This is a genomic window from Ferrimonas sediminicola, from assembly GCF_005116715.1.
GTDB lineage: Bacteria > Pseudomonadota > Gammaproteobacteria > Enterobacterales > Shewanellaceae > Ferrimonas > Ferrimonas sediminicola.
Window position 1 is genome coordinate 1 of record NZ_SWCI01000003.1, and the last position, 56,035, is coordinate 56,035.

A 56,035-nucleotide genomic window follows, 5' to 3' on the forward strand; every position below is an offset into this window, starting at 1 on the left:
CGATCCGTGACCTGTTTGACGGCTTCTTTCTTGAACTCTTCTGGGTAACGCTGGCTGGACATAACACCTCCAAATGGGAGCCTTATTGTAAGGCTTTGGGGTGTCTATGGAAGTGGGGGCTATTCACCATGCCATCGGGTCGTCCCCACTTTTTGGTGAGAACAACACCCAAGGCCATCACACTGGTACCGGTCAGCCCTGCCAATACCCCTAGTGTATTCAGTTCAATGGTCGAGTGAATCAACAGCAAAGTGATTCCCACCATACCTATCACCGTGGCAAGAAGTTGATTTCTATCATAGGTGGTGCCCAGTAGCTGGGTTCCCAACGCCATAACAATGAGTGGCTGGCAGGACATCACCAGTGCGGCTATGCCTCCAGGGAGGAGATAGGCTGTGAGAAACAGAAAGTAGAAGAAGCCACCAATATTGAGCACACCTAGCAACATGAGTCGTGTCCACCAACCTCCTGAGGGCAGCTTGCCAAACAGGGCCAACAACAGGATTCCTGCGGGCAGGGCGCGTGCTGCGGCTGCGGTGAGCGGCATGTTATCGGGAAGTACTTCACTGGTGATGATGTAGGTGCTGCCCCAAATGATAGGGGCAAGGGCCGTCAGTAACAGGTTTTTTAGGGAGGTGTACATCCTTGGCTCCATATTTTGCCATTTGTAAAAGTATCTTTCATAAAAGGTTTGTGGTCTGGAGATTAGTGGATATCTACCATTCGATCAAGTATCTTTTCTGTAAACTAAATTGGCTGGGAGAAAACGATGCCTTCAGATCATGTTGACAGGTTGCTTGAACAATGGAAAAAGGAGCGAGCCGACCTGGATTGTTCACCCATTGGTGTTGTGGGTCGCATCAGTCGCTGCTGTCGACTGATGGAGCTTGATTTAATTAAAGTATTTAAAAATCATAATATTGACTCTATTGAGTTTGACATTCTCGCTTCCATTCGGCGCTCCTGCGGCCCCATGACTCCTACCGAGCTATACCGGACCCTGATGCTCTCTTCTGGCGCCATGAGTACGCGCTTGGAGAAGTTAGTGCAGAAGGGCTTTGTTACTCGAACCAGCAGCGACAGCGATAGGCGCAGTTGTGTGGTATCGCTTACACCAGAAGGTAAGGCACTGATCGACAAGGCGTTTACCGATCATGTTGCCAATGAAGATCGGTTATTGTCGCCACTGAGTAGTGATGAACGTCAACAGCTTGCCTCTCTGTTGCGGCGATGGCTGGCTGAGAATGAGAAGAAACAGTAGGGAAGTCGAGGATTCTTCGCGACTCACGGAAGAGGGGATCACCGGGAGCGCCTAACTCCACATAGTTCAAATATCGACTGCATCAGCGCCGAGCCACCGCTATCAGTGCTAGCACCGGCAGTCCGGAGAGGCAGCAGATCAGGAAGAAGGTTTCATAGCCGACGGCGTCCACCAGGGCGCCGGAGAAGCCCGCCAGGAACTTGGGCAGCAGCAGCATCATCGAGGAGAGCAGGGCGTACTGGGTGGCGGAGAAGGCCACATTGGTCAGGCTGGAGAGGTAGGTGATGAAGGCGGCGGTGGCCACCCCGGCGCTGAAGCTGTCGGCGGCGATCACCAGGGTCAGCAGGGTGGTGTCGTGGCCGACGCTGGCCTGCAGGGCAAACAGCAGGTTGGTCAGGGCCACGGAGGCGGCGCCGGCGAAGAGGATCCTCATGGTGCCGTAGCGGGCGATCAGCACCCCGCCGGCGGCGGCGCCCACCATGGTCATGATCACCCCGTACACCTTGGTGATGGTGGCGATCTCCCCCTTGCTGAAGCCCATGTCTACGTAGAACACATTGGCCATCACCCCCATCACCACATCGGCGATGCGATAGCTGGCGATCAGCGCCAGGATCAGCAGTGCCCGCGTGCCGAAACGATCGAAGAACTCCTTGAAGGGGCAGAGGATGGCGGTGTAGCCCCACATCAGCAGCGTCTGCAGGGGGGCGGGCAGGTGTCGCAGCCGTGCCAGGGTGGGCAGGGACTCCAGGGCCAGGCGCTCGCCGTTCAGCCGAGGCTCCCTGGCCAGCAGGGTGGCCACCACCCCGACGGTCATGGCGGCGGCCATGCACAGGTAGGCGGTTTGCCAGCCGACCGGGTTGTAGCCACTGTCGCCGCCGGCCCAGGCGGCGATGGCCAGGGCACCGGCGGTGGCCAGCATCATCCCCAGCCGGTAACCGGCCTGGTAGGCGGCGGCCAGGGCGCCTTGCATCTCCTCCGGGGCACTTTCGATGCGAAAGGCGTCCACCACGATGTCCTGGGTGGCGGAGCAAAATGCCACCATCAGGGCAAAGCCCACCAGGGCGGTGAGGCTGGTATCGGGATCGGAACTGGCCATGCCCCCCAGGCCGGCGATCAGCCCCAGCTGCGCCAGCAGCATCCAGCCGCGGCGCCGCCCCAGGGCTCGGGTCAGCAGCGGAAGCGGCAACCGGTCCACCAGGGGGGCCCACAGGAACTTGATGCTGTAGGCCATGGCCACCCAACTGAGGAAGCCGATGGTGGTGCGGTCGATGCCCGCCTCTCGCAGCCAGAAGGAGAGGGAGCCGAACACCAGCATCAGCGGCAGGCCGGAGGAGAACCCCAGGGCCAGCAGCAGCAGCACCCGGCGGTGCAGGTAGACGGAGAAGGCGCCGAAACGCGCCTTGAGGCGATCGATCAAGGGTTACTGTTCCAGCATCAGCGTGGCCTTGATCAGCAGCAGAGGTTTCACCGGTTTGCTGTCGGCGCCCATGTCCGGATCGTATTCGACCGGCACCTGCCCCATGGCATCCAACACCTCCAGGCCCTCGGTGACCATGCCGAACACCGCGTAGCCCCAGCGGCGCCGCGACGGATCCAGCCGGCTGTTGTCGGCGAGGTTGAAGTAGAACTGGTTGGTGGCGGTGTGGGGCGCCTTCTCCCTGGCCATGGCGATGGTGCCGTACTGGTTGGAGAGGCCGTTGCCGGACTCGTTGAACAGCGTCTCCCCCTCGTCGATGGGATCACCGGAGGCGGTGTAGCCGCCCCCCTGGACCACGAACTCGGCCACCACCCGGTGAAAGCTGGTGTTGTCGTAGGCGCCCTTGACCACATAGCGCAGGAAGTTGTCCACGGAGAGTGGGGCGCGGGTGCGGTCCAGCTCGACAATGAGGGTGCCGAGGCTGGTCTCCATCTTCACCCGGGGGAACAGGTTATCGCTCTGGATGTCCATGGCCCAGGCGGGGGCCAGCATCAGTGAAAACAGCAGGGCGGTGAGGGTGCGCATCCTTGCTTACTCCAGGTTGAGGTGGGTGTGCAGTTCCGGGTCGTTGACGATGTCACTCATCAGCTGGCTCAGGCGATCGTTCATCTCCCGTTCGATGCGGGCCATCTCGGGTTTCAGCGGGCCGGAGAAGCTGCTGCGTACCCGGTACTCCTTGGTCAGGGTGCGGCCGCGGTTGTCGACGATCACCGTGGCGATCAGGCTGGTGCTGGCGTCATGGCCGAAGGTGCCCTGGTCTATCTTCATCACCAGCTTATCCAGCGAGAGGGAGAGGGTGACCGTGGCCGCGGGATCGATGCGATAACCGAGCCTGGACAGGCCGTCGCGGATGCCCTGCTCCAGCAGCTGGCGTGGGGGCTCGGCCGGACTGAGCAGCTCGGCGGCACCGTCATCCTTGCGCACCTCCACCAGGAACTGCTCCGGCCGGTGGTCGACGCTGGTCAGGGCCAGTGCGCCCTGCTGGCTGCCCGCCTGCACCATGGGCGCAGAGGGGGCGAGGATCAGGGTGTTGGGGGCGGAGGCGCAGCCTGCCAGCAGCAGGGCGCCCAACAGGGGCAGCAGGGGTTTCATGGATGGCTTTCTCCTTGGCCAGAGATCATTTGATGGCATCGAGGATAACAAATTTGGCATTGGCTGCCACGGTCTCCACCTTGCCAAACAGACGGTTAAGCTTGATGTGATAACCCAGGTGGCGGTTGCCGATCACCCTCAGCCTGCCCCCCTTGGCCAGGGCGCGCTTGGCATCGCGGAACATCTGCCAGGCGATGTGGTCGGTGACCGCCTGCTGCTGATGGAAGGGCGGATTGCACAACACCAGGTCGGCGCTGGCCGGCGCCACTTCGGTGAGGCAGTCGTCCCAGTGAACCTCGAACCGCTCCGCCGGCAGGACTCTGGCCAGGTTGGCCCGGCAACTGGTTACCCCATGCCAGGACTCATCCACCGCCAGGATATGGGCATCCGGATTGGCCTTGGCCGCAGCCAGGGCGAGGATGCCGTTGCCACAGCCGAGATCGATGATGCGCCGGTGCCCATGGGGGATGTGGGTCAGCATCAGGTGGGCGGCCACGTCCAGCTTCTGCCCGGCAAAGGTATTGGGATGATTCTCCAGCAGGAACTCGGTGGCCGGCGCCTGCCAGGTCAGCACCAGCGGCTCACTGGCCCGGCGGTTGCTGGTGACACCGCTGAGCAGCCTGGCCTTCTTGCGGATGCGCGAGGGCTGGATCTCATCCAGATAGTGCTCGGTGAGCGCCTTGAGGGTGGAGGGCATCTCCTTGAGGCGGGCGGCGATCACCACCGGGGTCCCCTGGGGCAGGTGGCCATTGAGCCAGTCCAGCAGATGTTCCAGGTAGCGCAGGTTGCGTGGCAGCTTGATCCACACCTGGTCCACCGGTTCGGTGAGCTGGTCCAGGTCCGCCAGGCAGTGTGCCGGCCGGGGCAGGGCGTTGAGATCCAGGTTCTGCTTCAGCGCCTGGTGGGCCACAAACGAGTCGTTCACCCAGATGGGATTGAGCCTGGCGGCGGCGCACCCCAAAGCACCGAAGTGATCGTTGATGATCAGCAGCCGGCCCCTCACTTCGGGCAGGGCGTTAAGCATCAGCAGTTCGTCGGCGGCATCCCAGGCGATCAGCTCACTCTGCTGGGTTTCGGGGAAACGTCGGAGCCGCAGGTCGAGGGACTCCAGGGTCAGGATTTCAGACATGGTAAGGAGACAAAGCTAAAGATGGCGCTATTGTCGCAGAAGATGGGCATGGGGCCAAACCGCCGTTGGCTTCGCCGAGATTGCCGACACGCCCGCCTCGTGGCACACTGCCCCCAGGATTTATGCACTTGGCCAAATGATGAGACTGACCGAATCCATAGCCCGGCAGATCGTTGAACGCTCCATGAAAATTATCCAGTTCTCCGTGGTGGTGATGGATGAGCACGGCTGGATCATCGGCTCCGGGGATCCCAAGCGCCTCAATCAGAAGCATGAAGGGTCGATCCTGGCCATGGGCGACAACCGGGTGTTGGAGATCGACGATGCCATGGCCGCCCGGCTCAAGGGAGTGCTGCCGGGGATCAACCTGCCCATCCTGTTCCAGGGCAAGCCCATCGGGGTGGTGGGGATCTCCGGCAAACCGGAGCAGGTGCGCAGCTACGGCGAACTGGTGAAGATGACCGCCGAGATGGTGGTGGAGCAGGCCGCCCTGATGGACCAGATCCAGTGGAGCAAACGCCACCGGGACGAGTTGGTGCTTAGCTTGATCCATGGCGCCGATCTCAACGAGTCCCAGTTGCTGTCCCTGGCCCACCGTCTGGAGCTGGATCTGACCCAGCCGCGCATTGCCGCCATCATCAAGGTGTTTTCCAAGGATAGGGATACCCCCTCTCATCAGCATCTTCAGCGATTGGTGCAACTGCTGGAGTACCCGGAACGAAACAACCTGGTGGCCATCTCCTCGGTGACCGACAACGAGGTGGTGGTGCTCAAACCGGTACAGCTTACCGATGACGGCTGGTCGCTGGAGCGGGAGCGACGCCGGGTGGACAAGCTGCTGAACCGCATCCGCGGCGAGGCCGCCTTCGATATCCGCATTGCCCTGGGCGAGTACTTTCCGGGGCTTAGGGGACTGGCCCAATCCTACGACACCGCCAAGGCGACCCTGGATGCCCCGGGCAGTATAGGCGAAGTTCTGTTCTACCAGGATAACGTATTGCCCGTCCTGGTCGGCGGGCTGCAGTCGGACCCCTGGCGCCGCAAGCAACTGCTTCAGCCGCTGGAGCAGCTGATCGGTGCCGATGGCAACGGCGCGCTGCTGCGCACCCTCACCCGCTATTTTGAACTGGACTGCGACCAGGGGCGTACCTGCGATGCCCTGCATATCCACCGCAACACCCTGAGATACCGGCTGGATAAGATCAGCACCCTGACCGGGTTGGATCTGAATCGTCTGGCGGATCGCACCCGCCTCTACCTGGCGCTGCTCAGCCAATGACCCGGTAACCCGGGTCAGTTTCCCCTCGAGACCCTGTTTTTTGTGCGTTCGCACAAGAAATCCGAGAGTTTTTCGTTTCAGATTCGGTCAATCGTCCAAAGAAGCGGCGTCGCCGCTGTGTCATAGTATCTTTGTTGAACGACTGTGATCCAGGTGTAACCGAGGTTGTGGCTCTCTGTGATCTCCTGCGCCTGGTGAAGAGGACCGAATCGATGAATGTTGCCACTACCCAAGACTCCCACCTCAAGGTGAGCCTCAACGAGGAGGTTAAGGATGCCATCGACCAACGACGCCCCCCCCTGTCGCTGTGCACCGAGCAAAAGCACTCGCCCCTGGCCGAAGTCGCGGAGGGTGGGATCCTTGCCCTTGTGGCTGCTACAGGTGGCCGCTATCAAGGCTGCACGGTAGCCGGTCCCCTGGGGCGTCCCCGCCAGGCGCGGTTTGGCCTGCTGGGAGATGGCACTACGGCGGTCATCGATACCGATGAGGCCAACGGCGTCAGGTTGCTGGGCAGCGATCCGCGGCGTCCGATGGAGACCACCAGTCGCGGCTCCGGGGAGCTGATTCTGGCCGCACTGGATGCCGGAGCCAGCCGGATCATCATCGGTCTGGGGGCCAGTGCCGCCATCGACGGCGGCCTGGGACTGGCCCAGGCGCTGGGTGCCCGACTGGACAACATCTTCGGCGAGGCAGCCGCCCAGGGTGGGGCCGGCCTGGCCGGGCTGACATCCATTGAACCGGCCGGCCTGGATGGGCGCCTGGCCGAGGTGACCCTTGAGGTGGCCTGCCTCAACCTCAATCCCCTGTGCGGCCCCCGGGGCGCGGCCCGGCTCTACGGTTTCCAGCGTGGGGCCTGTGAAGAGACCATGCTGCAACTGGACGCCCACCTGTCCCACTTCGCCGACCTGATCCGCCACCGAACCGGTGTCGAGGTGAAGGCCGAGCCCGGCACGGGCGCCGGTGGTGGCCAGGGGGCACTGCTCTATGGCCTGCTGGGAGCGACCCTGAGGCCCCTTTCCGATGTGATGGCCACCGAGCTTCCAGGTGCCGGGGCCCTGTGCGGCCGCCGGGCGCCCGTCCGCCTGGCCCTGGCCCGCTGAACCGCTGCCAATGATGACTCTGGATGATTACCTGCTGCCCCAGCGGTTGCACAAGGGCGGCGTGGAACTGGCCCGCTACTGGAGTCACTTCCTCTCTGAGGAGCAGGCGGACCAGCTGCTTGGCCGCTGCCGGAATCTGCACTGGCAGCAACCCAGGGTCAGGGTGTTCGGCAAGGAGCACCTGATCCCCAGACAGCAGTGCTGGCTGGGCGAGCCGGGGTGCCAGTACCGCTACTCCGGCACCCTGCTGGACCCCGAGCCTCTTTCTCCCTGGCTCGATGCCCTGATGTTGTCGGTCTCGCAGCATTGCGGCGTCCGCTACAACACCGTCCTGGCCAACCGCTACCGGGATGGCGGGGACAAGATGGGCTGGCACAGTGACAACGAGCCCGAGATGGGGGCCGAGCCCCAGGTGGCCATTCTCTCCCTCGGGGCGGCCAGGCCCCTCCAGCTGCGGTGTGGCGAGGGCCAGCAGCAGGAGTTTGTCATGCCTCATGGCAGTCTGCTGCAACTGCTGCCCGAAGCCCAGCGTCGATGCAAGCATCAGCTTCCCGCCCGTGCCGCAGTCCACGGTGAGCGCATCAGTTTGACCTTCCGACGCATTACCCCGGGCTACTGGTCCAGGGGTTGAGTTCCCACGGGCTCGGCGGTATAAGGGAGCCTCAACACAGCAAGGAGTCCAGCGATGTCGATTCAACAGGCCATCGAAACCAAGGTGAGCCAGGCCCTCGCTCCCAGCCACCTGGAAGTGATCAACGAAAGCCATATGCACCGCACCCCCAAGGATGCCGAGACCCACTTCAAGCTGGTGGTGGTCAGCGAGCAGTTTGAAGGGAAACGGTTGCTTGCCCGCCACCGTAGCGTCAATGAATTGCTGCAGGCGGAGTTTGATGCCGGGCTGCACGCCCTGGCCCTGCACACCTATACCCCGGCAGAGTGGCGGGAGCGGACCCAGGCGCCGCGGACGCCCGGCTGCACCGGCTCCCTGAGCTGATCCCGGGACGCCGCCATCTGGCGGCGTTTCTGTTTCCCCCCTCGGCCCTCCGAGAGGTTCGCTTTTCTCCACCGAATCTGTTATCAAAATGTAAAGACCACCGTGGGTGGGCAACAGGATAACGGAGTCTCGGTGCAAGCCTTTGTCGAACTGAATGACCGCCTGTGTGAGGCCCTGGGCCGGCTCTGTGGCTGGCTGACCCTGCTGATGCTGCTGTGTGCCATGACCGTGGTGCTGCTGCGTTATGGGCTGGCACTGGGCTCCATCGCCCTGCAGGAGTCGGTCCTCTACCTTCACGGGAGCGCCTTTGCCCTGGGGGCGGCCTTTACCCTCAAGCGTGACGGCCACGTCAGGGTCGACATCTTCTACCGTGAGATGAGTCCGCGACGGCAGGCCGGGGTCAATGTGATCGCCCTGGCCCTGTTTGTCCTGCCATCCGTAGGCCTTATTGCCTATCTGAGCTGGGACTATGTGCTGGCCTCCTGGGGAGGGATGGAGGGTTCCGCCGAGGCCGGCGGTCTGCCCCTGGTGTACCTGCAGAAAAGCCTGCTGCTGCTGCTCTGCTTGACCCTGGGGTTGCAGGGCGTGGCCGAGTTGCTGCGCAACCTGATGTGTCTTGGGGAGGGGCCATGATCGCCCTGCTGCTGTTCGCCTCTGTCTGCCTGGTCTTGATGACCGGGGTTCCGGTTGCCTTCGCCCTGGCGGGGACGGCGTTGTGGTTTGCCCTGCTCGGATCTGCCGCCGGGCTGTTTGACTGGGCGTTCGTCACCGCTCTGCCCAATCGGCTGTACGGCATCCTCAATAACCAGACCCTGCTGGCGGTGCCTCTGTTCGTGCTGATGGGGGTGATCCTGGAGCGCTCCCGGCTGGCGGAGCAGTTGCTGGATGCCATGGGACAGCTGTTTGGCCGGGTGCGGGCGGGGCTGGCGATCTCGGTGATGCTGGTGGGGACCCTGCTGGCGGCCAGTACCGGCATCGTCGGGGCCACGGTGGTCACCATGGGGCTGATCTCCCTGCCGGCCATGCTCAAGAGGGGATACGACCCCGCCTTCAGTGCCGGAGCCATCTGTGCCACCGGTACCCTGGGGCAGATCATTCCCCCCTCCATCGCCCTGGTGCTGCTGGGGGACGTGCTGTCATCGGCGTTTCAGCAGGCCCAGTTGAAGTCGGGGATCTTCACTCCCAGGACGGTGTCGGTGGGGGATCTGTTCGCCGGAGCCCTGATCCCTGGCCTGATGCTGGTGAGCCTGTACATCCTCTATACCCTGTGGCTGGCCCGTCGTCACCCGCAACGGTTTGACCGGCTGACCGATGCCGTCAACCCCGAGGGCGCGCTGATCCGGCAGTTGCTGATGGCCCTGGTGCCGCCGCTGCTGTTGATCGTCCTGGTGCTGGGGTCGATTCTTCTGGGTCTGGCCACTCCTACCGAGGCCGCGGCCGTAGGGGCCGGTGGCGCCCTGGTTCTGGCCGCTGCCCGTCGCTCTCTGAACCTGGAGACCCTGCAAACGTCGTTGATGGAGACCGTCCGGATCACCGCCATGGTGTTTATGATCCTGGTGGGGGCCTCCCTGTTCTCCCTGGTGTTTCGTGGTCTTGGGGGCGAGCCGCTGATCCATGGGTTGCTCTCCTCACTGCCGGGCGGGGTGATCGGCGCCACCCTACTGGTGATGCTTCTGGTGTTTCTGCTGGGGTTCATCCTGGACTTCATCGAGATCACCTTCGTGGTGGTGCCCCTGGTGGCGCCCACGCTGTTGCTGATGGGGGTGGATCCGGTCTGGCTGGGGATCATGCTGGCCCTGAACCTGCAGACCTCGTTTCTGACCCCGCCGTTCGGGTTTGCCCTGTTCTACCTGAGGGGGGTGGCGCCGTCGGGGCTGGACAGCCTCACTCTCTACCGGGGGGTGTGGCCCTTTATTATGCTTCAGTTGCTGATGATGACGCTGCTTGCCCTGTGGCCATCTCTGGCAACTTGGTTGCCGTCTCAGATATATGGTTAATAATTAAACATAAACATCTATGGCTATGCCCGATCAGGGGCGTCCATCCGGGAGGAAAGATATGCGTCTAGTCGCGTTAGTGGTCCTGCTTCTGTCGCTGGTTGCCTGTGGCCAGCAACAGAACAGCGATATCCAGGCCCAGGCCCCCCAGCAGTACTACCAGTGGAAGCTGGTGACCTCCTGGCCCAAGAACTTTCCCGGGCTTGGCATGGCCCCGGAGCGGTTTGCCGAGCGGGTAAACCAGATGTCCGGCGGCCGGCTGACCATCACCGTCTACGGTGCCGGGGACCTGGTGCCCGCCTTCGAGGTGTTCGATGCCGTCAGCCAAGGCACCGCCGAGATGGGCCACAGCGCCGCCTACTACTGGAAAGGCAAGGTGCCGGCCGCCCAGTTTTTTACCACCATCCCCTTCGGCATGAACGCCCAGGAGATGAACAGCTGGCTTCGCTATGGCGGTGGGCTGGCGCTGTGGAGTGAGCTGTACGCCCCCTTTGGCATCAAGCCCCTGCCTGGCGGCAATACCGGGGTGCAGATGGGAGGATGGTTCAACAAGGAGATCCGCTCTCTGGAGGACTTCAAGGGGCTGAAGATGCGTCTGCCCGGATTGGGGGGGGAGGTGATCTCCCGCCTCGGTGGTGTGCCGGTGACCCTGCCCGGTCGGGAGCTGTTCACCGCCCTGCAGACCGGCGCCATCGATGCCACCGAGTGGGTCGGGCCCTATAACGACCTGGCCTTCGGCCTGCATAAGGCCGCGTCCTACTACTACTACCCCGGCTGGCATGAGCCGGGCACCAACCTGGAGTTCCTTATCAATCAGCAGGCGTTCGACGCCCTGCCTTCGGATCTTCAGGCGATCTTGACTAACGCCGCCGAGGGGGTGAACCAGGATATGCTGGATGAGTACACCATGCGCAATATCGAGGCCCTGGACGCCCTGGTGAATGATCATGGCATCAAGCTGCGTAAGTTTCCCGATGAGGTGCTCGATGCCTTGCGCAACACCGCCGAGCAGGTGATCACCGAACAGGCGGCCACCGATCCGCAGATGAAGCGGGTCTACGACAGTTACATGACCTTCTACCGGGGCGTGCGCCGTTACCACAAGGTCAGTGAGGAGGCCTACAATGAGGCCAGGGACTCCCTCTACCGGGATTGATCTTGGCGGATTCAGGGGGTATGGTTTAGCCGTATAGACGTATAGAAGGAAGTATGCTCATGCCATTGCTCGACAGCTTTATCGTTGACCATACCCGGATGGAAGCACCGGCGGTGCGGGTGGCCAAAACCATGGCCACTCCCAAGGGGGACTCCATTACGGTGTTTGACCTGAGGTTCTGCCTCCCTAACGTGGAGATCCTCTCAGAGCGGGGAATTCATACCCTGGAGCACCTGTTTGCCGGCTTCATGCGGGATCATCTCAACCAGGGGGAGCAGGAGATCATCGACATCTCGCCCATGGGCTGTCGCACCGGCTTCTACATGAGCCTGATCGGCTCTCCCTCGGAGCAGCAGGTGGCCGAAGCCTGGCGGGCGAGTATGCAGGATGTGCTGGCGGTGGAGAGCCAGGCGCAGATCCCCGAGCTCAACGAGTACCAGTGCGGCACCTGTGAGATGCACTCGTTGGATCAGGCCAAGGCGATTGCCGAAGATATCCTCAAGCGGGGCATCGGCGTCAACAGGAACGATGAACTGACCCTCAGCGCCGAGCAGTTGGCCAAGCTATAGCGACCATCTAGAGTACCGACGAAAAGGGGAGCCGAATGGCTCCCCTTTTTCGAGTCACGATGCAGTGATTAAGCCGCTGCGGCACTGGCCCTTTGCAGGCGGAACACCAGCTTGGCGTAGATGTAGATACCCACCGCAGAGATGGCGCCCACGGTGGCGATGATGTACCAGGCCATGCCGATGTCGTTGGCCTGGTACAGGGTCTGGGTCATCAGCTCCGGGGTGGTGTTGGCAAAGGCCACCAGCCGGTCGAACGCCTCACCCTGGGGGATCCCCTTGATGGTGTCGGCGGCCATGCCCAGCTCCGCCAGGTAGTCCCGGGATATGCGGTCCTTGGAGGCGAAGATGTCGTACAGCCAGGGGGCGATAAAGCCCTCAAGGGTCCAGCCGATCCCCTGGGGCAGCATCACGAAGCCCAGATACATCGCCTTCTTGTCCGCCGGGGCGATGTTGCCCATAAATTCGCCCTTCTTGGGGCTGAGCAGCATCTCCCCCAGGCTGAACACCACGATGGCCACGATCATAAACCAGGCGCCCGGGGTGAAGCCCACCACCAGCATGGCGCCGGTGCAGAACAGGGCACCGGCCAGCATCGAGCTCATGATGCGGAAGCGGGCGGTACCGGCCGCCACCAGGAAGCAGCAGGTGGCGATCATGATGGAGTTGACGCTCATCATAAAGTCGGGCATCACCCGGGTGCCTTCGTGATTCAGCCCCAGCAGGCCGATCCAGAAGGGGTTCTGGGTGCCGCCGGCGCCGAACAGGTCGGTGACGATGGTGGAGGTGTCCACCCACTCCTTGATATGGACCGGCAGCACGTCAAACATGGCGTTGAACATGAACCAGAAGCCGGAGAAGGCAAACATGTACCCAAACACCAGTGGTTTGCGGATCTCGTTGAGGGAGTCTTTCCACAATGCCTGCTGCTTGATCTGACCCGCTTTTACCGCCGCCTTGCGCTGCAGACGCTCCTGCTTGTCCGGCTCGGTGTACATCAGCAGGAACAGGAAGTTCAGGGAGATGATGGCGGCGCAGGCGAAGAACAGGTGATCCCAGGAGAGCTGACGCAGTTGCACTGCCACCAGGGGACCGAGGAATCCGCCGATGTTCACCAACTGGTAGAAGATGCCCCAAGCCATGGTGGTGGACTCTCGCGGCACCGCCTTCACCATGGTGCCTTGGATTCCCGGCTTGAAGATGCCGGTGCCGAAGGCCAGGGTCATGGCGCCCAGGGTAAAACCGAGGAAACTGGGGAAGAACGCCATGATCAGGTAGGCGGCGATCTTGATGACGGTGGAGAGGGCGATGGTTTCCTTGTAGCCGAGACGATCGGAGAGGCCGCCGGTGACGATGGGCACCGTGGTCTGGGTCAGGGCGAAGATGAACATGATGATGCCGTAGTCGGTCATGGTGATCCCCAGCCCCCCCTTGGAGGCGGGATCGCTGGCGTAGATGCCGGCGGTGGCCTTAACCCCGTAGTAGGCCAGTCGTTCCACGATCTCCATGCCGCCCACCAGCCAGAAGATGTATCCCAGCCCGGCGATGGAGGCCCAAAGCCCCAGTTGTTTGACCTCTCTCAGGTCGTTCTCTTTATATTTGTCCAGCTGTTGCACCTGTTAACCCTGTGTGATGGATGTAAGGAAGGTGGCCCGACTCTACAGGATACCGGGGCGCCAACTCAAGTCGGCCTCGGGTCGGTATAAAAAGCCACCGACGATTTCACTGTGAATATTGGAAATGAGGGACTGGAAATCACAAGGAATATGTGAGAGGTGAACTTGGTTAGTAAGGGATTTCACCTCCTTTCCGGCTGTTTAAGCGATTTTTGTTAATAGAAAGCCATTAATTACAGCAATCGATCCATTCAATGGTTATTTTCGTAGCAGTAACGATGTGTTTGGGGTATGATTCGCCCCGAGACAGCGTGACATGGATCTCACTAATAGTCATTTTTATGCGGCGGTTCATGTCTGGCTGGTGAATTGCTATCGAAGTCAACATGAATGGTCTCCTGGGCCCCGGATATCGGGCTTTGGGGGCGAAGTCCCAGACAGCAGTGCAAATGAGTATGATTACAATAAAGAAAGGATTGGATCTCCCCATAGAGGGGAGACCGGAGCAGGCAATCTGTGATGGACCCAAGGTCTCTCAGGTTGCGCTCCTGGGTGAAGAGTACCACGGTATGCGCCCCACCATGAAGATCAAGGAGGGGGAACGCGTCAAGCGAGGCCAGGTACTGTTCGAGGACAAGAAAAACCCTGGAGTCAAGTTCACCGCACCCGCCAGCGGTACCGTCAGCGCCATTAACCGGGGCGCCAAGCGGGTACTGCAATCCGTGGTGATCGACATTGAAGGCGATGACAGCGTTCGCTTCGCTTCCTACTCCAGCGACGAGCTGGCCGCCATCAGCCGTGAGCGGGTTCAGGAAAACCTGGTCAACAGCGGCCTGTGGACCGCCTTCCGTACCCGCCCCTTCAGCAAGGCACCGGCGCTGGACAGCCAGCCAGCCGGTATCTTCGTGACCGCCATCGACACCAATCCCCTGGCTGCCGATCCCATGGTGGTGATTGAGGAGGCGTACGAGGCGTTCTGTCAGGGGCTGGCCATCGTCGGTAAGCTGACCGACGGCAAGGTCTACCTGAACACCGGCGAGTCCCGGCTGGAGGTGCCAGAATCCGACCATCTGCAGGTGAGCCGGTTCAAGGGCCCTCACCCTGCCGGCCTGGCGGGCACCCACATTCACCACCTGCTGCCTGCAAGTCTGTCACGCACCGTCTGGCACATCGGCTATCAGGACATCATCGCCATCGGCAAGCTGTTCACCAGCGGAGAGCTGGATGCCGGCCGAGTGATCTCCCTGGCGGGGCCCCGGGTCACCAAGCCGCGCCTGGTGCGCACCCTGATGGGCGCCAGCCTGGTCCAACTGACCGAGGGCGAAATCAACAGCACCCACAGCCGGGTGATCTCCGGTTCAGTGCTCAGTGGCCACACCGCTTCCGGTGCCCACGGCTTCCTGGGTCGCTTCCACAACCAGGTGAGCGTGCTGGAGGAGGGGGACGAGAAGGAGCTGTTTGGCTGGCTTAAGCCCGGTGCCAACCAGTTCTCCCTGACCCGTGCCTTCCTGTCGCACCTGAGCCCAGGCAAGCTGTTTAGCATGACCACCTCCACCGGAGGCTCCGACCGCGCCATGGTGCCCCTGGGCAGCTACGAGCGGGTGATGCCACTGGATATCCTGCCCACCATCCTGCTGCGCGACCTGATCTCCAACGATACCGACAACGCCCAGCAACTGGGTGCGTTGGAACTGGATGAAGAGGATCTGGCGCTGTGCACCTTTGTGTGCCCCGGCAAGTACGACTACGGAGTTGAGCTGCGTCGTTGTCTTGAGATCATCGAGAGGGAAGGCTGATGGGTCTGAAGAACTTTATTGAACAAATCGAGCCGCAGTTTGAAAAGGGCGGCAAGTATGAGAAGTGGTACGCCCTGTACGAGGCGGTGGCCACCATTCTCTACACCCCGGGTAAGACCACCAAGGGGGGGACCCACGTTCGTGACAACATCGATCTGAAGCGGATCATGATCACCGTGTGGCTGTGTACCTTCCCGGCGATGTTCTTTGGTATGTACAACGTCGGCCTGCAGGCTCAGTTGGCGATGACCGAGGGCTTCGCACTGCCTGACATGTGGCAGGTGGGTCTGTTCCAGCTGCTGGGTGGTGAACTGACCTCCGCCACCGGCATCGGCGGCCTGATGCTCTACGGCGCCTGCTTCTTCCTGCCCGTGTATGCCACCACCTTCGCCGTGGGCGGCTTCTGGGAAGTGGTGTTCGCCAGCGTACGCAAGCACGAGATCAACGAGGGCTTCTTCGTGACCTCGGTGCTGTTTGCCTTGACCCTGCCCGCCACCATCCCCCTGTGGCAGGTGGCCCTGGGGATCACCTTCGGTGTGGTGGTGGCCAAGGAGCTGTTTGGCGGCACCGGTCGTAACTTCATCAACCCAGCCCTGGCTGGTCGTGCCTTCCTGTTTTTCGCCTACCCGCTGAACATGTCCGGTGATTCCATCTGGCGCGCGGTCGACGGCTACACCGGCGCCACCTACCTGAGCCAGGCGGCCTCCGGTGCCAAGAGCTTCGCCGACTACAGCTGGTTCGACGCCTTCAGCGATCCCGCCTGGTGGGACTCCTTCTACGGCTTTATCGGCGGCTCCATGGGTGAGACCTCTACCCTGGCGCTGGCCATCGGCGGCCTGATCATCATCTATGCCCGCATCGCCTCCTGGCGCATCGTCGCCGGCACCATGGTGGGCATGATCGCCATGGCCTCCCTGCTGAACCTGGCCGGCAGCGATACCAACCCCATCATGGCCATGCCCTGGACCTGGCACCTGGTTCTGGGTGGCTTCGCCTTCGGCATGTTCTTCATGGCGACCGACCCGGTTTCCGCCTCCTTCACCGAGCGTGGCAAGTGGGCCTACGGCATCCTCATCGGCGCGATGGTGGTGCTGATCCGCGTGGTGAACCCCGCCTTCCCCGAGGGGATGATGTTGGCCATCCTGTTTGCCAACCTGTGGGCACCTTTGTTCGACCACTTCGTGGTTCAATCTAACATCAAGCGGAGGCTGGCGCGTAATGGCTAAGAGTAACGACAGTTTTGGCAAGACTCTGGGAGTCGTGATTGGCCTGTGTCTGGTCTGCTCCCTGGTGGTATCCAGCGCCGCGGTGGCCCTCAAGCCCCTGCAAGAGAAGAACAAGGCCCAGGATACCCAGAAATACATCCTTGAAGCCGCCAACCTGATGGACAGGGTGAACGGCGACGTGGCCTCGGTGTACGACCAGTACATCGAAGCCAAGGTGGTGGATCTGGCTACCGGTCAGTTTGACGGCAGTATCGACGCAGACGCCTACGATCAGCGCAAGGCCGCCCGAGACACCGCCACCTCCGTGGTGCCTCAAAACGACATCGCCTCCATCAAGCGCCGCGCCAGCCTGGCCAAGGTGTATCTGGTGAAGAACGATGCCGGTGAGCTGGACAGCGTGATCCTGCCGGTGCACGGCTACGGCCTGTGGTCCACCATGTACGCCTTCCTGGCCCTGGAGCCGGACATGAACACCGTCAAGGCGATGGTCTACTACGACTTCTCCGACAGCGGCGAAACCCCGGGCCTGGGTGGTGAGGTTCAGAACCCCAAGTGGAAGGCGCTGTGGGTCGGCAAGAAACTGTTTGATAACCAGGGTGACCTGAAGATCCGCGTGGCCAAGATGGCCACCGACAAGCAACACGATGTGGACGCGCTCTCCGGTGCGACCCTGACCAGTAACGGCGTCCAGAACACCCTGATGTTCTGGCTGGGCGACGAGGGCTTCGGTCCCTTCATCGCCAATGCCCGTCAAGGAGGAGTCCTGTAATGGCTGAGAAATCAATGAAGGACATTGTCCTCGGTCCGGTACTCGCCAATAACCCCATTGCCCTGAACGTTCTGGGGATCTGTTCGGCCCTGGCGATCACCTCCAAGATGGAGACCGCCCTGGTGATGTCGATCGCCCTGACCGCGGTGACTGCCTTCTCCAACCTGTTCATCTCGCTGATGCGCAACCACATCCCCAACAGCGTGCGGATCATCGTGCAGATGACCGTTATCGCTTCCCTGGTGATCGTGGTGGACCAGGTGCTCAAAGCCTACGCCTATGACGTGGCCAAGCAGCTAACTGTATTCGTTGGCCTGATCATCACCAACTGCATCGTGATGGGGCGTGCTGAAGCCTACGCCATGAAGAGTCCACCGCTGCCCAGCTTCCTGGACGGCATCGGCAACGGCCTGGGCTACTCCGCCGTGTTGTTGGCCATCGGCTTTGTTCGAGAACTGTTTGGCTCCGGTACCCTGTTTGGTGTGGAGGTCCTCGCCAAGGTTACCGACGGCGGCTGGTACGTGCCCAATGGTCTGCTGCTGCTGCCCCCCAGCGCCTTCTTCCTGATTGGCTTTATCATCTGGGGTATCCGGACCGCCCGTCCGGAACAGGTTGAACCTAAGGAGTAAGGAAGGGTTATGGAACATTACATCAGCCTGCTGGTTCGGGCGATCTTCATCGAAAACATGGCGCTCTCCTTCTTCCTGGGGATGTGTACCTTCCTGGCGGTATCCAAGAAGGTCAAGACCGCCATGGGCCTGGGCGTGGCCGTTATCGTGGTACTGACTCTGGCGGTACCCTTTAACCAGCTCATCTTCCAGTTCATTCTCAAGCCGGGTGCTCTCTCCTGGGTGGGTATGCCCAACTCGGATTTGAGCTTCCTCAACTTCATCACCTTTATCGGCGTGATTGCGGCCCTGGTGCAGATCCTGGAGATGATCCTGGATAAGTTCTTCCCACCGCTCTACAACGCCTTGGGGATCTTCCTGCCCCTGATTACGGTGAACTGTGCCATCTTCGGGGCCGTCTCCTTCATGGCCAACCGTGAATACGGCCACATCGAGTCCGTTGTGTTCGGCCTGGGGGCCGGTGTGGGTTGGGCCATGGCCATCGTGCTGCTGGCGGGTATCCGCGAAAAGATGAAGTACTCCGACGTACCCGATGGACTGCGCGGTCTGGGCATCACCTTCGTGACCGCCGGCCTGATGGCCCTGGGCTTTATGTCATTTTCCGGAGTGTCGCTGTAAGCGGCGCCGAGAGTTGAAGTAAAAGGACGTGTCGATGGAAATTGTACTCGGCGTAACCATGTTTACCGCGATTGTACTGGTGTTGGTGCTGGTGATTCTGTTCGCCAAATCCAAGCTGGTCGCCGCCGGTGACGTGACGATTAAGATCAATGACGATGCCGATAAGAGCATCACCACAGGGGCCGGCGACAAGCTGCTGGGCGCCTTGGCCGGCAACGGCATCTTCATCTCCTCCGCCTGTGGTGGCGGTGGTTCCTGCGGCCAGTGCCGGGTGACGGTGCATGAGGGGGGCGGTGAGATCCTGCCCACCGAGCTGGACCATATCTCCAAGAAGGAGGCCAAGGAGGGCTGTCGTCTCGCCTGCCAGGTGGCGGTGAAACGGGATATGGATATCGAACTGCCCGAAGAGGTGTTCGGTATCAAGAAGTGGGAGTGCGAGGTTATCTCCAATGATAACAAGGCCACTTTTATCAAGGAGCTGAAGCTGAAGATCCCTGCCGGCGAGGTGGTGCCTTTCCGTGCCGGTGGTTACATCCAGATTGAAGCCCCTGCCCACCACGTGAAGTACGCGGACTTCGACATTCCGGAAGAGTACCGCTCCGACTGGGAGCGCTTCGGTTTCTTCAAGCTGGAGTCCAAGGTGGATGAGGAGACCGTCCGCGCTTACTCCATGGCCAACTATCCGGAGGAGGAGGGCATCATCATGCTGAACGTGCGTATCGCCACGCCTCCGCCAAACAACCTGACCCTGCCTCCGGGCAAGATGTCCTCCTACATCTGGAGCCTGAAGCCCGGTGACAAGGTGACCATCTCCGGCCCCTTCGGCGAGTTCTTCGCCAAGGAGACCAAGAACGAGATGGTGTTCATCGGTGGGGGAGCCGGTATGGCGCCGATGCGTTCCCACATCTTCGATCAGTTGAAGCGTCTGGGCTCCGATCGTAAGATCAGCTTCTGGTACGGTGCCCGCTCCAAGCGCGAAATGTTCTATGTCGAGGACTTCGACGGCCTGGCGGCGGAGAATGACAACTTCCAGTGGCACGTGGCCCTGTCCGATCCTCAGCCCGAGGACAACTGGGACGGTTACACCGGGTTCATTCACAACGTACTCTACGAGAACTACCTGAAGAACCACGAAGCACCCGAGGATTGCGAATTCTACATGTGTGGACCGCCGGTGATGAACGCCGCGGTGATCAACATGCTCAAGGACCTGGGTGTGGAAGACGAAAACATCCTGTTGGATGACTTCGGCGGCTAACCTGAGAGGCTTCATGCTGTATCGAGCCCCCAAAACCCTGTGGCTGGCCCTTGTCGGGCTGGCCATATTTCTCTCCGGCTGCACTCAGGCTCCCCAGGTGGAGTCCGTGTCCGGTCACACCATGGGCACCACCTATCATGTCAGCTGGGTGGATGCGCCCAAGCAGCACGATCCCCTGTTGCTCCAGGGCGAGATTGACCTGCGCCTCGGCCAGGTAAACCGCTCCATGTCGACCTGGAAGCGCAACTCGGAGGTGAGCCGTTTCAACCGCTTGGGACGGGTGGGCGGCATGGAGATCAGTGCCGAGTTCGCCACCGTGTTGCAGGAGGCCAAGCGGCTGACCCGGTTGACCGACGGTGCCCTGGACGTGACCGTGGGCCCACTGGTCAACCTGTGGGGGTTCGGCCCGGACGGCCGCATCGAACATGCTCCCGACGAGGCAGAGATCGCCCGCATCAAGGGCAGCACCGGGGATGACAAGCTGTCCATCAAGGGGCGCTGGCTGTTCAAGTCAGAGTCCGATCTCAAGGTGGACCTCTCCGCCATTGCCAAAGGTTATGGTGTCGATGTGGTAGCCCAGGTCCTGGAGGCCCGTGGCATCCACAACTACCTGGTGGAGGTGGGCGGCGAGCTCAGGGTGAAGGGGGTGAAGCCCGGAGGTCAGCCCTGGCGGGTGGCCATCGAGCAGCCGGATGCCATGGGTCGTGACGTCTTCAATGTGATTGAACCCGGCAACATGGCGGTGGCCACCTCCGGGGACTATCGCAACTTCTTCGAGGAGGACGGCGAACAGTTCTCCCACATCATCGATCCGGCCACCGGCCGACCGGTGAAGCATCATGTGGTGTCGGCGACGGTGCTTACCGACAGCTGCATGACCGCCGATGGCCTGGCCACGGCGATGATGGTGTTGGGCGTCGACAGGGGACTGGCCCTTGCCGAGGCACAGGACCTGGCGGTGATGCTTATCGAGCGCTCCCAGGGTCAGTTCCGAGTGCACTACAGCCCCGCCTTTAAGCAGTATCTGGAGCGCAAGGAGACACAGTCATGAACACCTTTATCGCTACCTTCTTGGTGATGGTGTCCCTGGTGGGACTGATGGCCATCGGCTACATCGTCAAACGTAAGACCATCAGCGGTTCCTGCGGTGGCCTCGGAGCTGTCGGTGTCGACAAGGCCTGTGACTGCCCAGAGCCCTGCGACCGACGCAAGAAGAGGATGGCCGATGAGGCCCGTCGTCAGAAGCTGATGGAGCAGCAACGGATCCTCTGATCGCCCTCTCCAGCCAGTCTCAGCGGGCTCCCCTGTCATGGGGAGCCCGTTTTTTTTGTCTCGCCGACGGCCGGGTCAGGCCGGCTTTCTCCCCCCCGGTCCCGGCGTGCGAACCGAGCTTATGGGCAAGGCGTTTTTTCTCACGAGTGGATTCTATAATTTTTGCTTATTTACAAAGATTTATAATACTTTGCTGGAATGTTTCGCTGAAATTTATTTTCTGTCAGTATGCTGAACATGGTTTGAAAGGAGGGGGCCGGGAGCCGTTCTGGTGATTGCTGCTGCTGTGGGTGCATCCAGTCGGTGAAACTGAGTGTTTGCTGGTTCGAAACTGGTGCCCCTCTCGAGAGCTTGTATCATCTTCAGTTTGGGTAATTTTGCCGATAGGCGAAATACCTGTGTGAAAACAACAATTTCAGGGAAGACTATGGACTGGTTCAGAGCCTCTTTAACCCGGCAGCTGGTGGGATCCATCGGTGGTGCCCTCTTTCTGATTCTCACGCTGATGACCATCTACCAGGTCAGCCAGACCCGTGAGGCGACTCGGCAACAGGTAAGCCACGAGGTCAGCCAGTTGGTGTCCGACAAGGCCGGTAAGATCGCTGCCTTCTTCGAAGCCAAGGGCGCCATCGTCCATTCGGTGTTTGCCAGCCCCCAGGTTCAGCGTTTCTTCGCCGCCTACGACGACCGGGGCGGTGAGCTGAGTCCCTTCGACGACTATCCTGAGGTGACCCGATACTTCCGTCACTTCTCAGATAAAGACAGCACCATCAAGAGCCTCTTCTTCGGCAGTGAAGCCACCCATGAGTACTTCGACCTCAACGGCCGCTACTCGGACGACCCCAGCTACTACACCAGCAAACGCCCCTGGTGGGGTGAGGCGCTGGCCAAAGACAGGCTCTACGTGACCGAGCCGGCGGTGGACGCCAACGATGGTTCGGTGTCGGCCACGGTGAAGCAGACGGTGTATGACGCCGACGGTCGCTTCCTGGGGATCGGTGGTATGGATATCCTTATCTCCACCATCGGGGAAACCCTGCTTTCCCAGGTGACCTACGAGGGGCAGGGGCAGCCATTCCTGGTGACCGGTGACGGCAAGCTGGTGTTCTTTCCCCTGTTCTCCGAGGCGTTTCCCCCCGGGTCGCTGCTGAGTGAGGTTGATCGCCAGTTCAGTGACTCCGAGGGGTTTGCCCTACTGGCCCGAGAACTGCTGGCCAGCGCCCAGGGGCAGGGCGAGGTGCGACTCCAGGGCCAGCAGCAACTGGTGCTGTGGCAGCCGGTGGACAGCGAGTTTCCCCAGGTGCACTGGAAACTGGGGCTGTTGTTACCCGCCGATGTGGTCAGTGCCCAGGTGACCGAAGAGGCCTGGGCCACCGGCACCGTGTCGGTGATGCTGACCCTGCTGGTCTCTGCGATGGTGTGGCTGCTGCTGCTGCCCTTCAAGTCGCAGATCCGGCGCCTGGTGGCGGCGATGGAGGCGATTGCCCAGGGGGACGGCGATCTTAGCCAGCGCATCAAGCTCAATCGCCAGGATGAGCTGGGCCAATTGGGCCGGGCGTTTAACCAGTTTGCCGATCGGGTCCACCAGCTGGTGAATCAAAGCATGGGCCTGACCGAATCGGTGTCGCGCAGCAGCACCCTGGCCACCGACGTCTGGCAGGAAACCCTCTCCTCCATGTCGGCCCAGAAGGGGGAGGTGGAGCAGGCCTCCACTGCCACCAGTCAGATGGCGCAGACCAGCGCCGAGATGGCCAGCCAGGCGGAGCAGGTGGCCCGTCATGCCGAGCAGGTGCATCGGCAGATGGGCCAGGCGGGTCTGGCCATGGGGGAGGGTAAGGCATCCCTGGCCGAGCTGGCCGGACAGATGCAGGAGTCCAGTGAGCTGGTGTCACGACTGAGGCAAAACGCCGACCAGATTGGCGAAGTGCTCAATGTCATTGGCACCATCGCCGATCAGACTAACCTGCTGGCGCTGAACGCCGCCATCGAAGCGGCCCGGGCCGGCGAGCAGGGGCGGGGCTTCGCCGTGGTGGCTGATGAGGTGCGCACCCTGGCGTCCAAGACCCAGGATTCCACCGCCAACATCCAGTCGATCATCGTCGGTCTGCAGCAGGCCAGCATCGAGGCGGAGCAGGCGATGACCCAAAGCTGTGAGCAGTTGCAACAGAGCCAGCAACGCAGCGATCAGGTTGTCGATACCCTGGATCAGGCCGGCCAGGCGGTGGCCGGGATTCAGCAGCAGGTGCAGGAGATGACCCAGGCCATCGCCCAGCAGGCCGGGGTGGCCGAGGAGATCGCCGCCACCGTGACCCGGGTCAACAGCCTCTCCGATGAGGCGGTCTCGCGGGGCGACCAGCTGGAGCGCAGCCTGGAGGAGCTGGTGGAGGGGGGAAGGCAGCTGGCCCAGGGGCTGAACAGCTATCGGGTCTAGGTCCGGTCCACCACTGTGATGGGAGGCGCCTTCTGGCGCCTCTTTTGATCGTTGGGCTTTCGGTTCCGGGGTGGTATGATTAAACTGTTTATATATACAGTATTGGTATGCGGGTGCAGCGCAAGATCATTCACATCGACATGGACTGCTTCTTTGCCGCGGTGGAGATGCGGGACAACCCTCAGTTGCGGGACAAGCCGATCGCCGTGGGCGGCCAGGCCTCCGGCCGCGGGGTGATCGCCACCTGCAACTATGCCGCACGCGCCTTCGGAGTGCGCTCCGCCATGCCGACCCACCGGGCCCAGCAACTGTGCCCGGAGCTGGTACTGGTGCCCCACAGGATGCCGGTCTACAAGGCGGTGTCCCAGCAGATCCACGCCATCTTCCGCCATTACACCGAGCTGGTGGAGCCCCTCTCCCTGGATGAAGCCTTTCTCGATGTCACCGGCAAGTCCCACTGTCAGGGCAGCGCTACCCTTATGGCCGAGGCGATTCGGGCCGAAATATTCGAGGCCACCGGCCTGACCGCCTCCGCCGGCATCGCCCCCAACAAGTTTCTGGCCAAGGTGGCCTCCGACGAGAACAAGCCCAACGGCCAGATGGTGATCCCGCCTGAGCGCACCGCCGAGTTTGCCGCTCGTCTGTCCCTGAAGAAGATCCCCGGCGTCGGTCCCAAGACAGCCGAGCGCCTGGCACGCCGCGGTCTGCTCAAGGGGGAGGACGTACTGGGGCTGTCTGAGGCGGAGTTGGAGGTGATGCTGGGCAAGTTTGGTCCGGTGCTGTGGCGTCGCTGTCGGGGCATCGATGAACGGCCGGTGGAGCCCAGCCGTATCCGCAAGTCGATCGGTGTGGAAACCACCCTGGCCCGGGACCTGCCAGATCTGGCCGCCTGCGAGGCGCAACTGGACGCCCTGCTGCCTGAGCTCGAGCGTCGCCTGGCCGCCGCTCAGCGAGGAATCAAGGGGCAGACGGTGAAGCTGAAGTTTGCCGATTTCGAGCTGACCACGGTCAGCCAGCAGAGCCAGCAGCTGGATCCCAAGCTGTTTCTGGCGCTGATGGGGATCGCCTTCCGGCGGGGAGGGGGGCGTCGGGTACGGTTGGTGGGGATCTCCGTGGAGCTGGCGGAGGGGAAAACTCTTCGGCAACTGCCTCTGCCTCTGTGATCGATGTCTTGTTTGATCCTCATCAAAACCGTTGCTTAAGCAACCAACTAAGCTGACATTGAGCTTCTGTAAAATGCCCGCCCAATCACCAGAGGCGTTGACGAAGCGGACAACCAGGCGTGTCCACTCCAACGAATCCCATCGACACCGCGAGCCTGGTTCCGGGCAGAGTCTGATTCCCTATCGGCCAAGCTGGCCCCTCAGCCTTTGCCATCAGCCGGTGACCAGCAATCCGCCGGCGCAAGGAAGGAGGTTAAGGATGAGAACCTTTGCCAAACAACTGTGCCTGGCCGCCGGTCTGATGATCCTGGTCGCGGGCGTCTGCTATGGCCTTGGCTATGGCTTCTATCAACACAAACCCCTGCGGGACGCCGACTATTTCAGCCTCTATGTGGGGGACAAGACTTTTTGTCGCACCGTGAACTACTACGATGAGAAGGGCGACGCCAAGAGGGTGGCCGCCCTGCTGGCCTACGCCGAAGAGAATGCCATGAGCTACCTGAGGCGGCGCTTCGGCAAGGATAAGGGGGCCGCCATCGTCAATGCCTGCGAGTTGCAGCGCCATGAGGCGCTTAAAGCCAGCTGCCGCGCCGAGCCGCATCGCCAGGTGGAACATCTGGTGCTGGAGTACAACAAGCCGACGGTCAGAAAGAAGAAGCTGATTTGATCCCTGCGCCGGGCACAAAAAAGCCGTCCATCAGGACGGCTTTTCTGTGCATCTTAGCGGTTGGGTATCGCCTTCAACACTTCGGTCAGCAACTGCCAATACTTCTCCACGGTGGCGATCTCCACCTTCTCATCGGGGGAGTGGGGGAAGCGGATGGTCGGGCCGATAGAGACCATGTCCAACTTGGGGTAGGGCTTCTTGAACAGGCCGCACTCCAGGCCGGCGTGGATCACCATGATGTTGGGCAGGGAGCCGAACTTCCGCTGATAGGTTTCACGCACGACCTGCATGATGGGCGAGGCGGCATCGGGTTGCCAGCCGGGGTAGGCGCCCGACAGGCTCAGTTCGGCGCCTGCCAGCTGCGCCAGGGCGGACAGCATGTTCTCCACCATTGAGCGGCCACTGTCGATGGTGGAGCGGATCAGGCAGAGGATCTCCACCCCGGACTGCTGGGTGGTTACCACCCCCATGTTGAGGGAGGTTTCCACAACGCCGTCGAACTCGTCGCTCATGCGGATCACCCCGTTTGGGGCGGCATGCATCAGTGCCACCAGCGTCTGCTGATCGGCGGCAGCGAACACCTCGGCGGGCGCGTCGGCGCTGCTCAGGGTCAGGGAGAGGCCGGGCTCGACCGCGGCCAGTTCATTCTCCAGTAGGGCGCGAAACTCGCTGATGCGTTGCTCCAGCCGGGCCAGGTTGGCCTGGGGCAGGCTGACGGTCATCCAGGCTTCTCTGGGGATGGCGTTTCTCAGGGAGCCGCCGCGCAGCGCCGACAGGCGCAGGCCGAGCTCGTCACCATGGCCAAACAGGAAACGGGCCAGCAGCTTGTTGGCGTTGCCCCGTCCCAGGTGAATATCACAGCCGGAGTGGCCGCCCTTGAGGCCGGTCAGGGCGATCTCCACCGTGGCCATCTCCTCCGGCAGGGCCTCGCGGGCCACCGTCAGGGTCAAAGCGGCATCGACGCCGCCGGCGCAGCCCATATACACTTCGCCCTCCTCCTCGGAGTCGGTGTTGATCAGGATCTCCCCGGTCAGTACACCGGCTTCCAGGCCAAAGGCGCCGGTCATGCCGGCCTCCTCGTCGATGGTCAGCAGCACCTCGATGGGACCATGCTCCAGGTCATCCGCTTCCAGTACCGCCAGGGCGGACGCCATGCCGATGCCGTTGTCGGCCCCCAGGGTGGTGCCGTCGGCGGTCACCCAATCGCCATCGATGTGGGCACGAATGGGATCGGTGCCGAAGTCGTGGTCGGTGTCGGCGTTCTTCTGCGGCACCATATCCAGGTGGGCCTGCAGGATCACCCCTTTGCGGGTCTCCATGCCGGCGGTGGCGTGCTTGCGGATGATGAGGTTGCCCACCTGGTCCAGTTGAGTCTCCAGGCCGCGGGCCTCGGCCCAGGCCTGGATATGATCGCGAAGGGCGATCTCCTGTTTGGAGGGGTGGGGGATGGAGCAGATGGTTTCAAACCAGCGCCACAGGGGCTGTGGGCTGAGGGAGCTGATTGGCTGCACGAGCGGGTACTCCTGTATTCGCCTGTTACTAGTGTCCCGCCAGTCTACCACAGCCCCGCCATGGCAACGTGCTATAGTGGCCGGACAAGGATTTCCCCGTGTAAAAGGAAGAGAACATCATGGCACAAGTGGAATTTTTTACCTCCGCCGAGGACGCCCTTTTTGGTGAGGGCGGTTGGGACGCGGTGTTGGTGGTCAGCCAGGAGTTTGCCCTGGAGAGCCATCCGGAGCTGGCGCAGCTGGTCAGCCACGCCGCCTCGGTGGATCAGCGCACCGGCAAGGAAGCCACCCTACTGCTGGCCCCAGGCCTGGCGGGAGGGCGGCTGCTGTTGGCTCCCACCGGCGACCTCAGTGACGACTACGAGGATGTGCGGCGGGTCTATGAAGCCGCCGAGGAGGGGGCCAAGATGGCGTTTCGTGCCGGCGCCCGTGCCATGCTGCTGCTGCTGGACCTGCCTGCGGGCGATCCCCGTTACCTGAACGCCGCCGAGGTGGCCGCCCTGGGCGTTGCCCAGGGCCTCTATCTCAATCCGGACGTGGAGTCGCAGCCCCGGGTGCGCATCGGTCTGATGAATGGCCAGGATGTGGTCCGTCTCAATGCCCTGGAAGCGGGGCGGGTGGCGGCGCGGGATCTCTGTGGCGGCGATCCCGAGCAGATGGCACCCCCGGCCTTTGCCGATTACTGTGTCAGCCTGTTTGCCGAGGAGCCGGTGGAGCTGTCGGTGATCGACGATCGCCAGCAACTGGAGCGGGAGTATCCGCTGCTGAGCGCCGTCTCCCGGGCCAGCTTCAACATTGCCCGTCATGCCGCCCGGGTGGTTCGAATCGATTACAACCCCGAGGGTGAGATCCATCAGACCTGGTTGATTGCCGGCAAGGGGGTGACCTTCGATACCGGTGGCGCCGATCTCAAGGTGGGCGGGGCCATGGCCGGCATGAGCCGTGACAAGGGGGGCGCCGCCGCCGCCGCCGGCTTTATGAAGGCGGTGGCGATGCTCAGGCCCCAGGGGATCCGGGTGGTCGCCGAGCTGGGACTGGTGCGCAATGCCGCCGGCAGTGATGCCTTCGTCCCCGATGAGATCATCACTAGCCATGCCGGTATCCGGGTGCGCATCGGCAATACCGATGCCGAAGGCAGGCTGGTGCTGGCGGATCTGCTGTCCCATCTTCGGGAGGCGGCCCAGGGGTCGCCGGCCCCCAGGGTGTTCTCCCTGGCCACCCTCACCGGTCATGTGGTGCGGGCCTACGGCCCCTATACCGGGGTGGTGGAAAACAGCGTGGCCCGTGTCTCTCAGCAGGGGCAACTGATGCAGCAGATCGGCGAGCGCTGGGGCGAACCGGTGGAGCTCTCCACCCTGCGCCGCGAGGACTTCGCCCAGGTGGCGCCCCGCAGTGAGTCCGAGGACCTGCTCTCCTCCAATAACGGGGCGTCGGTGAACATCAGCCGCGGCCACCAGTTTCCCCAGGCGTTTCTGCTCAAGGCCTCGGGGCTGGATAGACACCAGCTGGCCAGTGACCTGCCCATCCCCTACCTGCACGTGGACATCGCCGCCGCCGCGGTGGAGAAGCGGGATCCCCTCTATGGCAAGCCGACTGCCCGGCCGGTGGCCACCCTGCTGGCGATGATGGAGGAGCTGTAGGCGCCCGACATCGGGGGGCTGCCCGGCCTCCCGGTTCTCTCTACTGCTCCCCAGGCGTGAAACGGGCCCCGTAACCGTGATCCGGCTCTGCGCCCTGGGCCAGTCCCGTGTCGCCTGTCGCAAATTCCTAACGAAAGGTGATCTGATGCGCCGCATCCAGGGCCATATCATTTGGTTATCATGTAATAAACTTACAAAAATGGCCGTTTTTTTAAAAAGACTCACAGAAAAGCTTGTAATAAAATTACAGATTGGTATTATAGCAAGCGTCGGGAGGCAACTCCCCCTAGTAAAGACCGAGTTGGTCTTCATCGTCCCAACCTTGGGACGAGAGTTTCTCCAAGGAACCGAGACTGCTGTGCCAGGGAACCGCACCACTTGTACTAGGTGTTAGCAACTTTATCGGAGAAAAGATTATGAACTACCCATTCGGTTACGATGTTACCCTTTACGGCTCCTGGTCCCAGGGCCAGTGGAATGCCACCAGCATCTACTTCGCTGGTAACAGGTAACGTTCGGCGGCCAAGCCGCCATCGCCTCGATGAGGCAAAGCGTCTCCAAGGAACCGAGTGCTGTGCCAGGGAACCGCACCACTAATTTTGACAATCAGTGTAAGCAAATTTAGGAGAACACCCTATGAATACCCAGTTTGAATACCAAGTCCGCCTGTACGGCACCTGGTCTGCAACTGACTGGAACGCTACCGCCATCTACTACGCCGGTTAAGCGCTCCCCAAGGCGGCGGAGCCGCCCACGCCTCAAAGCGCTGAGGCAGCATGCTCTCCAGGGAATCGAGTCGTTGTGCCAAGGAATTGCACAGTATTTGTGCCAACAACGAATTGAGGAGAATGCCTTATGAAAGCCCCAGTCGATTACTCTGTAAATCTGATTGGCAGCTGGGCTAGCGCCAGCTGGAATGCCGCGGCGATCTACTTCGCTCGCTAAGCATCAACCTATTGTAATTTATTCAGTTATTTGACCTCATCTGTGTCGCCGGCCCCTTTGGCCGGGACGGTAAGGCCGAACATTTGTCATCCTTTTGCGCCGGCAACCCTGTTGCCGGCGTTTTTTTATCTCTTTTGGGGCTTTTCTCCGCCCAAACCCGCTAGCCGGATGTGTGCAGGTTCTGCTCACCGGGATCACATTCCTGAGCATTATCGCAACAGTTTCAGGTTCCTTTTACTCCCGTCCCTTGCTGAGGGGAGACGAAATCCGCATAATTGCGCCGCATCTGCTCCAGGCAGAAATTCTGTACCCAAAATATTAAAAAATTAAAAATTAGGACATCCTATGATGGAAAAGCTCTTCAAGCTGAAGGCTCATGGGACCAGTGTGCGCCAAGAGGTGATCGCTGGCCTGACGACCTTCCTGGCTATGGCTTATATTATCTTCGTGAATCCCTCCATGCTGGAGATGGCCGGCATGGACTCCGGGGCAGTGTTCGTTGCGACCTGTCTGGCGGCCGCCATCGGCTGCTTTATCATGGGGTTTGTTGCCAACTACCCGATCGCCCTGGCGCCCGGCATGGGGTTGAACGCCTTCTTCACCTTCGTGGTGGTGGGCCAGATGGGCTACGCCTGGCAAACCGCCCTGGGGGCGGTATTCCTCTCCGGTATCTGCTTCCTGCTGCTGTCGCTGTTCAAGGTGCGTGAGTGGATCGTCAACGCCATTCCCATGTCGTTGCGTCTTGGTATCGCCGCCGGCATCGGACTGTTTCTTGCGTTCATCGGCCTGCAAGGTGCCGGTATCATCGTCGATAATCCGGCCACCCTGGTCTCCCTGGGGGACGTCACCAAGTTCGAGAGCATCATGGCGATGTTCAGCTTCCTGCTGGTGATCACCCTGGTGCACTTTCGCAATAAGGCGGCGGTGCTGATCAGCATCCTGGTGGTCAGCGCCGTGGCGGTATTGACCGGCAAGCAGGAGTTTACCGGGGTGATCGCCGCGCCCCCCTCCATCGCCCCGACCCTGATGCAGATGGATCTGGCCGGTGCCCTGGATGTGGGCATGATCTCCATCGTGTTTGCCTTCCTGTTTGTCGACCTGTTTGATACCTCTGGCACCCTGATTGCCGTGGCTCAGCGCGGTAACCTACTGGATGACCGTGGCCGCCTGCCCCGCCTGTCCAAGGCGCTGTTCGCCGACTCCACCGCCACCATTGCCGGTGCCATGCTGGGCACCTCCACCACCACCAGCTATGTGGAGAGCACCGCCGGTGTGGCCTCCGGTGGCCGCACTGGCCTGACTGCCGTGGTGGTCGGCGTACTGTTTATCGCCTGCCTGCTGTTCTCTCCCCTGGCGGGAATGGTACCCGCCTACGCCACCACCGGGGCGCTGCTGTACGTGGCGATCCTGATGATGTCCGGCCTGGTGGGTGTGGACTGGGAAGACCTGACCGAAGCGGCCCCCGTGGTGCTGACCACCCTGGTGATGCTGCTCAGCTACTCCATCTCCCACGGTATCGCCGCCGGCTTCATCAGCTACGCGGCGCTGAAGCTGATGACCGGTCGAGTGAAGCAGTTGAACCCGGCGATCCTGGTGCTGGCCCTGGCCTTCATCGTGAAATACGCAGTGCTATAAAAAGCCAGTATAAAAAAGCAACATATCGTGATAGGCGTCCCCTTTGGGGGCGCCTTTTGTCGTTTTTAAGATGTGCTTTGAATTGGCCTGGGTTATAAAGGAGGGATGTATTTTTATCAGTGATTCCGATGTCTTCTCTCTCCGTTCCCTACAAACGCGTGGTGGTCAAGCTGGGCACCAGCGTGCTGACCTCCGGTGGCAACAGCCTGGATCGTGCCCATATGGTGGAGCTGGTCCGGCAGATGGCCCGTCTCAAGCGCAGTGGCTGTGAAATCATCCTGGTGACCTCCGGCGCCATCGCCGCCGGCCGCGAGCATCTGGGGCAGCCGGCTCTGCCCGCCAGCGTCGCCAGCAAGCAGATGCTGGCGGCGGTGGGGCAGAGTCATCTGATGCAGACCTGGGAGCACCTGTTCAACCTGTTCGGCATGCACGTAGGTCAGATGCTGCTGACCCGGGCCGACCTCAACGACCGCGAGCGCTACCTCAATGCCCGCGATACCCTGCATGCGCTGCTGGATTTCGGCATCATCCCGGTGGTGAATGAGAACGACGCCGTGGCCACCGCCGAGATCAAGGTGGGGGACAACGACAACCTTTCGGCCCTGGTGGCGATGCTGGCGGATGCCGATAAGCTGATCCTGCTCACCGATCAGAGCGGCCTATTTACCGCGGATCCCCGCACCAACCCGGAAGCGGAGCTGATCAGCGAGGTGAACCGCATTACCGATGAGCTGCGCAAGCTGGCCGGCGGCAGTGGCACCAACCTGGGCACCGGAGGCATGGCCACCAAGCTGCAGGCAGCGGACGTGGCCCAGCGGGCTGGCATCCCGGTGGCCATCGCCGCGGGTCACAGCGAGGGGGTGATCGAACGACTGGTGCGAGGCGAGTCGGTGGGCACCCGCTTCTGCGCCGATGAGGCGCCCCTGGATGCCCGTAAGCAGTGGCTGCTGGCGGCCCCGACGGCCAGCGGCAGCATCACCGTTGATGCCGGGGCGGTGCGCGCCTTGGTGGAGCAGGGATCCAGCCTGCTGCCCAAGGGGATTACCGCCATCAAGGGACGGTTCGATCGAGGGGCGGCGGTGTCCATCTGCGATCCCGAGGGGCATCCCATCGGCCGCGGCATAGTGCGTTACGATCACGCCAGCCTGACGCGGATCATCGGCTGTCACTCAGAGCAGATTGAGCAACATCTGGGATTCAGTTACGGCACCGTGGCGGTGCACCGAAATGACTTGGTGATTCTATGACGACAGATCTACAACTAATGGGCCGAGACGCCCGTCGAGCCAGCTTTGCCCTGCTGGGCCTGGGCCGGGCGCAGAAGGATGCCCTGCTGCAGACCATCATCGACCAGCTTCAGGTTCACGAGGCCACCATCCTGGAAGCCAACGCTGAGGATGTGAAGGAGGCAGAAGCACAGGGGCTCAGCGGCGCGATGCTGGATCGGCTGCTGCTGACGCCGGAGCGCCTGGCCGGGATCCGCGAGGATATCCACACCGTCATCGGTCTGCCGGACCCGGTGGGAGAAGACCTGGACTCCAAGCTGCTGGCCAACGGCATGCGCCTGAGCCGTCGCCGCATCCCCCTTGGGGTGCTGGGGGTGATCTACGAGGCGCGCCCCAATGTCACCATCGACGTGGCCGTGCTGGCCCTGAAGACCGGCAATGCCGCCATCCTGCGGGGCGGCAAGGAGACCCTGCGCTCCAACCTGGCGCTGGTGGCGGTGATCCACCGGGCCCTGAAGATTCATGACCTGCCTAAGGCCGCCATTGGCCTGATCGCCGATCCGGACCGGGCCCTAGTGGCCCAGCTGCTGAAGCTGGACAGCCATGTGGATATGATCATTCCCCGGGGTGGGGCCGGCTTGCATCAGCTGTGTAAGGAGCAGGCCACCATTCCGGTGATCACCGGCGGCATCGGCATCTGCCACCTGTTTGTGGATCAGAGCGCCGATCTGAGCCGGGCCCTGGAGGTGATCGAGAACGCCAAGGTGCAGCGCCCCACCGTGTGCAACGCCCTGGATACTCTGCTGGTACACCAGGCGGTGGCGGCGGCGCTGCTGCCCAAGGTTAAGGCCCGGCTGGCGCCCCAAGGGGTGACCCTCAAGGGGTGCCAGGCCAGCCAGAAGCTGGTGGAGCTGGAGGCGGCCGAAGAGGGGGATTTCGATCGGGAGTGGCTGTCGCTGACCCTGGGCATCAAGGTGGTGGCCGATGTGGATGACGCCATCGACCATATCCGTGACCATTCCAGCGAGCACTCTGAGTCGATCCTTACCCAGGACATGGCCAACGCCCGTTACTTTGCCGCCAGCATCAATTCGGCGGCGGTGTACATCAACGCCAGCACCCGCTTCACCGACGGCAGCCAGTTTGGCCTGGGCGCCGAGGTGGCGGTCAGTACCCAGAAGCTGCATGCCCGAGGTCCCATGGGGCTGGAGGCGTTGACCACGTATAAGTGGTTGGTCGAAGGAGACTACCACATCCGCGGATAACCCTTTCCATGCCGGGTTAGTGTAGCTAAACTAGCCCGGTTGTCTTTGCGGAAAAATCCATGAAATATCAGCATCGTCCTTTGGTCCGTCTCACCAATCGCATCGGCATTGCCGCCCTGGCGTTGCTGGTGGTGCCCTCCCTGGTGGCGGCCCTGGCGTTTCGGGGCGAAGCGGGTGAACACTTCAGTTTCCTCAATCACAGTCTGTCGGAGCTGGGCCGCTACGGTGATACCTCGCCGTTGGCGGTGATGGTGAACGGTGGGCTGTTCTTCGGCGGCTTGGCGTTAAGTCTGTCGTTTATCTTCTCTAATTGGCTGATTAACAAACATTTCAGGTCGCCATTGCTGGTGTGTGGGGTGCTGCTCAGCCTGTGTCTGTCCGGCTGCGGCCTGTTCCCGGTCAATGTCGGCAATCTGCACTCCAAGGCGATGATGGCGTTCTACGGAATGACCATCCTCTGTGCCCTGGTCTACTGCCGCTCGATCCTGATGGACAAGCCACCGCGATGGGGGGTGATCCCGGCGGTGGCGGCGGCCTCTTTGGCCACCAGCCTGTTGCTGCGCCAGGATGCCCTGCTGGTGTTGCAGGACCGCTACCCCTACGGCCTGTTCGGTGAGATGCGCCCGGTCATCTGGTGGCCCGCCCTGACCGGCTGGCTGCTGCTGCTGTGTGTTACCCTGTGGCTGTTCTATGCCCTGGTACTGGTATTTCGCGACGCAGACGACTCGCCCCTTGCGGATGCCTGAGCCCGGTCAGGCTCGCCAGCCACTGACCCTGCTGCCAGGGGCCAGGAATCACCCTTAGCCAGTGGGCTCCGGCCCGGCGCCACGCCTCGACACTGTCCAGCCGATCCACCGGCCTGACGCCGTGGTTCTGCGGTCCGTTGAGCCACAGTAGCGGTTCCTGCTCCAGGGTGCTGGCCATCGGCACCGGATGCTGCTGACACACCTTGTCACAGTGCGCCTTGTTGCGACCATGGATGCGGGCACTGGCGCAGCGGGCGGACACCGCCAGCTGCGGCCAGCCAAAGCCGAGGATCTCTCCCTCCAGGCCCAGATCATCCCCCGCCTCAAGCAGCAGCGTCATATTCTGTTCGCTCATGTCAATGGGCGGCTGATAGCCGGTGGCGCCGAGCCGGGCAGCCCAGGCCAGGCTATCCCTGTTGTAGAGATTGAGGTTGGCGCCGGCCCAGAACGGCCGGCCCAGATCGCTGAGCAGGGCGGCGGCGGTGAGATCGTTGGCCTCCACCATCAGGCTCTGCTGAGTGCACACCTGTTCCACCAGCTTCAGTTCCCGGGGGCCGTTGACCAGGTTGAGGCTGGCCAGCACCACCTGGATGCCGCGGGCTTGCGCCAGCTCCGCCGTCTCCAGCAGGGTGCGCAGGGCGGGGCGGTCCCGCTTCTCACACACGGTCTCCCCGACGACGATGCGCTGCACCGGCGCCTGATCCAGCTGATCCAGTTGCGTCTGCTGCTGCTGGCGGGTGAGGGGCCAGCAGTTGAGAGTCAGTGACAGTTGCATAGTTATCCCCCTCAGTGCCAGCTGCTCAGGTAGGCGCCTGCGGTGATCAGGCCTCCCTCCGCCAGGGGTTTCAGCCTCTGTTGCCAGCCGGGCTCACTGCGGTAGTGGTCGGGATCCGCCCGCCAGCGATCGATGGCCTCGCGCCACAGCCGGGTGACCTGGCGGGTGTAGTAGGGGCTGCGTTGACGCCCCTCCAGCTTTAGGGCCGCCACGCCGGCGCGGCCGAAGCGGGCCAGCAGCGGCAGGGTGGACAGCGAGCAGGGGCGGGAGATGGGGTAGAGGGGCTTGCCCTCCACCAGGTACTGGCCCTTGCAGACCGTGGGATAGCCGCCGGCCTCCCCGGGCTGGACCTGGTCCAGCAGGTGGCCGTCCAGGCGCACCTCCCGCTGGCCGTTGCGTTCGCCCCAGCTCACCAGGCTGCCGGGGGAGCAGGCGCCACCGGAATTGGGGGAGTGGCCACTGACGTAGTGGGAGAGCTGGCAGCGTCCCTCAGCCATGACGCACAGGCTGCCGCCGGCAAACACCTCGATCTCCACCGGGCTGGCGGCGCAGATCGCTTCCACGGTCTCTATGTCCAGCACCCGTGGCAGTACCGCCCGGGTGATGCCAAACTCCCGGTAAAACAGCCTGAGCGTGGGCAGGTTGGCGGCACTGGCCTGCACCGACAGGTGGCGCTCCACATCGGGATAGTGTTTCCGGGCATAGGCCAGCAGGCCGGGATCGGCCATGATCAGCGCCTTGACGCCGGCCTCTGCGGCCACGGCGACAGCGTCCTGCCAGCGGCTCTCCTGGCCGGGCTGGGGAAAGGTGTTGATGGCCACCATCAGCGCCTTGTGCCGATTCCGGCAGCGGCGGGAAGCCTCCTCCAGCTCGGCAGGGGTGAAGTTGATGCCGGCGAAGCGGCGGGCATTGGTGTCGTTCTTGAGACCGACATAGACGGCGTCGGCGCCGGCGTCCAGGGCGTTGTCCAGTGCGGCCAGGTTGGCCACAGGGGCAAGCAGTTCCATTGTCCGTGTTCCAGGTTCCAATATCGCGTCGTGACACTCTACCCAAACCATCTGACCAGACTTTGATCCTGAACACTGATTGTGACAAAAGTCCTGATTACAATGATTTTTTGATCTGTGAACGGATTTCATACGCCCATGAGCCTGCCCAAGCCCCCGGTGGCGCCGATCGCCCTGGCGCTCACCCCGCTGCTTAACCATAGATTCGGTGACCTGGTTCGCCAGGGGGATCTCGATTTTCTCGAAGGGCGGCGCATCGCCATCGCGGTGACCGGCGCGCCCTGGGCCCTGGCACTTGGGCTGGCGCAGGGACGCTGGCAGGTGGCCTGGGCCGACGGCAGTGAGCCAGCCGAGCTGTTGGGTAACTTGCGGGCCTTTGCCATCCTCGCCTGTGGTGAGGGGGATGCCGATGGGCTGTTCTTCCAGCGGCAGCTGGAGATGCGCGGGGAGACGGAACTGGCGATGGAGTTGAAGGCGCTGTTGGGCAGGGTCAGCCTGTTGCCTCCGGTGCCCGAGCCCTTGCAGGCGGCCGTGGCCCGGCTGAGAACTATGCCTTTCCTGTCAGGATCAGATATTTAGCCATCAGGGTGGCGTCATCTTCCCGGTGTTCGGGGTCCGGGTCGATGCAGTCGATGGGGCAGACACTGACGCAGGTGGGCTTGTCGTAGTGGCCGACGCACTCGGTGCAGCGGTCAGGATCGATCTCATAGATCTCCTCACCCATGCTGATCGCCTGGTTGGGGCACTCAGGTTCACACATGTCGCAGTTGATGCAGCTGTCGAGAATAATCAGGGCCATGTCGCTGTCGGTCGATTGTCGCTAAGGGCGGCGACTTTACCATAAGTTTAGCCTGGCAACAAAAAGGCGCCCTAGGGCGCCTTCTTTCTGACGGTGTCCGCCCCTTAGGCCGGCTTGACCGGGTTGCGGGTGGTCTGGCCCTCATCCAGGTTGCGCATCAGGATGGCATGGGACAGGTCCAGCTCTTCGGGCAGGGGCAGGTAGACGGTGTGGCCATTGCCCGGGGCAATCTCCACCTGTTCGCCCTTGTGGTTCTCGATGTGCGCCAGGTTGAAGTTGAGGTTACCCGCCGGGGTCATCAGCTCGACGCTGTTGCCCGCCTCGAAGCGGTTTTTCACCAGCACCTCCGCCAGGCCTTGGCCGTTGCGCTCTCCGGTCAGTTCGCCCACGAACTGCTGCTTCTCCGACACGGAGTAGCCGTAGTCGTAGTTCTGGTACTCGTCGTGAGTGTGACGGCGCAGGAAGCCCTCGGTGTAGCCGCGGTGGGCCAGGGATTCCAGAGAGAGCATCAGGTTGGGGTCGAAGGGGCGGCCCGCGGCGGCGTCATCAATGGCCTTGCGGTAGAGCTGGGCGGTGCGGGCCACATAGTAGAAGCTCTTGGTCCGGCCCTCGATCTTCAGGGAGTGCACTCCCATCGTCGCCAGGCGCTCCACATGCTGGATGGCGCGCAGATCCTTGGAGTTCATGATGTAGGTGCCGTGTTCATCCTCGAAGGCGGGCATGTATTCGCCGGGACGGTTGGCCTCCTGCAGCAGCACCACCTGGTCGCTGGTGGGGCCCTGGCCCAGGGTGGGCTCCACCATCTGCACGCCGCTGTCGGCGGGATTGACCGCCACCACGTCGCCGGATTCGGTCTCCTTGGCTTCATGGACGTTGTAGTTCCAGCGGCAGGCGTTGGTGCAGGTGCCCTGGTTGGGGTCCCGCTTGTTGATGTAGCCGGAGAGCAGGCAGCGGCCGGAGTAGGCCATGCACAGGGCGCCGTGGACAAACACCTCCAGCTCCATCTCGGGGCACTGCTGGCGGATCTCTTCGATCTCGTCCAGGGAGAGCTCCCGGGAGAGGATCACCCGATCGATTCCCTGGCGCTCCCAGAACTTGACGCTGGCCCAGTTGATGGCGTTGGCCTGCACCGACAGGTGAATGCTCTGCTCGGGGAAGGCGTCTTTCACCATCATGATCAGCCCGGGATCGGACATGATCAGCGCATCCGGCTTCATCTGGATCACCGGCGCGATGTCGCGCAGGTAGGTCTTCAGTTTGGAGTTGTGAGGGGCGATGTTGGACACCACATACAGCTTCTTGCCCAGCTGGTGGGCCTCTTCGATGCCGGTGGCCAGGTTGTCCAGGTTGAAGTCATTGTTGCGCACCCGCAGGCTGTAACGGGGCTGACCGGCGTAGACCGCGTCGGCACCGTAGGCGAAGGCGTAGCGCATATTTTTCAAAGTTCCCGCGGGGGACAGCAGTTCTGGCTTAAACATGGTGTTCCTATAGCTCCTCAAGGCGGCGGGCATTCTACAGAATGGCCGCCTCCGGATGCAAATTTTGATTACAAAGTAGCCATTGCCTTTGTGGGGCTATTACTGGCGGGCCAGACGGACGTTGGCGGGCAGCGGCTCGAAGTCGCTGCGGAAGGGGTTGATGTCGAGGCCGCCACGGCGGGTGTAGCGGGCGTAGACGGTCAACCGTTCACAGCCGCAGTAGCGCTTGAGATCCATGAAGATCCGTTCGACGCACTGCTCATGGAACTCGTTGTGGCGACGGAAGCTGATGAGGTAGCGCAGCAGCTTCTCCCGGTCGATCGCCTTGCCCCGGTAGCGGATCTGTACGCTGCCCCAGTCCGGTTGGGAGGTGATCAGGCAGTTGGACTTGAGCAGATTGGAGCGCAGGGTCTCCTCCACCACCTCACCGCTGGCGGCGCCCTCGAGGTAGTCCGGGTTGAACCGGTAGTCGTCGATGGCGATGTCCAGATCGTCGATCAGCTCGCCGTCGAACTCCGCCACCCGCTCCTGCTCGAACTCCGCCGGCAGCAGTATGCGAACGCTCACTTCTCCCTGGGCACACTGACTGAGATCTTTGGCCAGGGCCTGTTGCACCGCCTCGACGCTGTTGAATTTGGTCTGGTTGAAGCTGTTGAGGTAGAGTTTGAACGACTTGGACTCCACCAGGTTGCCGGAGGTGACCGGTAGGGCGAAATGGGCGATGGCCACCATAGGTTTGCCCCTGGCGTTGAGCCAGGAAAGCTCGAAGCCGGTCCAGACGTCGGCGCCGTCGAACGGCAGTTCGTCGCCCAGGCCGATGGCGTCGCGGTTGAGCTGTCGGGGCACCCCCTGCAGCAGCTCGGGGGCGTAGTGATCCTGGTACTGGGTCTGGTGGCCCAGGGTCAGTCCCTCGAGGGCCTCGGCGCCCTGATAGGGATCGTGGTGATCTGTCATAGTGATTCCGAAACGTGGCACAATATCCCGCTATTCTAACCCACAGAGGCCAACACCATGAACCTCAGCTCGCCCCTTGGCCAGTTTTTCGACCGCCACGCCCGCGCCTGGCGCCAGACCCACGGCCATCTGCCGGTGACCGATCGCCCCGAGTCCGGCCCCGCCGGCGCCGGTGATCACCCCCGGGGGCAACTGTGGCAGCCGGCGGCGCGCGCGCCCTTCGATTTTGCCAACCTGGCCCGGGCCCTGGAACTGACCCTGCATCCCAGCCTGGCAGCCTTCTACGGCCACTACTATGCGGGCAATCCCGGCTTCGATGCCCCCTTCGGCGCCGGGGAACTGCTGCAGCCGTGGAACGAGGAGGATTTCGAGTTTCTGCAGGAGAACCTCATCGGTCATGCCATGATGAAGCAGAAGCTGAAGCAGCCGCCGACCTGGTTTATCGGGGTGATGGCCGACTCCGACCTGATGCTGGTGCTGGACAACGGCGACGGTTCCATCTGGCTGGAACTGCCCGGCATGGAGCCGGAGACCCGGGTGGCGGACTCTCTGGAGGCACTGCTGCAGAGCCTGTCGCCCAGGGTGGTGCTGCCGGAGCCGATGGCGGAGGCGTCGCCACGTCCCGGCTTCTGGCAGCGGGTCAAGACCATGCTGGGACACCTGACTGGCCGCAGCTGATCGGCTGCGTCTGTCAGTCATCCTCTGTTTGGGAAGAGACCGCCCAGCCAGCAGAGCCCTGGGGCAGGGTTGTTCTTTGGCCATATCCTGCCTTTTGCGCCTTTTGGGGCGTGCTTTTCCCCCTGGGCGACTGTTTCGATTGACCAGCTCAAGGTCCGCACCAGAAACGGATGCCGGCGTCCCTCGGCAAGGAGTTATGGCTGGCTGAAGGGGGAAACGAGGCATAATTATTGCATTTTTTGGTGTTTTTGATGCGTTATTTTTTCAAAGGCCTATAAATTCCCAGTAAACTTTAATATTGGCGCAACTTCAGGCAATAAGGCGTCAATATCAAGACATTGAACTGACGATGGTTTGATTATCCAGCAATCTTGGACTATAGAAAAAAGCACTCTCATGGAATGTATGGATGCTTCTGATGAAATATGCAGGTTTGCGGGAAATTTTTGCTTTTCTTTTCGCACTAGGATTGATGACGGGCTGCGGCGGCGATGGCAGCCTGGATCAGCAAGACCCGTCGGAGCGGCCCGAGAACTGGCAGCCTGGCGGTGGCGCCACCGGCAGTGGTGACAGCACAGCCGCCAGCCATACCCTCGAGATGACTATGTGGGATTGTCCGGATCCCTTTGCCGACACCCTCGATGGCTGTAGCCAAAGTAGCGGTTTCGATGCCCAGAAGGCGGCGGTGCTGAGGGTGATGGCCCGGCGCGACGGTTCCGGCTCCGACGGGGAGCTGGTTAACGTGTACAGTGACAAGGGCAGCCTGATCCCCGCCGATGGCCGGGTGCTGACCGGTGAGGATGGCAGCGCCCTGCTTCGCATCCAGGCCGATGACGATGAAGGGGTGGTGGCCATCAGTGCCAGCTACGCCGACGCCACTACCCAGATCTATGCCCAGATCAACGCCATTCAGGCGGGGCTGACCGTGTCCACCAGCCTGGCCGATGGCCAGGTGCTCTCCGATGGCTCCACCATGGCGGTGACCGCGTCACTGACGGTGAACGGCCAGCCCTATCTGGATCCCCTGCCGGTGACCTTCTCTTCCACCTGTGCCCTTGGCGGCAAGGCGGAGATCGATGAACAGGTTCTTTCCCAGGAGGGACAGGCGGTGGCCACTTACCGTTCCACCGGCTGTGAGCAGCAGGACCAGATTACCGCCACCCTGACCCTGGGCAGCAGCACAGCCACCGACAGCGTCACCGTGCCCCTGGCGGCGGTGCCCATCGCCAGTATCCAGTATCTCTCGGCCACCCCGGACTACCTGCAGCTGGAGGGGACCGGGGGCGTACGCACGACCACGCTGATGTTCCAGGTGCTGGATCAGAACGGCCAGCCCAAGCAGGGGGTGGATGTGGCCCTCTCCCCGGCCAGCGGTGAGGAGCGCTTTACCCTGAATACCCTGCAGGCCAGGAGTGACAACCAGGGGATGGTGTCGGTCACGGTGACCTCCAAAAACCTGCCTGGGCCCTTCCGGGTGAAGGCCGAGGTGGTGGACAGCGATCCGCTGATCGTGGCGGTCTCCCAGGAGTTGCGGGTTGGCACCGGCCTGCCCGATAAGGACAGTTTCGATCTCAGCTTCTCGGTGCTCAATCCCCAGGCCTGGCCCTACAATGGCGTGCGGGTCCTAGTTACCGCGTCGGCGGGCGATCACTTCAATAACCCGGTGCCGGATGGTACGGCCATCTCATTTATTACCGATGGGGGCTTGATCGAGGCCAATTGCCATACCACTGATGGTCATTGCTCGGTAGATTGGTTTTCTCAGGACCCTCGCCCTGAGGATGGCCGGGTAACTGTAACGGCTTTTATCGAGGGGGAGGAATCCTTCGACGATGCCAATGGCAATGGCTTCTATGACCAGGGCGAGTGGGACGGTGTCGATGAGCATGAGGTCTACATCGATGCTAATGAAAACGGTCAATATGATGTTGGAGAGGTGTTTATCGACCGAAACGGCAACGGTCAGTGGGATGGCGGCGATAGCCACTACAACGGCCTGCTGTGTCGGGGGGCGCCCCTGACCAACGGCGACTGCAGCCGGGAACTGGTGGACCTGAATGTTTCGGGCGTTATTGCAATGTCTGGTGCCAACCCGAAGGCGTACTTCTGCTACTTCGATCTTTCAGATGACGATGGCGACGGTGATTTTGGCTGGTATGACTGTTGGAACAATGAGACCAATAAAGCATGGGAGGCAGGCAGCTTGACAGGGGTATCGATCGCACTGGCCTGTGTCATGGATGAGGCCCCCAGTGGAGTATTAAATCCCGCGCCCGCCGGTACCAAGATTGAATTTACCGCCGGCGGCGACCTACAGACGTCCGGGCGCACCTCCTATACCCAAATCAGTACCTCGGGCATTATCTACAGCGACACCGGAATTGATAACCGAACGAGTTGTGGCCTTGGCGGCTACTTCGTCGAGCTGGATACAACCGACGGCGGAGGAGAGCTGGTGTTAGAAGTGACCTACCCTGATAGCACTAGTATCTCCAAGTCGATGGTTGTTAACCCTTAAGCGCAGTGATACCCGGTTTCACCGGGCACAGTAAAACGGCCTCTTGCGAGGCCGTTTTTTTTGCTGGCGTTCAGAACAAGCACAGTCAGAAGAATCCCAGCGGGTTGGGATCGTAGCTCACCAGCAGGTTCTTGGTCTGCTGATAGTTGGACAGGGCGGCCTTGTGGGTCTCCCGGCCCATGCCCGACTGCTTATAGCCGCCGAAGGCGGCGTGGGCGGGGTAGAGATGGTAGCAGTTGACCCACACCCGGCCGGCTTCGATGGCACGCCCCATGCGCATGGCCAGGTTCTGGTTCATGGTCCATACCCCCGCCCCCAGGCCGTAGCTGGTGTCATTGGCGATGGCGATCGCTTCGGCTTCATCCTTGAAGGTGGTGATCCCCAGGGTGGGACCGAAGATCTCCTCCTGGAACACCCGCATCTCGTTGTGGCCCTTGATCAGGGTTGGCTGCACATAGAAGCCGCCGTTGCCGTCGGCGGGGGTGAAGGTGTCGCCGCCGAGCAGGAACTCGGCGCCCTCCTCGCGGGCCACCTTCATGTAGCTCATGATCTTGTCGAACTGCTCCTGGGAGGCCTGGGCGCCCACCTGGGTGTCGGTGTCCAGGGGGTTACCCTGCCTGATCTCTTTAGCCCGCGCCAGCACCCGCTCGATGAAGCGGTCGTAGATGGACTCCTGCACCAGCGCACGGGAGGGGCAGGTACACACCTCGCCCTGGTTAAAGAAGCCTAGCAGCAGCCCCTCGACACACTTGTCGATGAACGCGTCCTCCTGCTCCATGATGTCCTCGAAATAGAGGTTGGGGGACTTGCCCCCCAGTTCCAGGGTCACCGGGATCAGGTTGTCCGCCCCCTGGTGCATGATGTGGCGTCCCACCTGGGTGGAGCCGGTAAAGGCCAGCTTGCGGATCCGTTTGGAGCTGGCCAGGGCCTGGCCCGCTTCCTCGCCATAGCCGTTGACCACGTTTACCACCCCGGGCGGCAGCAGGTCGCCGATGGTCTCCAACAACACCAGGATGCTGGCTGGGGTCTGCTCGGCGGGTTTGAGCACCACGCAGCAACCGGCGGCCAGGGCCGGAGCCAGCTTCCAGGCGGCCATCAGCAGCGGGAAGTTCCAGGGGATAATCTGCCCTACCACGCCGATGGGCTCATGGAAGTGATAGGCGCAGGTGGTGCTGTCCAGTTGGCCGATGGAGCCCTCCTGGGCGCGCAGAGCCCCGGCAAAGTAGCGGAAGTGGTCCACACACAGGGGCAGGTCGGCGGCCAGGGTTTCACGGATCGGTTTGCCGTTGTCCCAGGTCTCCACCAGGGCCAGGGTTTCGCTGTGGGCTTCGATGCGATCGGCGATCTTCAGCAGCAGGTTGGCCCGCTCGGCGGCGGCGGTCGCCCCCCACACCGGCTGCGCCCGGTGGGCGGCGTCCAGGGCCAGCTCAATGTCAGCCGCAGCCGAGCGGGGGATCTCGCAGATGGTGGAGCCGTCCACCGGGCTGGTGTTGTCGAAGTACTGCCCTGCCACCGGTTCGACCCACTGGCCGCCGATGTAGTTCTGGTAACGGGGTTTAAAGCTGAACAGGGCGCCCGGGGTGCCGGGTTTTTGGTAGATCATGGTGCGTCTCCTTCGCGGTTGCGAGCCCCGGCACGGCGGAGACGACCTGCCCTGATACGGCTTGGGCTTCGGCGGTGCCGAAAGCTCTGAGGATGGCGGCCCGGAACAGGGCCGATGTTTGAGTATGCAGACCCTGGGCAGAGTTGCCTACCGACTTTAGTCTAAGGGGGCTAGATCAGGTCCCAGGAGAGGTTGGAGACCAGGCGGCAATCGTGGCAGACGAAGTGGAACAGGTCGTGAATGGACTCTCCAAGATACCACTCGCTGTTGCCGCAGCGGGGACAGGGGCGCGCCTTCTCCTCGGCGAGGGAGCCGCCGCCGACCCGGTACAGGTAGTAGTAGGTGGGCACCTGGGTAAGGTGCTCGATGCGGCCGCGCAGATCCCAGCCGCGGCGAAACAGGGCGCTGTCGATGCGGGTGATTTCATCCAGGGCGGCAAACTCGACCGCACCGCTGCCGGCCATCTGCAGCTCGTCGCACGCCTGCCACTCGCTCTGCCACTTGATCAGCGCCTTGTGATCGCCGTTGAAGGTGGCGGGCAACCGGTACAGGGGCACCGGCATCATGGTTTCGCCATCCCGCAGGGGTGAGCAGGTGTGTACATAGGTGGTGTAGAGTAGCTGCCAGTTGCTGGGCAGCACCGGAGAGCTGGCCTCACTGTTGATGTCGCGTCCCAGGACTTTGAGGCGGGGGCGGGTCAGCTTGGCCTCTGCCAGCAGGTCGAGGCGCCGCTGCACCCAGGCGGAGTGAAACCTGGGGTGCAGGCTCTCCTCTTCGGGACACAGGGCCCGCAGCCGGAACTCGGCGTCGTGCTGCATCACCGGAAACTCTTTCCCAAGAATCTGGCCATTGGCCCGCCACGCCTCCACCAACTGGTTGATGGCATACTCCACCTGGGACAGGGTGGTGTCGGCAAAGCACTCAAAGCGAAGTTCGACCAGATACATAGGCGGCTCCAAAATCATCAGGGCGGCATTATAGCGGTCGGGACGACCGGGGCAAGGATCGGCTTCGCGCCCTGAGAGTTGGCAGGAGGTTAGCGGAGTTTGGCCTCGAGGGCCTCCAGCCTGGCACTGAGCAGGGCAACCTGGCGCTCCAGTTGTGCCAGGCGGTCCTCTTGCTGAGGGGCGGGGCTGGGTGGCGTTTCCGGCAGTGGCAGTTGGGCCAGCACCGCCTGTGGGTCCGCCTGGTAGGCTTTTATCGCCTGGATCAGGGCGGGCATTGGGTGGCGGCCGGTGGCGGCCCCCTTGAGGCGGGCCAGGGTCACCTCGTGTCCCTGATGGTGAAGCTTGGCCAGGGCCAGCAGGATATCTTGGTTCATGGTGGTAAAAAGTAGTGAGATTTACCAACAGTGTGGCGTATTTGCTGATTTTAACACAAGCAATATATATAAGCATTTGATTTTTAACTAATTTAACTTGTGGCAAACCTCTTGCAGGCCTTGGTGCGTTATCGATTTTTGCCAAGGAGAAACCAGAATGAAGACCCAATTGATGCTGCCCGCTGCCGCTGCCCTGATCCTCAGCCTGTCTGGATGTGTTGTCGCCGTGGGTGGCGACGGCTGGGAGGGAGACAGCTGGGATGGCGACAGCCGCAGTAGCTGGGAGGAGGTGGAGAAGCACAATCGCGAGAAGTTGTCTCAGTTGAGCCCGGGGATGAGCGTTGATCAGGTTGTCGCCCTGATGGGTACCGCCGAGTTCAACGAGTTTTACCGTGACGATGAGAAGAGCGTACAGGTGCTGTTTTATAGGACTCACCGCACCAAGGGGGACGGCAAGACCTCCAAGGACGAGTGCACGCCGGTGGTCTTCGAGGGGGGCAAGGTCGTGGGCTGGGGCAGCAAGGCGTACACCAACGCCATCTGATGCCTGCCCCAGGCTATGTGCAAAGGAACGTCGGCATCGCCGGCGTTTTTTCTTAGGGGTCAGTTCTTGTGAAGCAGGGTGTCCAGTTGATCGATGATTTCGCTCCATTCGCCGTCACTGCAACGGCCCTCCTTGAGGAAATCCGCCTGGGCCTGGCTCCAGAAACCCGCCGCCTCAATAGGGGTATCGGCGTCCAGATGGTAGCCCTGGATAAAGTGGGAGATGGAAACTGGGTCACTGGCCATGCCCAGTTGCTCGAACAGGGTGTTCAGATTGGCTTTGGTGGTGTCCATTGCTGCATCCTCTCCATCGATTCAAACCTCTTGAGTGTAGTCTCAAAGCCCGGACCCGGTGGGCGGTTTTAGCGCGGGGCGGGGTACACTGGGAAAAGATCTTGTGTTATCAAGGTGAGTGTAGAGAGAGTTGAACGCAGGAGAGAAGAGATGGGCCTAGGGCAACACGCCGAGATTGAGGCCAGTTACCTGACAGCGGAAGAGCTGCGGGTCGCCGCTTCGTTACTGTATAACGCCTACCATGATGACCTGTTCTTTCAACAGGCCTTTGGCCGCCAGGGGTATGGCCAGAAGCTGAGAGCCGCTTTGAGAGAGGAGCTGGCCGAGCTGTGGCAACACAAACAGAAACTGGTGGGTTTCTATCAGACTGATGTGCTGGTGGCCGTGGCCTGCATCGTCGACAAGGACTACCCCCAGGGCGAGAGCCGTTACTGGTACTGGCGGCTGAAGATGGCCCTGGGAACCGGTTGGAGCCCGACCCGCCACTGGATGGAGCGGGAAGATGAGCTGAAGAGGATGCTGCCCGGTGATGATTACTGGCTGCTGCAACTGATTGCGGTTCATCCTCAGCATCAGCAGCAGGGGATCGGAGGCCAGGTGCTCAGTTCGCTGCTGCAACTGCTCTCCGAGAGTGACTCCCAGGGATTGGCGGTTTTCGTCTCTCAGCCGCAGCATGAGAAGTTGTTCCTTCGCAAGGGGTTTAGGGCGATGGAAAAGGTGGCTCTGGGGGATGTGACCGGCCAATTAATGTACTTCGATGCGGCCAGGGGGGAGGGGATCGCGCAAACACCTTGATGGATTTTGTGCGAGATCTCTTACAAGCCTGTAGGAAAATGGTGGGTCTCAGGGGGCGTCCTGATGTGTTATCAAAACTCAACCAATTGATTGTAATAGATAAGTGCTTTGGCAACTTGGTTGACTGGTGAATAATTCGCCTTGCATTGATTTGGCCCCCTATCTTGTTTGTTTCTGTGATCTGAGTAGACTTTGAAGTGTGCCAAGGGAACAGGCTTCTGAATCGGCTTGGAGATGCGTGACAGGGAGTTGCCATCGAGAAGACGGTTTAGGCAACCCGGACAGACATCACTAGGATGGTGAGACATGAACGGGAAGCCACTCTGCCAGGATTGCAGAATCCCAGGGACGGTACGGGACACCTCCAGGATGGAGACGCGTTCGATAACAGGATGTTATCGTGTTAAGGAAAACAGTACAGTCATGTACAGGGATGCTGAAGGATCAGCACAGGGAAGGCCGCAGGAAGCGAAGAGTACGCAAGGATGGTGCAGGGAGCACGAATTATAGCGGGATTGCTTAGCGTGTAATATCTAGGGGCGCACTCGGTGCGCCCCGTTCTATTTTTCGGCCCCCAGTCTGCTCCCCTGATAAACCGGAGCTGCCGTGCGTCTCCTGACTGGCGGGCAGCTATTTGCACCCGCTGGAGCAACCGCCGCTGGAGCAGTTGGAGGTCGGGGCTCCTCCGCCGCCACATCCACCGATCCGACCTTTGCTTTCGGGAGCCTCCTGCCACTCAGGCTCCGGGTAGAGCGGCATCTCGACATCCTTCAGTTTCCTGCCGTTCATCACCAGCACCGCGTACAGCCGGTTCATGCCGTCGGTGGAAAACTCACACTGATAGCGGGTGTTCCACCCCAGTCCCTGACCGGCAATGAAGCCCAGGCGAGCCTGGACCCGGGCGGTACTGATCCACTGCAGTCGACGCTTTTGACAGACTCTCTTGGCGTGAAATTCTGCAATTTCAGAAATTTGCCTAAGCTGCCAGAAGATGGCGGCGATGCCGCACACCACCAGTCCAAGAATAAGATCGGTTAGATTCAACATCCCGTTATGCCTTTACGTTGCGCATGAGGTGGCCGATCGCTTCCGCCAGGGCCGGTTCCCGCTCAGGATCCCTCAAGACACCCAAAACCCGTTGCCGTAACGTTGGCATGGAAACCAGATCGGAGTAAAGGGCCACGAACAGAGTTTTATCCAGTTTTGCCAGCTGGGTCAGATAGGCTTTCAGCAGGGTGGGGGTAGCCAGGGCTGACCAACAGCGGGCGGCGATCACCACCAGGGTGTCGGCCGATGCTTGCGGCAGGGCAAGCTCGATCGCTCGGGGCAGCCACTGCTCCGTGCCGGCCAGTCCGCGCAGGGCCATCTGGTTGATGGCATCGTTGTCGCCGTTGTCCATCAGGGACAGCCAGGCTTGCGCCATCTCGGGGGAGCAGGGAAAGTGTTCAGCGACCGATGCGAACGCCGCCAGCGGCTCGGGAGGCATCTGGCCGATGGCTTCCGGCATCTCCTGTTGCCGTTGAGTCTGGGTGATGCGCGCCAGGTTGTCCGCCAGGCCCTGCAGGCCCAACTGCTGCCAGTTATCCCAACCCAACTGGCCCTTGAGGTAGCTCTGGCAGTGCTCGTAATAGATGGAGGCGGGACGTGCCAGCTGGGCATTGACGCGGGCGTGAAACACCGCCAGCTTGTCCTGGCTGGGCTGGAAGATAAAGGGGTTGCTCTTCAGCTTCTGTTGCTGCGTTTCGGTCATCGGAGCGGTGGGGTCTCCACCCAGGGCATCCACCACGGTCTGCAGGAACTGACTGCGGGCAGCCGGATTGAGCAGGCCGCGCTCATCCAGCGGCAGCTTAATGAACCAGATGTAATGGTCCTGGGACAGTGCCGGATTCCAGAACAGCACTCCAAGCCAGGCGTGCCCGCCACGTGGGTAGGGGTAGGGGCTGTGGGTGGCTTCCACCTGGGCAAATTCGATGGGATCCAGGGGGACGACCCGGCGCCCCAGGTCGAACACCTGGTACTGGACGCCTGCGGCCTGGAGGAACTGGTGCAAAGTGGTGATGTTGTCCATGAGCTCTCTCTGGGATCGGGCACGAGGGTTATGCGTTTGAGCGCGCTATTATAGGGCCAAGGGGGGTGGGATGGTATGATTCCGCCCCATTTGATTACTGGGAGTGAGAGATGAGCCGAGAGAGGGACGTCGAGTTGGGGTTACAGCGATTGAAGCGGACTCTGAAGGAGGCCGGGTTGTGGCAGACGATGCCGGTATCGCCCGAGGCGTTGGCCAGCACTCAGCCCTTCGCCATTGATACCCTGTCACTGCAGCAGTGGCTGCAGTTTATCTACCTGCCCAAACTGCAGGGGATGCTCGATCAGGGGCAACCTCTGCCAACCCGGGTGTCTGTGGCACCGATGGCTCAGGAGATGTTCGGCGATGACCTGCCTGAGCTGGTTGAGGCGATCACTCACCTCGATGGATTACTCAGCGGTCCGAGGTAGCGAAGGGTCATGGCCACCTGAATGAGACCAGCGCCGAACGGGAAGCCCGTTCGGCGCTGGCTGACCTTAGGGGGCGAGATTACCGGTTCTGTGCCATCACCAGCTTGTAGGGGGCGGTGTCTGAGAAGAGTTCATCCTTCAGCGGGTGCAGCTTGTGCTTACGTATCTTCTTGAACTGGTAGACTGCCAGAGCGACGTTGGCCAGCAGCGCGACAAAGCTGGCGGCAAAGAAGGCGTCGGGGTCCCGGGTGGCCGGTACCGGTGCAATGCGATCGGCAAACGAGGGCACGGACATGACGAACATGATCCACAGAGCCAGCGTGGCGGCGCGGTGCTGTAACCAGGCACCCTTCTTAATAAAGAAGGCGGGAATGGTGCAGGACAGGAGCAGAATGACGCCGCAATAGAAGGAATGATCGGTAATGCAATTGTATGTGTAGGCAAAATTCCAGATGTCATAGGCGATAATCCAGGGCCAGATCATGTCAGGCCAGATCATGTCTTTTGAACTCTCTTTGGAAATAATAATGCCAGTCCAGCCACAGATGGTGATGATATTTAGTAAGCCGGCGATACCATTCATGATATTCCAGGGTCCAGACATCAGCCATAGGTTATCAATGATCTGCCCATCCCAGGCGCCATAACTGTAGACCTGGAAGTCTCTCAGGCAGGCTTCAAATATATTCAGTGCCAGAATGAATGCTGGAAACGCCAGAGCGTAGCGGTTTTTTGCCAGACTGGGTATATAACGTATGGCCATGAAGCCAAGGCAACCGGCCAGGGCCGAGTATGTTTTCACCCAGTTGAACCAGTTGCCCGTGCCATACTCATTGCCTGGTGCGGCGGTGGTGGGCCAGACGTAGATGGTCAGGGCGATGGGCAGAATAAGATAGAGCAGCAGCCCACCCCACATGGTGGTTCGGCCGAATTCATTGAGGGCCATTAGCGCAATCAGGACGCCCAGGCCGATGGCCCAGCCCATTAATCCAGGCACTTCATAGAAGAAACCCATAATTTATTTCTCCACTTTATTCATTATCTAAGCGGGTTTGTTTAAGAATTTTTTGACGCAAGAAACTTGTCCAGAGCGACGCTCTGAATTATCAGTTTCTCCTGTTTTTCATGACTTGCTGACAAAACTCAACAGGTGAGCTGTGCTTGCCTGGCATGATATTGTTAATTTAAAAGTGTTGGTCGATAAGTGGTTGGGTGACTCCTCGGGATACAATAATCCAGATAGTGTTATCCATAAGATACAAATCGATGATGATGATTCCATATTTAAAATACGCCTGTCATGGGGAGCGTTTCTTGTCTTAAATCAAGTTTTTACCAAGAAATAGAGTAATTGCTCTAATTTGGGGTCCGCCCGTCGACGCGACCGTAAAGGAGAGTTGAAACCAGGCCGTGGTCCCTGGGGCTGTGACTGAGTCCGGCCGACCAACCATGATGGGAACCAGGGAGAGAGCCTGGGCACTAACGGTGGCCCCCTGCCGCCGAAATCTGATACCTTTGACCGCCGCTCAATATCGAGCGGATTCCAACTACCTAGTTCGGCATAAGCTCATGATCACTATTTTGTATGAAGACGATCAGCTCGTCGCGGTTCATAAGCCCTCGGGATTGTTGGTGCACCGCAGCTGGTTGGCAAGGGGAGAGACCGAATTCGCCATGCAGATGGTTCGGGATCAGATCGGTTGCCATGTCTACCCTCTCCACCGCCTGGACAGGCCCACTTCCGGCATTCTGCTGTTTGGCAAATCGGCGGAGATCGCCCGGGTCATGCAGCCCCAGTTTGCCGAGCGGGGCATCCATAAGGAGTATCTGGCTCTGGTGCGGGGCTACCTCAACGAGCCCGGAGAGCTGGATTATCCCCTTAAGGAGGAGCTGGATAAGATCGCCGATGCCCAGGCCGATGCTGATAAGGCGCCTCAAGAAGCGCGGACCCAGTACCGTCCCCTGCAGCGGGTGGAGCTCCCCTATCCGGTGGGACGTTATGACAGCTGCCGCTATACCCTGGTGGCGCTGAAGCCCCTGACCGGTCGTAAGCACCAGTTGCGTCGGCATATGGCACACCTGCGCCATCCCATTATCGGTGACACCAGCCATGGCGATGGCCGTCACAACAAGTTTTACCGGGATCACTTCGGGGTTCAGCGCCTGTGGCTGCTGGCCAAGGCGCTCTGTTTCGATCACCCGGTGACCGGACAGCGTATCGAGCTGGAGACGCAACTGGAACCTGAATGGTTGACTCTGTTTGAGGAGTTTGATTGGCCGGTGGCGCAGGAGGACTATCTTCTTCTGGAGCCCCAGGGAGAGGATTGAGGCAGGGGCGACAGGCGTTCGCTGTGGGTCTGGGTAAAATAGGTCAGCCGGCGGACGCGTTGCCGCTTGATGTGGATCCGATGGTGAGTACGGCGGACTCGCTGACGATACTGCATCCTGCCTCCGGGGGCGCACTTGTTGCGCCTTTTCGGTCCTTACAGTAAGGTGGAATTGGGATTTTATCAAGTCATTAACAGGATGTAGAACGATGGCCCGGATAAGCATTTTGGTGGGCTCGGTGTACGGTGGAGCCGAGTTCACGGCGGAGCAGGTGTGCCAGGCTCTGCGAGATCACGGTCATCAGGTTGCCGTCAGCGAGGCACAGAGCGCGCAGGAGCTGCTGGCGGAGGGCAGTGATGCCTGGCTGGTGATCACCTCCACTACCGGCTGTGGCGATCTTCCCGATAACCTGTTCCCACTATTTCTCTCCCTGAAGGAGCAGTTTCCCCTGTTACCCAAACTCCGTTACGGCGTCATTGCCCTGGGGGACTCCAGTTATGGGGAGACCTTCTGTGGTGCCGGTCGCCAGTTTGATGAACTGCTGGCCGAGCTGACCGCGGTGCGCGTCGGCGAGCGGCTGCAGATCGATGCCTGTGAAACCATGGAGCCGGAGCAGGTGGCTCTGCCCTGGGTGGTGTCGTGGCAGGTACAACTCTCCGAGGCGCTGGCCGAGGCGTAGTCGAGGGGTTATGACCAGAAGCTGGTTCCGCAGTTTGCAACGGGTCGGCAAGGCCCTGATGGTCCCGGTGGCGGTGTTGCCCGCAGCCGGTTTGCTGCTGGGGCTGGGCACCAGCCCTCTGGGGATCTTTCCCGAGGTGGTGCAAAGCCTGCTGTTGCAGACCGGCTCGGTGATCTTCAGCCTGCTGCCCCTGCTGTTTGCCATCGCCATTGCCCTCTCCTTCTGTTATCAGGACGGATCCGCCTCGGTCTCGGCGGTGATCGGCTATGGCGTGATGCTGGCCACCATGTCGGTGCTGGCCCAGGTGTACGGTTGGGAGACCAGTACCATCCTGGGGATCGCCACCCTCAATACCGGCGCCCTGGGGGGGGTGCTCAGCGGGGCGGTGACCGCCATGGTCTACCGCCGCTGTTATCGTGCAGAATTGCCTGAATTCCTGGGTTTTTTTGCCGGTCGGCGGTTGGTTCCACTGGCCAATGTACCGGCGGCGATCCTGCTGGGGGTGCTGATGGCCAGCTTGTGGCCCTGGATGACCCTGCTGCTGGAGAAGGTGTCCCACTGGGTGGTCTACCAGCAGCCCATGCTGGCCTGGGGAGTATATGGCCTGGTGGAGCGGCTGCTGATTCCCCTCGGGTTGCACCATATCTGGAATCTGCCCTTCTTCTACGAGGTGGGCAGCTTCTCCTCTCCGGCGGGGTACCTGATTCAGGGAGAGGTGGGGCGTTTCCTGGCGGGAGACCCCAATGCCGGCAACCTGGCGGGTGGTTACCTGGTGAAGGTGTGGGGGTTGCCGGCGGCCGCCCTGGCCATCTGGCGCTGTGCCGACGGGGCACACCGGACCCAGACTGCCGGGGTGATGTTCTCCGCAGGCCTGACCTGTGCCATCACCGGCGTCACCGAACCGGTGGAGTTTGCCTTCCTGTTCGTGGCCCCGCTGCTCTACCTGGTACACGCCCTGCTGACCGGCCTGGCTTACGTGCTGGTCATCGCCGTGGACTTTCATCATGGCCTGGTGTTCTCCCAGGGGTTGTTGGATTTCAGCCTGTTTTATCACTTGTCCCGGAATGGCATCTGGTTCTGGGTGCTGGGCAGCCTCTATGCGGTGGCTTACTACTTCCTGTTCACCTTTGTAATTCTGCGATTCAATCTGCCCACGCCGGGGAGGACCCCAAATGAGGCCAGGGAGGCGATCAGCGCCGAACAGGTGCTCAGCGCCCTGGGTGGTGGGGAGAACATTCGCGATCTCGATGCCTGTCTGACCCGGCTCAGGGTGAGTGTTCACCAGGCGGCCCGAGTTCGGGAGTCCAGACTCAGACAACTGGGTGCCAAGGGGGTGGTGGTGATCGGTGACGGTGTCCAAGTGGTGTTCGGTCCCCAGGCAGAGAAGCTCAGGGGAGAGATGCAGGAACTGTTGCTGCGTGCCTAGCCGGGCGGCGCAGAAGAGCCACCCCAGGGGTGGCTCTTCCTCTACCCTATCATTCCAGGAATCTAGTCAAACCAGACCTCCAGACGTTGTCCGTTGAGGGCGATATCCTGAATGGTGACCTGGCCTTCGTAGTAGCGATCGCGAATCAGGTCGGCCACTTTGTTGGCGCCATGGATTTCGGCAAAGGTCGCCACGTCATCACCATTGCACACCAGCTTATCCAGTACCCGGTAGGGGTTTACCCGGTAGACTTTCATGGTGTTGTTGAAGGTGAGACGGCTGTTGGTCAGGGAGGCCTTACAGGTGGCGATCAGCGACTGCTCCATGGCGGATGTCATGGCTGCCTGAGCCGGAAGAGCAAGAGCCAAACCCAGGGCGGCGGCGGTGAGAGTCAAAGTTTTCATTCCATTTCTCCTTTCGAGTGCCGAGCGGTTTGGTGCATACGTCAAATTAAGCATGGTGGCTCAGATGTGTTTCAGTGATGACAAAGGGTAAAGGGGTGTGTCCCCAGGAGGGCTGGGAGGGGCACCTTGGCGAAGGTGATTCTTTTTCGTGGGGAAAGCAGCGGAAAATTGTGTCTGTTCTGAAACAAAAAAGTCCGCCGAGGCGGACTTTTTTTGTTGATGCGGTTTACTCGGCGCTGCGCAGCAGTTCGTTGATGCCTACCTTGGAGCGGGTTTTGGCATCCACCTTCTTGACGATGATGGCGGCGTACAGGTTGCAGGAACCGTCGGAGGAGGGCAGGGTACCGGACACCACCACGGAACCGGCCGGCACTCGACCGTAGTGAACCTCGCCGGTCTCACGGTCGTAGATCCGGGTGCTCTGGCCCAGGTAGACACCCATGGAGATCACCGAACCCTCTTCGACGATGACCCCCTCGACCACTTCAGAGCGGGCACCGATGAAGCAGTTGTCTTCGATGATGGTGGGACTGGCCTGCAGCGGCTCCAGGACTCCGCCGATGCCGACGCCGCCGGACAGGTGCACGTTCTTGCCGATCTGGGCACAGGAGCCCACGGTGGCCCAGGTGTCCACCATGGTGCCTTCATCGACATAGGCGCCGATATTGACGTAGGAGGGCATCAGCACGGTGTTGCGACCGATGAAGGCGCCCTGACGAACGGTGGCCGGTGGCACCACGCGGATGCTCTCCTGACGGAAGCGGGCATCGTCGTAGCCGGCAAACTTCATCGGCACCTTGTCGAAGTAGCGGGTCTCACCGCCCTCCATCACCTGGTTGTCAAACAGGCGGAAGGAGAGCAGCACCGCCTTTTTCAGCCATTCGTTGACCACCCACTGACCGTTCTGTTTCTCAGCAACGCGGGCCTGGCCTTTATCCAGCAGATCCAGGGCGGTTTTTACGTCCTGAACCAGGGCGGCGTCGGCATTGGCTGGGGTGATGTCGGCGCGCCGTTCGAAAGCGGCTTCAATGCGTTGTTGCAGTTCGGTCATCGAATTAATCCTCTGCTATTCGGTGGTTAATGCTTGGGTTAAGGATTCCCGGAAGTGGCTCTGCTGTTCTGGGGTCAGGGCGGCACCGTCAGGAGTGGCAAGCAAGAAGAGATCTTCAGCCTTTTCACCCACGGTCGTAATTTTAGCGGAGTGCACTATGAGGCCACACTGATCCACAACCTGACCGATTCGGGCCAGCAGGCCGGGAGAATCCAAGGTGATGATCTCCACCATCGACCCCTGCTTGCGCTTGGCCGGAAGGAAGTTCACCTCTGTACGAACCTTAAACTGTCGCATCCGCCTTGGCAATGGTCGCTGTCTCACTTTTGCCGGCATTGGCGCCAGTAGCGCCCGGACGATGGCGTTGCGCAGGCTGTTGATCCGTGATGGGTGGCTGATGGCGCTGCCGTCCTGTTCGA

General features: G+C 61.2%; 56 protein-coding genes (1 of these 56 cut by a window edge). 34 read left to right on the forward strand and 22 right to left on the reverse strand.

The genetic code is table 11. The features are described 5' to 3' along the window. Window positions 1-82: 82 nt before the first annotated feature. Entirely contained in the window at window positions 83-643 is a 561-nt protein-coding gene (locus FCL40_RS05885; RefSeq protein ID WP_136852243.1) for a DMT family transporter, read from the reverse strand. Between the two features lie 126 nt (window positions 644-769). Between FCL40_RS05885 and FCL40_RS05890 the strand changes: the two genes are divergently transcribed. Continuing rightward, window positions 770-1,261, forward strand: coding sequence for a MarR family winged helix-turn-helix transcriptional regulator (locus FCL40_RS05890; RefSeq protein ID WP_136852244.1), 492 nt, complete (start codon window positions 770-772; stop codon window positions 1,259-1,261). Window positions 1,262-1,343: 82 nt separating this feature from the next. Here FCL40_RS05890 and FCL40_RS05895 read toward each other — a convergent pair whose 3' ends face one another. The 4 genes from FCL40_RS05895 to FCL40_RS05910 are packed head-to-tail and all read right to left on the reverse strand — an operon-like array spanning window position 1,344 to window position 4,962. Beyond that, window positions 1,344-2,681 (reverse strand): AmpG family muropeptide MFS transporter, encoded by a 1,338-nt coding sequence (locus FCL40_RS05895; protein ID WP_205729100.1) that lies wholly within the window; start codon window positions 2,679-2,681, stop codon window positions 1,344-1,346. Between the two features lie 3 nt (window positions 2,682-2,684). Further along, entirely contained in the window at window positions 2,685-3,266 is a 582-nt protein-coding gene (locus FCL40_RS05900; protein WP_136852245.1) for a peptidylprolyl isomerase, read from the reverse strand. 6 nt (window positions 3,267-3,272) lie between these two features. After that, window positions 3,273-3,833 (reverse strand): YajG family lipoprotein, encoded by a 561-nt coding sequence (locus FCL40_RS05905; RefSeq protein WP_169307020.1) that lies wholly within the window; start codon window positions 3,831-3,833, stop codon window positions 3,273-3,275. Window positions 3,834-3,858: 25 nt separating this feature from the next. Further along, entirely contained in the window at window positions 3,859-4,962 is a 1,104-nt protein-coding gene (locus FCL40_RS05910) for a methyltransferase (RefSeq protein ID WP_136852247.1), read from the reverse strand. Between the two features lie 139 nt (window positions 4,963-5,101). On the opposite strand from FCL40_RS05910, the gene FCL40_RS05915 reads away from it, so the two are divergent. From FCL40_RS05915 to luxS, 8 genes are all read left to right on the forward strand, one after another. After that, complete coding sequence (locus FCL40_RS05915; RefSeq protein WP_136852552.1) at window positions 5,102-6,241, forward strand: sugar diacid recognition domain-containing protein; 1,140 nt, start codon at window positions 5,102-5,104, stop codon at window positions 6,239-6,241. A gap of 212 nt (window positions 6,242-6,453) precedes the next feature. After that, window positions 6,454-7,341: a glycerate kinase gene (locus tag FCL40_RS05920; protein WP_136852248.1), complete on the forward strand. Its 888-nt coding sequence runs from the start codon at window positions 6,454-6,456 to the stop codon at window positions 7,339-7,341. Window positions 7,342-7,351: 10 nt separating this feature from the next. Next, complete coding sequence (locus FCL40_RS05925) at window positions 7,352-7,972, forward strand: alpha-ketoglutarate-dependent dioxygenase AlkB family protein (protein ID WP_136852249.1); 621 nt, start codon at window positions 7,352-7,354, stop codon at window positions 7,970-7,972. Between the two features lie 54 nt (window positions 7,973-8,026). Further along, entirely contained in the window at window positions 8,027-8,335 is a 309-nt protein-coding gene (locus FCL40_RS05930; protein WP_136852250.1) for a BolA family protein, read from the forward strand. 132 nt (window positions 8,336-8,467) lie between these two features. Next, window positions 8,468-8,968: a TRAP transporter small permease subunit gene (locus tag FCL40_RS05935; protein WP_229360282.1), complete on the forward strand. Its 501-nt coding sequence runs from the start codon at window positions 8,468-8,470 to the stop codon at window positions 8,966-8,968. Next, a complete protein-coding gene (locus tag FCL40_RS05940; protein ID WP_136852251.1) occupies window positions 8,965-10,332 on the forward strand; it encodes a TRAP transporter large permease in 1,368 nt (455 codons plus the stop codon). The genes FCL40_RS05935 and FCL40_RS05940 overlap by 4 nt, the downstream gene beginning before the upstream one ends. A 25-nt stretch (window positions 10,333-10,357) precedes the next feature. After that, window positions 10,358-11,488: a TRAP transporter substrate-binding protein gene (locus FCL40_RS05945; RefSeq protein WP_407644141.1), complete on the forward strand. Its 1,131-nt coding sequence runs from the start codon at window positions 10,358-10,360 to the stop codon at window positions 11,486-11,488. A 59-nt stretch (window positions 11,489-11,547) separates the two neighbouring features. Next, a complete protein-coding gene (gene luxS, locus FCL40_RS05950; RefSeq protein WP_136852253.1) occupies window positions 11,548-12,057 on the forward strand; it encodes an S-ribosylhomocysteine lyase in 510 nt (169 codons plus the stop codon). A 68-nt stretch (window positions 12,058-12,125) separates the two neighbouring features. Here luxS and FCL40_RS05955 read toward each other — a convergent pair whose 3' ends face one another. Further along, window positions 12,126-13,670, reverse strand: a complete 1,545-nt coding sequence (locus FCL40_RS05955; RefSeq protein ID WP_229360283.1) for an MFS transporter — start codon at window positions 13,668-13,670, stop codon at window positions 12,126-12,128. Between the two features lie 455 nt (window positions 13,671-14,125). Here FCL40_RS05955 and FCL40_RS05960 point away from each other — a divergent pair, with 455 nt between their 5' ends. The 11 genes from FCL40_RS05960 (at window position 14,126) to FCL40_RS06010 (ending at window position 25,499) form a co-directional block, all read left to right on the forward strand. Next, entirely contained in the window at window positions 14,126-15,466 is a 1,341-nt protein-coding gene (locus tag FCL40_RS05960) for a Na(+)-translocating NADH-quinone reductase subunit A (protein ID WP_136852555.1), read from the forward strand. After that, entirely contained in the window at window positions 15,466-16,692 is a 1,227-nt protein-coding gene (locus FCL40_RS05965; RefSeq protein ID WP_136852254.1) for an NADH:ubiquinone reductase (Na(+)-transporting) subunit B, read from the forward strand. Before FCL40_RS05960 ends, FCL40_RS05965 begins: the two co-directional genes overlap by 1 nt. Beyond that, window positions 16,685-17,461, forward strand: coding sequence for a Na(+)-translocating NADH-quinone reductase subunit C (locus tag FCL40_RS05970; protein ID WP_136852255.1), 777 nt, complete (start codon window positions 16,685-16,687; stop codon window positions 17,459-17,461). The genes FCL40_RS05965 and FCL40_RS05970 overlap by 8 nt, the downstream gene beginning before the upstream one ends. After that, window positions 17,461-18,090, forward strand: coding sequence for an NADH:ubiquinone reductase (Na(+)-transporting) subunit D (locus FCL40_RS05975; protein ID WP_136852256.1), 630 nt, complete (start codon window positions 17,461-17,463; stop codon window positions 18,088-18,090). The genes FCL40_RS05970 and FCL40_RS05975 overlap by 1 nt, the downstream gene beginning before the upstream one ends. Window positions 18,091-18,099: 9 nt before the next feature. Then, window positions 18,100-18,708: an NADH:ubiquinone reductase (Na(+)-transporting) subunit E gene (nqrE, locus tag FCL40_RS05980; protein ID WP_136852257.1), complete on the forward strand. Its 609-nt coding sequence runs from the start codon at window positions 18,100-18,102 to the stop codon at window positions 18,706-18,708. 34 nt (window positions 18,709-18,742) lie between these two features. Beyond that, a complete protein-coding gene (gene nqrF, locus FCL40_RS05985) occupies window positions 18,743-19,966 on the forward strand; it encodes an NADH:ubiquinone reductase (Na(+)-transporting) subunit F (protein WP_136852258.1) in 1,224 nt (407 codons plus the stop codon). Window positions 19,967-19,979: 13 nt separating this feature from the next. Then, window positions 19,980-21,017 carry an FAD:protein FMN transferase gene (locus FCL40_RS05990; RefSeq protein ID WP_136852259.1) on the forward strand — a complete coding sequence of 346 codons (1,038 nt, stop codon included), beginning with the start codon at window positions 19,980-19,982 and terminating at the stop codon, window positions 21,015-21,017. Continuing rightward, window positions 21,014-21,238: a (Na+)-NQR maturation NqrM gene (gene nqrM / locus FCL40_RS05995; protein ID WP_136852260.1), complete on the forward strand. Its 225-nt coding sequence runs from the start codon at window positions 21,014-21,016 to the stop codon at window positions 21,236-21,238. The genes FCL40_RS05990 and nqrM overlap by 4 nt, the downstream gene beginning before the upstream one ends. A gap of 427 nt (window positions 21,239-21,665) precedes the next feature. Next, window positions 21,666-23,669: a methyl-accepting chemotaxis protein gene (locus FCL40_RS06000; RefSeq protein WP_169307021.1), complete on the forward strand. Its 2,004-nt coding sequence runs from the start codon at window positions 21,666-21,668 to the stop codon at window positions 23,667-23,669. Between the two features lie 113 nt (window positions 23,670-23,782). Then, window positions 23,783-24,832, forward strand: coding sequence for a DNA polymerase IV (gene dinB, locus FCL40_RS06005; RefSeq protein WP_407644138.1), 1,050 nt, complete (start codon window positions 23,783-23,785; stop codon window positions 24,830-24,832). A gap of 259 nt (window positions 24,833-25,091) precedes the next feature. Next, entirely contained in the window at window positions 25,092-25,499 is a 408-nt protein-coding gene (locus FCL40_RS06010) for a hypothetical protein (protein WP_136852262.1), read from the forward strand. A 53-nt stretch (window positions 25,500-25,552) separates the two neighbouring features. On the opposite strand, the gene FCL40_RS06015 is transcribed toward FCL40_RS06010, so the two are convergent. Beyond that, the gene (locus FCL40_RS06015; protein WP_136852263.1) at window positions 25,553-27,010 is read right to left on the reverse strand and encodes an aminoacyl-histidine dipeptidase; all 1,458 of its coding nucleotides are present in this window, start codon (window positions 27,008-27,010) and stop codon (window positions 25,553-25,555) included. Window positions 27,011-27,129: 119 nt separating this feature from the next. On the opposite strand from FCL40_RS06015, the gene FCL40_RS06020 reads away from it, so the two are divergent. The 5 genes from FCL40_RS06020 (at window position 27,130) to FCL40_RS06040 (ending at window position 34,467) form a co-directional block, all read left to right on the forward strand. Continuing rightward, on the forward strand, window positions 27,130-28,650 hold the full coding sequence (locus tag FCL40_RS06020; protein WP_136852264.1) for a M17 family metallopeptidase: 1,521 nt from the start codon (window positions 27,130-27,132) through the stop codon (window positions 28,648-28,650). 1,290 nt (window positions 28,651-29,940) lie between these two features. After that, window positions 29,941-31,230 (forward strand): NCS2 family permease, encoded by a 1,290-nt coding sequence (locus FCL40_RS06025; RefSeq protein WP_136852265.1) that lies wholly within the window; start codon window positions 29,941-29,943, stop codon window positions 31,228-31,230. A gap of 128 nt (window positions 31,231-31,358) precedes the next feature. Next, window positions 31,359-32,477 carry a glutamate 5-kinase gene (gene proB, locus FCL40_RS06030; protein WP_136852266.1) on the forward strand — a complete coding sequence of 373 codons (1,119 nt, stop codon included), beginning with the start codon at window positions 31,359-31,361 and terminating at the stop codon, window positions 32,475-32,477. Then, on the forward strand, window positions 32,474-33,721 hold the full coding sequence (locus FCL40_RS06035) for a glutamate-5-semialdehyde dehydrogenase (RefSeq protein WP_136852267.1): 1,248 nt from the start codon (window positions 32,474-32,476) through the stop codon (window positions 33,719-33,721). Before proB ends, FCL40_RS06035 begins: the two co-directional genes overlap by 4 nt. Before the next feature lie 59 nt (window positions 33,722-33,780). Continuing rightward, window positions 33,781-34,467, forward strand: coding sequence for a hypothetical protein (locus FCL40_RS06040; RefSeq protein ID WP_136852268.1), 687 nt, complete (start codon window positions 33,781-33,783; stop codon window positions 34,465-34,467). On the opposite strand, the gene FCL40_RS06045 is transcribed toward FCL40_RS06040, so the two are convergent. Both FCL40_RS06045 and ubiU read right to left on the reverse strand, forming a co-directional pair. Then, on the reverse strand, window positions 34,394-35,242 hold the full coding sequence (locus FCL40_RS06045) for a hypothetical protein (RefSeq protein ID WP_136852269.1): 849 nt from the start codon (window positions 35,240-35,242) through the stop codon (window positions 34,394-34,396). The genes FCL40_RS06040 and FCL40_RS06045 overlap by 74 nt on opposite strands. An 11-nt stretch (window positions 35,243-35,253) precedes the next feature. Beyond that, a complete protein-coding gene (ubiU, locus tag FCL40_RS06050; protein WP_136852270.1) occupies window positions 35,254-36,249 on the reverse strand; it encodes a ubiquinone anaerobic biosynthesis protein UbiU in 996 nt (331 codons plus the stop codon). A 138-nt stretch (window positions 36,250-36,387) separates the two neighbouring features. Here ubiU and ubiT point away from each other — a divergent pair, with 138 nt between their 5' ends. Next, entirely contained in the window at window positions 36,388-36,828 is a 441-nt protein-coding gene (ubiT, locus tag FCL40_RS06055; RefSeq protein WP_136852271.1) for a ubiquinone anaerobic biosynthesis accessory factor UbiT, read from the forward strand. Here ubiT and FCL40_RS06060 read toward each other — a convergent pair. The 3 genes from FCL40_RS06060 to queF form a co-directional block, all read right to left on the reverse strand. Next, complete coding sequence (locus FCL40_RS06060; protein ID WP_136852272.1) at window positions 36,797-37,048, reverse strand: YfhL family 4Fe-4S dicluster ferredoxin; 252 nt, start codon at window positions 37,046-37,048, stop codon at window positions 36,797-36,799. The genes ubiT and FCL40_RS06060 overlap by 32 nt on opposite strands. 104 nt (window positions 37,049-37,152) lie before the next feature. Continuing rightward, window positions 37,153-38,526, reverse strand: coding sequence for a prephenate-dependent tRNA uridine(34) hydroxylase TrhP (gene trhP, locus FCL40_RS06065; RefSeq protein WP_136852273.1), 1,374 nt, complete (start codon window positions 38,524-38,526; stop codon window positions 37,153-37,155). Window positions 38,527-38,625: 99 nt separating this feature from the next. Further along, window positions 38,626-39,480, reverse strand: a complete 855-nt coding sequence (gene queF, locus FCL40_RS06070) for an NADPH-dependent 7-cyano-7-deazaguanine reductase QueF (RefSeq protein ID WP_136852274.1) — start codon at window positions 39,478-39,480, stop codon at window positions 38,626-38,628. Window positions 39,481-39,537: 57 nt separating this feature from the next. Between queF and syd the strand changes: the two genes are divergently transcribed. Then, entirely contained in the window at window positions 39,538-40,158 is a 621-nt protein-coding gene (syd, locus tag FCL40_RS06075) for a SecY-interacting protein (protein WP_136852275.1), read from the forward strand. A 472-nt stretch (window positions 40,159-40,630) separates the two neighbouring features. Then, complete coding sequence (locus tag FCL40_RS06080) at window positions 40,631-42,676, forward strand: Ig-like domain-containing protein (RefSeq protein ID WP_136852276.1); 2,046 nt, start codon at window positions 40,631-40,633, stop codon at window positions 42,674-42,676. 85 nt (window positions 42,677-42,761) lie between these two features. On the opposite strand, the gene exaC is transcribed toward FCL40_RS06080, so the two are convergent. The 3 genes from exaC to FCL40_RS06095 form a co-directional block, all read right to left on the reverse strand. Continuing rightward, entirely contained in the window at window positions 42,762-44,279 is a 1,518-nt protein-coding gene (gene exaC / locus FCL40_RS06085) for an acetaldehyde dehydrogenase ExaC (protein ID WP_136852277.1), read from the reverse strand. A 170-nt stretch (window positions 44,280-44,449) separates the two neighbouring features. Continuing rightward, window positions 44,450-45,226 (reverse strand): Zn-ribbon-containing protein, encoded by a 777-nt coding sequence (locus FCL40_RS06090; RefSeq protein WP_136852278.1) that lies wholly within the window; start codon window positions 45,224-45,226, stop codon window positions 44,450-44,452. Between the two features lie 89 nt (window positions 45,227-45,315). Further along, entirely contained in the window at window positions 45,316-45,600 is a 285-nt protein-coding gene (locus FCL40_RS06095; RefSeq protein ID WP_136852279.1) for a hypothetical protein, read from the reverse strand. A gap of 157 nt (window positions 45,601-45,757) precedes the next feature. Here FCL40_RS06095 and FCL40_RS06100 point away from each other — a divergent pair, with 157 nt between their 5' ends. Beyond that, window positions 45,758-46,144: a DUF3192 domain-containing protein gene (locus FCL40_RS06100; RefSeq protein WP_136852280.1), complete on the forward strand. Its 387-nt coding sequence runs from the start codon at window positions 45,758-45,760 to the stop codon at window positions 46,142-46,144. Between the two features lie 59 nt (window positions 46,145-46,203). On the opposite strand, the gene FCL40_RS06105 is transcribed toward FCL40_RS06100, so the two are convergent. Beyond that, on the reverse strand, window positions 46,204-46,437 hold the full coding sequence (locus FCL40_RS06105) for a DUF2789 family protein (protein ID WP_136852281.1): 234 nt from the start codon (window positions 46,435-46,437) through the stop codon (window positions 46,204-46,206). A 150-nt stretch (window positions 46,438-46,587) separates the two neighbouring features. On the opposite strand from FCL40_RS06105, the gene FCL40_RS06110 reads away from it, so the two are divergent. Continuing rightward, window positions 46,588-47,232 (forward strand): GNAT family N-acetyltransferase, encoded by a 645-nt coding sequence (locus FCL40_RS06110; RefSeq protein ID WP_136852282.1) that lies wholly within the window; start codon window positions 46,588-46,590, stop codon window positions 47,230-47,232. A gap of 630 nt (window positions 47,233-47,862) precedes the next feature. Here FCL40_RS06110 and FCL40_RS06115 read toward each other — a convergent pair. Next, window positions 47,863-48,279, reverse strand: coding sequence for a DUF3301 domain-containing protein (locus FCL40_RS06115; protein WP_136852283.1), 417 nt, complete (start codon window positions 48,277-48,279; stop codon window positions 47,863-47,865). 4 nt (window positions 48,280-48,283) lie between these two features. After that, window positions 48,284-49,300, reverse strand: a complete 1,017-nt coding sequence (locus FCL40_RS06120) for a DUF3549 family protein (protein WP_136852284.1) — start codon at window positions 49,298-49,300, stop codon at window positions 48,284-48,286. A 110-nt stretch (window positions 49,301-49,410) separates the two neighbouring features. Here FCL40_RS06120 and FCL40_RS06125 point away from each other — a divergent pair, with 110 nt between their 5' ends. Next, window positions 49,411-49,728: a YqcC family protein gene (locus FCL40_RS06125; protein ID WP_136852285.1), complete on the forward strand. Its 318-nt coding sequence runs from the start codon at window positions 49,411-49,413 to the stop codon at window positions 49,726-49,728. A gap of 79 nt (window positions 49,729-49,807) precedes the next feature. On the opposite strand, the gene FCL40_RS06130 is transcribed toward FCL40_RS06125, so the two are convergent. Beyond that, the gene (locus FCL40_RS06130; protein ID WP_136852286.1) at window positions 49,808-50,743 is read right to left on the reverse strand and encodes a DUF5692 family protein; all 936 of its coding nucleotides are present in this window, start codon (window positions 50,741-50,743) and stop codon (window positions 49,808-49,810) included. 554 nt (window positions 50,744-51,297) lie between these two features. Here FCL40_RS06130 and truC point away from each other — a divergent pair. The 3 genes from truC (at window position 51,298) to FCL40_RS06145 (ending at window position 54,161) form a co-directional block, all read left to right on the forward strand. Beyond that, on the forward strand, window positions 51,298-52,056 hold the full coding sequence (gene truC, locus FCL40_RS06135) for a tRNA pseudouridine(65) synthase TruC (protein WP_136852287.1): 759 nt from the start codon (window positions 51,298-51,300) through the stop codon (window positions 52,054-52,056). 208 nt (window positions 52,057-52,264) lie between these two features. Further along, a complete protein-coding gene (locus tag FCL40_RS06140; RefSeq protein WP_136852288.1) occupies window positions 52,265-52,735 on the forward strand; it encodes a flavodoxin in 471 nt (156 codons plus the stop codon). Window positions 52,736-52,745: 10 nt separating this feature from the next. Continuing rightward, a complete protein-coding gene (locus FCL40_RS06145; RefSeq protein ID WP_136852289.1) occupies window positions 52,746-54,161 on the forward strand; it encodes a PTS transporter subunit EIIC in 1,416 nt (471 codons plus the stop codon). A 62-nt stretch (window positions 54,162-54,223) separates the two neighbouring features. On the opposite strand, the gene FCL40_RS06150 is transcribed toward FCL40_RS06145, so the two are convergent. The 3 genes from FCL40_RS06150 to glnD all read right to left on the reverse strand — a co-directional run. Continuing rightward, on the reverse strand, window positions 54,224-54,565 hold the full coding sequence (locus FCL40_RS06150) for a DUF3718 domain-containing protein (protein ID WP_136852290.1): 342 nt from the start codon (window positions 54,563-54,565) through the stop codon (window positions 54,224-54,226). 226 nt (window positions 54,566-54,791) lie between these two features. After that, a complete protein-coding gene (gene dapD / locus FCL40_RS06155; RefSeq protein WP_136852291.1) occupies window positions 54,792-55,616 on the reverse strand; it encodes a 2,3,4,5-tetrahydropyridine-2,6-dicarboxylate N-succinyltransferase in 825 nt (274 codons plus the stop codon). 15 nt (window positions 55,617-55,631) lie between these two features. Beyond that, window positions 55,632-56,035, reverse strand: the final stretch of a protein-coding gene (glnD, locus tag FCL40_RS06160; RefSeq protein WP_136852292.1) for a [protein-PII] uridylyltransferase. Its footprint extends 2,170 nt past the window's final position; only the last 404 of its 2,574 coding nucleotides appear in the window; its start codon lies off the right edge, out of view; its stop codon occupies window positions 55,632-55,634.

Coding starts and splice junctions, on each gene's coding strand:
- FCL40_RS05885 (WP_136852243.1), bottom strand. CDS start 643: ATGTACACCTCCCTAAAAAACCTGTTACTGACGGCCCTTGCCCCTATC.
- FCL40_RS05890 (WP_136852244.1), top strand. CDS start 770: ATGCCTTCAGATCATGTTGACAGGTTGCTTGAACAATGGAAAAAGGAG.
- FCL40_RS05900 (WP_136852245.1), bottom strand. CDS start 3,266: ATGCGCACCCTCACCGCCCTGCTGTTTTCACTGATGCTGGCCCCCGCC.
- FCL40_RS05905 (WP_169307020.1), bottom strand. CDS start 3,833: ATGAAACCCCTGCTGCCCCTGTTGGGCGCCCTGCTGCTGGCAGGCTGC.
- FCL40_RS05910 (WP_136852247.1), bottom strand. CDS start 4,962: ATGTCTGAAATCCTGACCCTGGAGTCCCTCGACCTGCGGCTCCGACGT.
- FCL40_RS05915 (WP_136852552.1), top strand. CDS start 5,102: ATGAGACTGACCGAATCCATAGCCCGGCAGATCGTTGAACGCTCCATG.
- FCL40_RS05920 (WP_136852248.1), top strand. CDS start 6,454: ATGAATGTTGCCACTACCCAAGACTCCCACCTCAAGGTGAGCCTCAAC.
- FCL40_RS05925 (WP_136852249.1), top strand. CDS start 7,352: ATGATGACTCTGGATGATTACCTGCTGCCCCAGCGGTTGCACAAGGGC.
- FCL40_RS05930 (WP_136852250.1), top strand. CDS start 8,027: ATGTCGATTCAACAGGCCATCGAAACCAAGGTGAGCCAGGCCCTCGCT.
- FCL40_RS05940 (WP_136852251.1), top strand. CDS start 8,965: ATGATCGCCCTGCTGCTGTTCGCCTCTGTCTGCCTGGTCTTGATGACC.
- FCL40_RS05945 (WP_407644141.1), top strand. CDS start 10,358: ATGCCCGATCAGGGGCGTCCATCCGGGAGGAAAGATATGCGTCTAGTC.
- luxS (WP_136852253.1), top strand. CDS start 11,548: ATGCCATTGCTCGACAGCTTTATCGTTGACCATACCCGGATGGAAGCA.
- FCL40_RS05960 (WP_136852555.1), top strand. CDS start 14,126: ATGATTACAATAAAGAAAGGATTGGATCTCCCCATAGAGGGGAGACCG.
- FCL40_RS05965 (WP_136852254.1), top strand. CDS start 15,466: ATGGGTCTGAAGAACTTTATTGAACAAATCGAGCCGCAGTTTGAAAAG.
- FCL40_RS05970 (WP_136852255.1), top strand. CDS start 16,685: ATGGCTAAGAGTAACGACAGTTTTGGCAAGACTCTGGGAGTCGTGATT.
- FCL40_RS05975 (WP_136852256.1), top strand. CDS start 17,461: ATGGCTGAGAAATCAATGAAGGACATTGTCCTCGGTCCGGTACTCGCC.
- nqrE (WP_136852257.1), top strand. CDS start 18,100: ATGGAACATTACATCAGCCTGCTGGTTCGGGCGATCTTCATCGAAAAC.
- nqrF (WP_136852258.1), top strand. CDS start 18,743: ATGGAAATTGTACTCGGCGTAACCATGTTTACCGCGATTGTACTGGTG.
- FCL40_RS05990 (WP_136852259.1), top strand. CDS start 19,980: ATGCTGTATCGAGCCCCCAAAACCCTGTGGCTGGCCCTTGTCGGGCTG.
- nqrM (WP_136852260.1), top strand. CDS start 21,014: ATGAACACCTTTATCGCTACCTTCTTGGTGATGGTGTCCCTGGTGGGA.
- FCL40_RS06000 (WP_169307021.1), top strand. CDS start 21,666: ATGGACTGGTTCAGAGCCTCTTTAACCCGGCAGCTGGTGGGATCCATC.
- FCL40_RS06010 (WP_136852262.1), top strand. CDS start 25,092: ATGAGAACCTTTGCCAAACAACTGTGCCTGGCCGCCGGTCTGATGATC.
- FCL40_RS06020 (WP_136852264.1), top strand. CDS start 27,130: ATGGCACAAGTGGAATTTTTTACCTCCGCCGAGGACGCCCTTTTTGGT.
- FCL40_RS06025 (WP_136852265.1), top strand. CDS start 29,941: ATGATGGAAAAGCTCTTCAAGCTGAAGGCTCATGGGACCAGTGTGCGC.
- proB (WP_136852266.1), top strand. CDS start 31,359: ATGTCTTCTCTCTCCGTTCCCTACAAACGCGTGGTGGTCAAGCTGGGC.
- FCL40_RS06035 (WP_136852267.1), top strand. CDS start 32,474: ATGACGACAGATCTACAACTAATGGGCCGAGACGCCCGTCGAGCCAGC.
- FCL40_RS06040 (WP_136852268.1), top strand. CDS start 33,781: ATGAAATATCAGCATCGTCCTTTGGTCCGTCTCACCAATCGCATCGGC.
- FCL40_RS06045 (WP_136852269.1), bottom strand. CDS start 35,242: ATGCAACTGTCACTGACTCTCAACTGCTGGCCCCTCACCCGCCAGCAG.
- ubiU (WP_136852270.1), bottom strand. CDS start 36,249: ATGGAACTGCTTGCCCCTGTGGCCAACCTGGCCGCACTGGACAACGCC.
- ubiT (WP_136852271.1), top strand. CDS start 36,388: ATGAGCCTGCCCAAGCCCCCGGTGGCGCCGATCGCCCTGGCGCTCACC.
- FCL40_RS06060 (WP_136852272.1), bottom strand. CDS start 37,048: ATGGCCCTGATTATTCTCGACAGCTGCATCAACTGCGACATGTGTGAA.
- trhP (WP_136852273.1), bottom strand. CDS start 38,526: ATGTTTAAGCCAGAACTGCTGTCCCCCGCGGGAACTTTGAAAAATATG.
- queF (WP_136852274.1), bottom strand. CDS start 39,480: ATGACAGATCACCACGATCCCTATCAGGGCGCCGAGGCCCTCGAGGGA.
- syd (WP_136852275.1), top strand. CDS start 39,538: ATGAACCTCAGCTCGCCCCTTGGCCAGTTTTTCGACCGCCACGCCCGC.
- FCL40_RS06080 (WP_136852276.1), top strand. CDS start 40,631: ATGACGGGCTGCGGCGGCGATGGCAGCCTGGATCAGCAAGACCCGTCG.
- exaC (WP_136852277.1), bottom strand. CDS start 44,279: ATGATCTACCAAAAACCCGGCACCCCGGGCGCCCTGTTCAGCTTTAAA.
- FCL40_RS06090 (WP_136852278.1), bottom strand. CDS start 45,226: ATGTATCTGGTCGAACTTCGCTTTGAGTGCTTTGCCGACACCACCCTG.
- FCL40_RS06095 (WP_136852279.1), bottom strand. CDS start 45,600: ATGAACCAAGATATCCTGCTGGCCCTGGCCAAGCTTCACCATCAGGGA.
- FCL40_RS06100 (WP_136852280.1), top strand. CDS start 45,758: ATGAAGACCCAATTGATGCTGCCCGCTGCCGCTGCCCTGATCCTCAGC.
- FCL40_RS06105 (WP_136852281.1), bottom strand. CDS start 46,437: ATGGACACCACCAAAGCCAATCTGAACACCCTGTTCGAGCAACTGGGC.
- FCL40_RS06110 (WP_136852282.1), top strand. CDS start 46,588: ATGGGCCTAGGGCAACACGCCGAGATTGAGGCCAGTTACCTGACAGCG.
- FCL40_RS06115 (WP_136852283.1), bottom strand. CDS start 48,279: ATGTTGAATCTAACCGATCTTATTCTTGGACTGGTGGTGTGCGGCATC.
- FCL40_RS06120 (WP_136852284.1), bottom strand. CDS start 49,300: ATGGACAACATCACCACTTTGCACCAGTTCCTCCAGGCCGCAGGCGTC.
- FCL40_RS06125 (WP_136852285.1), top strand. CDS start 49,411: ATGAGCCGAGAGAGGGACGTCGAGTTGGGGTTACAGCGATTGAAGCGG.
- FCL40_RS06130 (WP_136852286.1), bottom strand. CDS start 50,743: ATGGGTTTCTTCTATGAAGTGCCTGGATTAATGGGCTGGGCCATCGGC.
- truC (WP_136852287.1), top strand. CDS start 51,298: ATGATCACTATTTTGTATGAAGACGATCAGCTCGTCGCGGTTCATAAG.
- FCL40_RS06140 (WP_136852288.1), top strand. CDS start 52,265: ATGGCCCGGATAAGCATTTTGGTGGGCTCGGTGTACGGTGGAGCCGAG.
- FCL40_RS06145 (WP_136852289.1), top strand. CDS start 52,746: ATGACCAGAAGCTGGTTCCGCAGTTTGCAACGGGTCGGCAAGGCCCTG.
- FCL40_RS06150 (WP_136852290.1), bottom strand. CDS start 54,565: ATGAAAACTTTGACTCTCACCGCCGCCGCCCTGGGTTTGGCTCTTGCT.
- dapD (WP_136852291.1), bottom strand. CDS start 55,616: ATGACCGAACTGCAACAACGCATTGAAGCCGCTTTCGAACGGCGCGCC.